The sequence below is a fragment of the Sphingomonas phyllosphaerae 5.2 genome (assembly GCF_000419605.1).
GTDB lineage: Bacteria > Pseudomonadota > Alphaproteobacteria > Sphingomonadales > Sphingomonadaceae > Sphingomonas > Sphingomonas phyllosphaerae_B.
Window position 1 is genome coordinate 418,610 of record NZ_ATTI01000001.1, and the last position, 56,938, is coordinate 475,547.

Sequence of the window (56,938 nt, forward strand, 5' to 3'; positions counted from 1 at the left end):
TCAGCACCATCGACCGGTTGAGCGTGTAGAGCGCGCTCGCGCCGATATGGAACAGTCGGTCGTTCCGGTCGATGCGCGCGAAGTCGTCTTTTTCGAAGTCGGCGCGCGCCACCAGGATCAGGTTGCGCAGCAACTCGTGGTCGACCTCGGCAGTCGCGCGCGAGGCGGTATAGCCCTGCGAGCCGATGACGATCGCGTCGCGGATGTCGCGCCGCGCCGACAGCGTGATGGTGGTCAGCTGCGTGACGAGATAATCGAGCTGCGCATCGAAGGCGAGGCCGCTGAGGTTCGAGACCGCCGCCGCATCATATTGCCGCGTCAGATATCCGACGCCGATCCGTGTGCGGATGAGCGGCGTCAGATCGAAGGCGGCGCCGCCGATCACGCGTAGCTCGTTGCCGCTACGGTCGAAATCGACGTTGACCGCCTTGTAGTCGTGGAGCGTGTAGATGCCCTGCACGAACAGCGAGGTGACCGGCGAGATGTTGTATTCGGCACGCGCCGTCAGTCGTGTCGCGGTGCGATCCAGATAATCCTGGTCGATGATCGACCCGTCGAGCGCCCGCGTGTCGCCGTAGTTCAGCCGCGTGACGTTCACGTCGCCGATCAGCTGGAGGCGATTGAGCGCATAGGTGCCGCGCAGCGACGACACTTGCCGGTCGAGCGGCACCGATGCCGCGGAGAAGCGCGGGAAGTCGCCCGACAGCTGGTTGATGTAGATGCGATCCGCGTTCACCGCCGCGCGCAGGTTCGAATCGCCGATGATGTCCAGCCGGCCGTCGACGCCGACGTCGTAGCCGTTCTCGTTCTTGATCGAGTAATCGAGAAAGCGGCGGAAGTTGCCGCGGACGTGCGCCTGCACCTGGTGGCGCGACCAGTCGCTGACCGCGTCGAGCCGCGGCGCGAGGGTCGCATAGGCGTCCGACACAGGCTCGCTGGTGGCGCCGAACACGTTGCTGGTCGCATTGGCGGCGATGTCGACGCGCGGGAAGACCAGGAAGGCGCCGGCGTGGACGCCGAGCGCATCCGTCTCCGGATGCGCGCGTTGCAGCACCGTCACCCGATCCGTCCGCGGCAGGTCGAACGGGATGCCGGTATCGAGCACCGCCTGCGAGATCTGTGCCTGCGCCGCCGGCACGCCCGCCGTCAGCAGCGCACCCGTCGCCAACAGCAGCGAGGCGGCCGAACGGCCCCGTCGCGCGCGACGGGCAGAAGGAAGAAGCATACGGTGCATCGTGGCGATCAGAAGAGCCGCTCGGTGACGCGGATCGTGTCGCCGGGGCGGACCGCGAGATCCGGCGTCGCCTCGACCTTCGCCTCGCCGCCGCCGAGTTCGGGACGGATCAGGACGTATTTCTGCTGCGCGCGGTAGCTGTAACCACCGGCCAGCGCGACCGCCGCCTCCAGCGTCATGCCGGTTTGATAGGCGTATTGGCCCGGTTTGTTCACCTCACCCAGCAGATAGAGCGGGCGATAGGTGACGATCGTGCCCGCGACGCTGGGGTTGCGAAGATACCCTTCCGAAAGCCGCTGGCGGATCTCGCCGCTGACCTCGCCGATCGTCCGCCCCTGCGCCTTGACCGTCCCGATCAGCGGCACATCGATCGTTCCGTTCGGGTTGATCGCGTAGTTGCGGCTGAGGTCGGTCTCGCCATAGACGGTTAGCGCGATCTGGTCGCCCACGCCCAGTTGATAGGTAGCGTCGACGGGGGTTGCCCGATCGCGGCCCAAGGCAGAGGCGCTTTGCAGCGGAAGGTCACCGCCGCGCCCGGCGCATCCCGTCAGCAGCGCCACCGCCGACAGCATCATCGCCAGCCTCGTCATATCCGTATTTCCCCCGGTCAATGCCGCAAGTGCGAAGTGGCGACTTGGTAAGCGATGTCGCTGCAAATGCAAGTGATGTTCCGAACCACGACGGGACGCGACAGCGCCTCCAAGCCTTCTTGCAGGAATGTGTGCAGTCGCTATGGCTCTGGACGAACGGGGCCGTTTTCTCGCCATCCGGCGAAAAGCGAAGGCAGGGACGGTGAGGGCACCGTGGCCCGGCCGACCAAAGGGATCAGCGGGGCGCAAGCATGATAGGGGTGTATGCCATCGCTACCGCGCTGTTCCTGGTGCTCGCGGTACATCCATTCGTTATCTATCCGTGGACGCTGCGCTTCTTCCCGCGCCGGCCGTCCGCACCCGCGTCCCGCATTGGTACAGATCGTCCGGCGCTGGCGATCTGCATGTCGGCCTACAACGAAGCGCGATCCATCCGGCGGCGGATGGAATTGCTGATCGAGGCGGCCGATGCCTATGGTCCGGCGACGATCCACGTCTATGCCGACGGCCCGCGCGACGGGACGATCGAGATCCTGCGCGAGTTCGGCGACCGTATCGACCTGGTCGTGTCCGAAGAGCGCAAGGGCAAGACGTACGGGATGAACCTGCTGGTGACGCGCTCCGCCGCCGAGCTGCTGATGTTCACCGATGCCAACGTGCTGCACGATGTCGACGTGATCGCGCCGCTGGTGGCGCCGTTCGCGGACCCCGCGGTCGGGTGTGTCAGTGCGCGGCTGGTCTATTCGAATCCCGACGACAGCCCGGCGGCCGCGACCGGTGCCGCCTATTGGCGCAAGGAAGAGGCGATCAAGGCGGTCGAGAGCGAGACGGTCGGGCTGATCGGGGTGGACGGCGCGATGTTCGTGCTGCGCCGCGAACTGCACCGCGCGCCGCCGCCGCACCTGATCGACGACCTGTACCTCAGCCTGGTCGTGCTGGCGCAGGGCAAGCGGCTGCTCAGCTCGCCCGACGCACTGGTCTACGAACGCAGCGCGACCGAGGCGGAGGAAGAACTGGTGCGCAAGCGGCGCATCGCGTGCCAGGCGATCAACGTCCACCGCGCCTTGTGGCCGCAACTGCGGCGGCTGCCGTGGCCGGCATTCTACGGCTATGCCTCGCACCGGATGCTCAAGTGGATGACGCCGTTCCTGCTGCTGGGCGCCGCCGTGTCCGCGCTGCCGCTGGCGGTGGCGCTGTTCGGTCTGGAGATCGTGCTGGGCGTGGCATGCGCGGGCACTGTTGCGCTGGTGGCGGGGCAGGCGCTGCGCTTCGGCCCGGCGCAGCGTGTGGTCGCGGCGTTGCTCAGCCTGCTCGGCGTCGCGCTGGGCGTGGTCGATTCGGTATGGGGCGGGAAGACCTATGCCGTGTGGCAGCCGGCGGAATCGGTGCGCGACTGATCGGGGCGGGGTCGACCGTCGGCGAACACCGCCGCCCGACCTTCACCACGGGATATGATCCGGCAAGCCGCTTCTGCGGGCATCGTGCGTAGCCGGCGTCGAGTTGCTCGGGATGATCGCCAGACAACGATGATCGCCATCGTCGATCGGGCTTGCGGCCGGCCGAGTTGCCGTGCGCGGCGCAGGCCTTTAGGGACAGGCGCAACATGGACACGCCGGTGGCTCCGCACCCGTCCGCGGGTCGGCCGCCGCGCCAATCAAGGAATATGACGATGAGCGGCCGCACCGATCCGATCCTGGTCACCGGCACCGCCGGCTTCATCGGCCACGCGGTCGCCCACCGCCTGCTCGACCGCGGCGAGCGCGTGATCGGCGTCGATATCGTCAACGATTACTATGACCCCGCGCTCAAGGAAGCGCGGCTGGCGACGTTCCAGGGACGCAACACCTTCGACTTCCATCGTGCCGACATCGCCGACGCCGAGGCGATGGCGAAGATCGTCCGCGACAACGGCGTGCAACGCGTCGTGCATCTCGCCGCGCAGGCCGGTGTCCGCTACAGTCTGGAGAACCCGTTCGCCTACGAACGCTCCAATTTGGCCGGGCACCTGTCGATCATGGAGGCGTGCCGCCACGCGGACGGGTTCGAGCATCTGGTCTATGCCAGCTCCAGCTCGGTCTATGGCGACAAGCCGATGGGCGGCGAGGGGTTCACCGAGGACGAGGCGGCGGTCGATCCGGTTTCGCTTTATGCCGCGACCAAGCGCGCGTGCGAGCTGATGAGCCAGTCCTATGCCAAGCTGTACGGCTTCCCGCAGACCGGCCTGCGCTTCTTCACCGTCTATGGCCCGTGGGGCCGTCCCGACATGGCCTATTTCTCGTTCACGCAGAAGATCATGCGCGGCGAGTCGATCGAGGTCTACGGCGAGGGCAAGATGGCGCGCGACTTCACCTATATCGACGATATCGTCGACGGAATCGTCGGCGCGCTGGATCACCCGCCGGCGACCGGTGAGCACCGCGTCCTCAATATCGGCGACAGTCACCCCGTCGGGCTGATGGAGATGATCGAGGCGCTGGAAGATGCGATCGGCCACAAGGCGGAAAAGGTCATGCGTCCGATGCAGCCCGGCGACGTCACCGCCACCTATGCCGACGTGTCGAAGCTGCACGCGCTGACCGGGTATCAGCCCAAGGTGATGCTGCGCGAGGGCCTGCAGCGCTTCGCGGAATGGTATCGGGGGCATTACGGCACGAAGGGGTAAGCGCGTCGCGGCCGATGCGACCGCATCGCCGCCGGCCACGATCACCGAACTGCCACGGCACGCACCTCGACAGGCGCGTGGTCAGCCTGCCGATTGGTGTGAGACGGGCGTCAGCGCCGTTCCTGCGAAGCCAGCGTCATACCGCGCAGGTATGCGGAGTCGGCGCCCGACGTGACCCAGTCGGTGATCATCGTGCCCCAGTCGGCGGCGACGGTGACCCGTGCCCAGGTCGCGTCGGCCGCGGCGGAAAGTGCGGCGTACAGGCGATCGTCGCCGAGTAGCCGGGCGACTTGACGGGCTAGGTCGCGGTGGTCGCGCGCCGCGAACGAGAGCGCATCGGTGCCCGCGCGGAAGGCGGTCGCGAAGATCGGGTGGTCGCTGCAGATGATCGGCGTGCGCGAGGCCAGCGCCTCGAACAACACCAGCGGGAAACCTTCCTGAAAATCGTGGCGGCTCGGCACGATCACCGCATCGCTTTCGCACATGATCGCGAACGCGCGTTCGTTGTCGATCAGTCCGGTCAGATGGACGCGATCGGTGATCCCGAGCGCGTCCGCCAGTTCCTGCATCGCCACGACGTCGCCGCCGCCGACGACCGTCGCCTGTACCGGAACGCCGTCGTCGCGCAACGTCGCGACCGCGCGCAGCAGGTCGCCGACGCCCTTGCTCTCGTTGACGCTGCCCACGTAGCAGATCGTTGCGTCGCCGGCGCCGCGGTGCGCCTTGGGCGCACGCTGGCCGGGGCTGCGGTGGAAGGGGATGTTCCACGCCAGCAACTTGTCACGATCGACGCCGGCACGCGCCAGCAACTGCGTGGCAGGCGCGCAATGGTTGGCGACGAAGTCGAAGCGCGGGCGGTTCAGCAACCACCGCAGCAGCGCGAAGTTGAGCCGGGCGCGCGGGCCATGTGTGTTGAACGAGCTGGCCATCACCGACAGCACGCGCTTGTCGGAGCGCCAGGCGTGATAATGGAGCGCCAGGCTCGGGATGTGGCAGATCGCCGCCGGATGCGGATCGCGCCGGAACGCCTCGACCAGCACCGGATCGCGGTGGTGCGTGCCGCCGAGCGCGGTGACGCGGACGTTCGGGAAAATCTCCTGCGCCGGCACGGCGGTGGGGGTGCAGAAGCTGTAGAGGTCGACCGGGCACCCGCTCGCCCCGATCGCCGCGAAGGTGCGGATCAGCTCGTCGTGGGTGGCATAGGATTGCGGCTCGCCGTCCTTGTAGCGGCGGGCCGCCTCGACGAAGTCGCCGGCGTAGAAATATGCAGAAACTCCGCTCGTATCCATGCGCGCGCCCCCCCTTCGCGTTGATCAGTCCCCGGCCCGGCATCCGGCGACCGGATCCCGCTGGCCAACCAATATATTCCTCAGTGCAGCCCCAGCCGGAACAGGTCCGATGGCGGCCCGGTCAGGTGGATCTGGAAGGTCACCCAGCGGAACGCGAGCGCCAGCGCCAGCAAGGCGGCCGTCGCGGCGATATCCTGGCGCACGAAGACGATCTTCTCGCGCGCCTGCCCCAGCGTCAGGCAGATGTAGCGCAATAGCTCCGCGAGCACGGTGGCGCCCGCCGCGCCGATGACGCCGTAGCGCGTCAGTCCGACGGGCAGGAAGATCAGCAGGCCGACCAGCTTGGCGACGCTGCCGTAGGCGCCGTAACGCGGCTTGCCGAGCCCGAGCATCAAATTCTCGTTGAGCGTGCACAGGACCGTCATCCACGCCGCCAGGCTCACCCACGGCAGCAACTGCGCGGCGCCGTGATAGCGGGTGTCGTAGATGACCGCGATGACGACGTCGGACAGTGCGATGAAGCCTGCGATCACGACCAGCGCGGCGGCGAGAAATTGCGAGCGGCGGTGCGCCAGCTTGCGCTGTAGCTCCACCCCCCGCACCGTCGCCGCGGCGACGCTGGGAAAGATGATCTCGCTCCCCAGTTTGACGCTGAACAGCGCAAACACGTCCGCCAGGCTGCGCGCGACGCCGTAGATGCCGAGCATTGCGAAGCTGACGTACTTCGCAAGGATCAGCCGGTCGAAGTTCGATGCCAGGAAGAAGATGATCGAGGAGACGAACACCCATTTCCCGAAGCCGACGATCTCGCGGGCATAGCCCATGTCGATCATCAGCTTGTGCTTCAGGCCGGGCTTGATGAAGTAATAGATCACCGCCGGGACGGTGGAGGCCAGGATGCTGCCGGTCAGCAGCCCCCAGATGTTGGGCGACACCCATGAGGCGAGCACCAGCAACGTCGAGGCGATCGTCGCGGACGCGATCTCGAACGGGATCGTGCGATGGACCGCCATTTCCTTGATCGACAGCGGCAGGCCGATCGACGTCACGCCGGTCAGGATCAGGAACACCGACATGAACGGCAGCACCATCTGCAGCGTCGGGTCACGATAGAAATGGTCGAACAGCGGCAGCAGCAGCAGCGCGATCAGCGCGAGCACGAACCCGCGGACCAGCTGCAGCGTCCAGGCGGTGTTGTAGAAGCGCGGATCCGTCGCGTTGCGGCTGCTCACGACATTTTGCGTGATGCCGATGTCGGTGAACAGCTCGATCCCGATCCGCAGCGAAGTGACCAGGATCATGATCCCGAACAGCTCGGGCGCCAGGATGCGCGTCAGCACCACGTTGGTGACGAAGCGGATGACCAGCACCACCATGTAGCCGGACGTCGCCCAGCTGAGCCGCTTCAGCAGCGTCTCGGGTACGTGCAGGCGGGCGAGCAGCTGCGCCCGGATCGTCGAAGCGTCGGTCATGGAAGTTCGTTAAACCCGTGGGAGGCGGTCGGCCGCATCGCGCATCGCGCGGGCGGCGTTCAAGATCGTGGACGGCGGTCGCGCGATGGCGGCGATCACGGCGCCGTGCTTCCGGGACGCTTGGGGATCGGCACCAGCCTTTGGGCGGTCGTCCAGGAGAAGCTGCCGCTTTGTCGCATCTGGCTGCCGTTGCCGAGGTTGCCGGCGTTGCATGACAACAGCTTGTCGATGCAATTGGCCGTCCATTTCGCGAGGATGTCGTCGTCCCATGCGCCGAACCAGTCGGCGTGGAAGGTGGAGCCGGCGGGCATGCGATCCATGCCCGGCATCTCGTCGGACGACAAATACCAGCTGTCGGCACGCTCGCGATCGACCGAATACCAGGCACCCATGGTGAAGGCCGGGATGATGTACGGGTGCGTGGCCGGGCATTTCGGGTAACCCCAGCTGCCATAGCTGATGTCGGCGATGTGGTCGCGATGGTTCGGGCTGTCGAGCCGCTTGCCGTCCCAGCACGACGGCGCGCTGATGATCGCGCCCAGCCGCGCGCCGGGCGGACAGCCCTTCGCCGCCTCGGTGATCGTCTGGAAGTGCCCGGAGGTCGCGCCTTCGCCGTTGCAGTCGAAGTGCGTGCCGCCCGTTGCCGGCCGACCCGTCATCACGTCGTGGCCGAAAACCATGCGCAGCCCGCGCGGGAGATCGACGCATGCCTTCGCCGTGCGCTGGCAGATCGGATCGTTGGCCGGCGGACGCTTGTAGTAGATCGACACGAAGTCCGGGCGGACGACGTGGCCCTTGCCGTCGAGCATCGCGGGCATCCAATAGGCGGACCGGTTGAGGATGTTGACGCAGGTGCTTTCGCCGGTGGTCCGCAGACTTTCGTACGTGGACGAGGCGTTCGCGGCGGTGTTGCCGTACCATTGGTGCAGGTGGCTCTTGCCGGGCTGACCGGGAAAGACGATCGGATCGTCGTAGCTGACCTGCCCCGGCTGGCAGATGAAACGGAAAGCGCCGACCACGTCGGGCCGTCCCGAAGGCGCGATCAAGCCGTTTGTTTCCAGCAGCGGGGCGACCCGCGCGTTGGTCGGGATCGAATCGGGCACCGTCAGGACGTCTTTGCTGAGCGCCGGGCGCACAGCGTCGCCGTGCGGACTGCCGACGTTGTGCGAAGGCGCGTCCTTCTTCGCCGTCATTCCCATCTCGTCGGGGCGGCGCAGTTCGTACGCCATCTCGTCGGCGCGCAATTGCGCGGGCGCGGGCGCGGCGAGCGCCAGCAGCGACAGCGCGAATATCAGGCGACGGTACACGGTGGATCTCCAGCAGGCGCGGCCCTCATAGGGCAGGAGCCGCGCGCCGACAAACCGCATGGCAGCCCGGCGTCACCTTTCCGAGACATCACAACGGCTCAGCCATACAGGCCGATCGGGCCGCGTCCGTTGGTGGACCATGTCGACCAGTTCGGGACGACATATGGCAGGTCGCCGTCGGCGACACCGTGCCATTTAAGGATCGCGCCGAGATATTCTTCCTGCGCCATCGTCGGCAGGAAGCGGCCTTCGTTGCTGATGTCGTCGGCGCCGCCCAGCGTCGGATCGGGATAGCGGCCAAACACGCTTTTGGGCGTTACGCCGCCGCCGATCACCAGATGGTTGTTGCCCCACGCATGGTCGCTGCCGAGCTGCGCATTGCCGCGATAGGTGCGCCCGAAGTCGCTCATCGTGAAGGCGGTGACGTTGTCCTGCAGCCCCATCGACTCCATCGCCTTGTAGAAGGCCGCCAGCGCCAGCGCCAGGTCGCCGAGCAGGTTGGCGTGAAGGCCCGCGGCGACGTTGCCGCCGGTCACCTGATTGTCGTGCGTGTCATAGCCGCCCTGCGAGACGAAGAACGACTGGCGTGAGTGCCCGAAGGTGGCACGCGCCTCGATCATCCGTGCAACGCGCTTCAGCTGCATCGCGACGTCCGAGGTGAGCGCCGCCCCGCTTGCGGGATCGACGAAGAATCCCTCGACGCTGCCGGTCGCACCCAGCACCGCGCTGGTCGCCGCGCTCATCGCATAGGCGTCCTTCATCGTCTGCGCGGTGGAGGCGGTGACGTCGTCGAGCCCGGCGCCGCCCGCCAGGCTGTCCACCGCCGCCTCGATGGCGCTGTTGCCGCTCGCGGTGCGCGTGAGCACCCCGCGCGACGGGAGCACCAGCGGCTGCGCCTGCTGGCCGATCAGCGCGACGCTATTGCCCGCGAACGAGATCACCGGCGGTACGCCGCCCGGCGCCCCCATCCGGTCGTGCAGCCGGCCCATGAAGCCGTCGCGGTTGACGCCCTGTGCGCGCAGCCCCTGCCAATGCTCCTGCTCGTCGGAGTGACTCATCAGGTTTGACGGGCGCAGGTCCGGTCGGCTGAGGTAGGTGGCCTTGGTCAACGGGGAGGCAAGCGTGCCGGCGTTCAGGACCAGCGCCATCGCGCCCTTGTCCCAGATCGGTGCGAGCCCGGCCATTGCCTGGTGCAGGCCGAGTCCGCTGCCCGCCAGCGGCGTGATCGCTGCGGGCGGCAGCGCGACCGTCTGGCGCGAACTGACGTACGCGGCATAGGCGGCCGGATCGGTGGGGACGAGCATGTTCCAGCCGTCGTTGCCCCCGAAAAGGAACACGCCGACCATCGCGCGGAAGCCGCTGCCCGGTGCGCCATAGGCGACGCCGCGGCCGAACATGCCGAGCGCGGCGGCCGCGCCGGCGCTCATCGCCATGTGGTGGAAGTGGCGGCGGGAAATCAGGGTCATGGGATCGGGGCCTCAGCGATCGACGAGGAAGTTGGGGCTGGACGCGGCGATGTAGAGCAAAGCCTGCGCGCGGCGGCGCGCCTGCGTCTGGGCGTTGGTGTGCGTGATCGACAGCGCGGCGGCGCGCAGGGCCTGCTTCTGCGCCGCGGTGGCGGAGTTGTTGAGCATCAGCAGGTTCACGACCGCGACCAGCCGGTCGGGATCGGTCCCGATCGCTTCCCAGCCGCCCCACAGCGGGACGGAGTTGGCAGAGCTGCTGGTGTTGTCGAGGTTGTTGTTGAAGTTCCAGTCGCCGCGATTCGGCTCGCCTTTCATCGTCCAGTCGTAGGCAAGGTTCTGGAGCGCGACCGTGCCGCCCGCCGACAGCAGCTTGGATGCCGGGCTGACCAGCCCGCTGCTGCGCGCCAGCGGGTAATCGGGCGGGTAGAAGTTGAAGACAGACGGCGCCTGAAACACCGGCTGCCCCAGCGCGGTGTCGCGCAGTGTCATGCCGGTGCCGTCGGTCTGAAGACCGATCGCGCGCACCAGTGCGGTCATCATCAGCACGGGTTCCTTGACCTTGCCCGCGCCGCCGCTGCGCGGTTCGTCGCCGCGCGCCTCCGGATCGAGCAGGATCGCGCGCACCACCGCCTTCAGGTCGCCGCGCACGCCCTTGCCGTTGTCGACGAACACCGCGCCGATCCGCGTGACGTAAGCGGGCGACGGGTTGGCCTTGACGAGGCTCTGGATCAGCAGCTTGGCGACACGCGGCGCGGTGCTGGCGTTGTTGAACGCGGCGTCCAGCGCGATGCGGACGCTTTCGGCGGGCGCGGCACCCGCGGGCACGGTGGCGCCCAGGAACGACTTGGCCTGCGAATCATAGGCCCAATTGCCGCTGCGTACGACCATCGGCTGCGAGAAATCATTGCCGGTCCAGTCGGTGCGGCCACCACCCTTCGCATAGGTCCAGCCGGTCAGCGCGCGCGACAGCCCCTTGATGTCGTCGGGGCCGTAATTGGGCACGAGCGCACCGTTGCCGGCAAGCACCGGGGTGCCGTCTGCGTTGAGCTGCATCGGTCCCATCGTGAACAATTGCAGCATCTCACGCGCGTAATTCTCGGACGGCGCACTGCGCGCACTGTCGGCCATCGACAGATAGAGCCCCATCGCGCCATGCAGCGTCACCTTGCCGAGCAGGTCGCGGTAGTTGCCGAAGGCGCCGTCGAGCAGCAATTGCTGATAGGTGGCGAGCCCGGCCGTGCTGTTCACGGTGTTTCCGGAGATCACCATGATCTGCGAGAGCGCGAAGGCCACGCGCTGCCGCAACTGGTCCGGCGCGAGCGCGGCATCGGCGTAGAAGCGCGCGGCGACGGGCACGCGCGTGAAATTGTTCTGCCAGCAATTCGCGATCGTGCGATCCGAGCAATAATCGTTCGGCACCCAGTTCGCGAGATCGACGTAGGTGCTGCCACGAACGCGGAACTGCTCGTCGATCCAGCCCGGGATACCGAGCGCTGCGATCCGCGACACCAATTGCGGGGTGGGCCCGAACGACGCCTGCCGGGCGAGCCGCAGGACGTCGACCGGCACCGCCGCCGCCCCGTCGATGGTGGTGACCGGCTGGTCGAATGCGGTCAGTCCGTTGCTCCACGGGGTGCTGCCGCCGTTGGCGGTGAACAGCGCGAGGAATTTCCAGAAGCCATCGACGATCGATGCTGCCAGCTCGCTGACGCGTGCCGCGAGGTAGGTGAGGCCGTTGGTGGGGGCGACCTCCCCGGGTGCGTCGGCGACCGGCGACGAAGACGGCACCGGATCGGTGGCCGCAGGGGTCGGCGCGGGAGCGGGCGTCGGGTCCACGATGACGACGATGGGGGTCGACATCGGGGTGGGAGTCGCCGTCGGGGCAGGCGTTGGAGTAGCCGGCGCGATCGAGATCGGCAGCGGCGTCGATGTAGGCGTGGGTGCCGGCGTCGGCACCGGAGTCGGCACGACGATCACGATACCGCCGTCGGTTGACGTCGGGGTCGGGGTCGGGGTCGGGGTTAGGCCGGGGCCGGCGCTCCCCGGTCCGACCGACGGAGTAGGCGTTGGGGTCGGGGCAGTGACGACCACGACCGGGGTGGTCGCGCCGCTGCTCCCACCGCCGCCCCCGCTGCCGCCGCCGCCGCAACCGGCCAGCGTGAGCGACGCGGTCGCCAGAAGAATATGTGAACGTAGCCGCGAGGTCGACACGATGTTCCGCCCGAATCCGAACTGTCACCACCCAATCGGCGGATGAGGCAACAGCTACGCGTCGGGATTGAAGACGAGGTTAATCGCCCGGCAATGACGAGCCGCCGAAAGCCGATCGAGCTTACGTTGTCGCGGCGAAACGATCCGGCTTGATAGGGTAAGAACGTGGCTTACCCGATCTTAACAACTTCGGGTTACTTCGAAACGCCAGTCCGGAACGATTCAAGGAATGCCGCAACATGGAAGCGACGATCGCTCGGAACACGGTGAATGACGATGCCGCCGCGGCGCTGCGCCGTGGCCTGGGTTTCGCCGCACTGTTCGGCCTGGCCGGCGTGGCTGCGATTGCCTGCACCGCACGCGTTCCGCAACCGGTCGCGGGGATCGCCACCGACCGGCTGCTGGCGCAGGAAGCGCTCTGGAATGCCGAGGTGAGTGATGCGGCCGAGCCGGCGTTTTCGGCCGCGCTGCTCTCACGTCGCGCCGACCCGGCAGTAGCGCGCGCGATCGCGGACGCCCGCCAGCGCCTCGTCGCCGACCGGGCAATGGCGGCGGCGCGGCGAGATGCCGTGCTGCGCCAGCTCGAGGATGCGCGTGCCACCCGCAATCTGGGCGAATCACGCAACGTGGTGGCGATGATGAAGCTGGATGGGGTCTACGCGAAACGTGCCGTCGCGCAGCAGCGTCAGGATGTGGCTGCACTCGCCTCGCTGGATGCGGAGGCGCGCGCGCTGAAGATCAGTGGAGCGGCGATCGTCAATGATATCGCCGCGGCCAACCGCACCTTCACTTCGTTGGAACAGAAGATCGCGGCGGATGTAGCCCGGCAACACGCCCGCGCCGCCCGGCAACTGGCCGATGTCCGCGCCCAGCTCCGCGGCGGCTGACCTGCCGCGAAGCAAACCGGGCGTTAGTAGGAGCCGCGCTGGAGCAGGACGCTGGGCACCGTGTAAGCGATGATCTTGACGTTCATCGCGCACGAGCGTGCACGGCTGTAGGTCACGTCATAGGCGACGCGACGACGATAGGACACGTCGTTGCGGCCACCGACCTGCCACAGGCCGGTGATGCCCGGACGTACCGCGCAATAATGCTCGAAATAACGACCGTAGCGGCTGATTTCACCGACGACGATCGGGCGCGGCCCAACCAGGCTCATGTCGCCACGAACGACGTTCCAGAGCTGCGGCAGCTCGTCGAGGCTGGTCTTGCGCAGGAACTTGCCGATCCCGATCACGCGCGGATCATCGCGCAGCTTGTGATCACGCTCCCACTCGGCGCGCGCCTCGGCACTGGTCTCCAGCAAGTGACGCAGACGGGCGTCCGCGTCGACGACCATGCTGCGGAACTTCAGGCACGGAAAGGATCGTCCACCGCGGCCGATGCGCTGGTGCGCGAAAATCACCGGGCCGGGATCCAGGAAATAGATCACCGCCGCGACGACCGCCATCAGCGGCGCGAGAATGATGAGGGCGATCACGGCGAGCGTGACATCGAGTACGCGGCTAGCGACGTCATCGACGCGCTGCCAGACGGCCGGGTCGGCCACGCCGTTCATTGCGCCGGTCGGTTCCGGCGCGGCCGTTATGGTCGCTTCATGCACGGGTTTGCTCCTGGCCGTTACGCTGCATTGCAACAATAGGACACTTCGTAAGGGATGGAAACAGCCCGAAATTTACATGTCGATCGTTTCACCCCGCGAGTACGGCGGTCCGTCGCGGCGGTGGTTAAATCCTTGTTAACGGGATCGGTTCCGCTCCGCGCGCGTTCTTGCGCGGCCAAATCCGGGTTCTGTCTTTGTTTGGTACACGCGGTCACAAGCCGTGCCGTGCTGAGGAGATCAACCGTTGAAGGGGGGCGAATCGACGCTGCCCAACTCTCCTGCCGCGACTGCGGGGCGGGCGCGCGGGACGAGCCGGTGGCGCAGTAGGCGGACCAGCGGACGCTCGACCAGAAGGTGCATCGCGACGCCGACAATACCGACGATCGCGACTGTGACGCACAGCGCGATCACGTGGAGTAGCCATGCGTCGACATGCAACCTGGCGTACAGCAGCGATATCGCCTTGATGACGAACGGATGGCCGAGGTAGATCGCGTAGCTGGCCTCCCCGAGCAGCAGCGCACCGCGGTGCGCGACGCCCGCGCCGGATCGCTCCAGCGCCAGCGCGCCGGCGACGATCACGACGGCGGGTACGCCCCACTTCAGCAATTGCGGCAGGGTCGGCCAAAAGGCCTCGCTTAGCGGCAGCGCGGCGAACGCAATCACGATCGCGAGGCGAATCGCGGCGCGGTGGCGTGGGCGAGCCGGGACCATCGGCCACCGTCGCCAGCAATAACCGAGCCACAGCCCGGCACCGAATTCGAGCAGCAGCGGGCTGGTCAGCGTGAGGCCGATCGCACTCCGCGGTGCGGTGGCGAGGCCGAGCGCGACGAGCGCGAGGAGCGCGCCACTGACGACCGCAAGCCGCAACGCCGGACGCGCGATCAGCAGCCCGGCGGCGAACAGCGCGTAGAAGAACATCTCGTAATTGAGCGTCCACCCGATGAAGAGGACCGGGTGGACCTCGCCGGCGTCGTCGAAATACGGGATGAAGAGCAACGAGCGAACGTTTCTTCCGGCATCGGGCAGGCCGCCTTCTCCGGCGAGCCGCGGCACCAACGCCAGGATTGCGGCGATCGACAGCGTCAGCAGCCAATAGAGCGGCACGATCCGGATCACACGCTTCAGCAGGAAAGCGCCGGGACGCCCGCCATCATCGCGAGCGGCGACGTACTGGATGATGAAGCCACTGATAACAAAGAATATGTCGACACCGGCCCGTCCGAAATCGAACGAGAAGATCTCACCGATCGGCGTCAGCAACCGGGCATGATACAGAACGACCAGATAAGCGGCGATCGCGCGGAGATACTGCAGGTTGCCGAGCAGCGCTTGCCGATCCGTCGGTCGTACGTTTTCCTGCAATCGCAACAGCTTTCCCGCCCAGCCTCAATACCTGCCTCTAGGATCAAAGCTGGCGGGGCGGCAAGCGCGCAGATGTGATCTCCTGCGGGGATCAGGCCAGGCTGGCGATCACCCCGATAACCGCGGCCCACAGCAGTGCCGAGCCACCGAGGATGACGCCGAGCCGGACCGCACCGGGCAGCCGGCGGATCTCGATCTCGGGGAACGGGGCGATCACCGGTGCGCTGGTGGTCATGTGGATGACGGTGCCGCCGCGGAAGGTCTGCATCACCTCGGCACGGCCCAGTGCCTCCACGAACTCGCAGCCGTATCCGCCGGCAACCTGCCGAACGACGCGCGCGGTGGCGCGGCCACGGCCGGGCAGTCCGATCGTCACTGTGCTGCCGAGCTCCAGCCGCGAGTCGGTGGCGACGCTGAAGCCGGTTTCGGAGAGGTCGCGGACATAGACATCGGTCGCCTGCGCCCGTTCGTCACGCAGCGTGGAGGGTTGATTGATCGACTGCCGCTCAGCGGAGCGGCGATCGTCTGAGTCGCTGGGTAGCAGAATCGCTTGAAGCAGCATCGCCGCGCCTTTCGTTGGTGGTCAGGAGAGTAGCGACCCGGCCCCTACCGGCGAGTTAACGCGCATCCGGTTGAGAGACGGGGGAAACTTCATCGTCGCAACTCGTTCATCGCAGCGACATGTTTGTGTGCCGTTCCGGGACGGATGGCACAGTGATGATGAAACGGAGGGGTCGATGGGGCCGGGTCGTATGGAACCATATTCGCTCAGCGGCGTGCCGCTGGTCCTGGATCGACTGGGGATCGTCGATCCGCTGGCGACCCCGCGCGGCTTCCTTTTCGGCGTCGCGCTGGCGCTGCTTATCTGGACCGCAATCGTCGCCTTCATGATCTGAGCGGCCCGCCCACGACGCGCCGTCATTGCGGGATCGCTACGACATGCGGCTTCGCGATCCAGCTGAAGTCGGCGAAGTTCTTGAGCTGCTTGCCGTTGCCGAGATCGCCGCCGTTGCAGCTCAACAGCTTGTTGATGCAATTGTCGGTCCACATCTTCATGATGCTGTCGTCCCACGCGCCGAACCAGTCGGCGTGGAAGGTGCTGCCCGGACGCATCATCGGCATGCCCGGCATTTCGTCGGACGACAGGTGCCACGTCGGCTTCGTTCCGTCCCAGTTGCCCGAGACGTCAAGGTCGGCGTCGACGGTGTACCAGACGCCCATCGTGAAGCCGGGGATGATATAGGGGTGCGTGGACGGGCACTTGGGATAGCCCCAGTCGCCGTAGCTCATATAGGCGATGTGCGAGCGGTGGTCGGCGCTGTCGAGGTTCTTGCCGTCCCAGCAATTGGGCGCGCTGATGACGGCGCCGAGCTGGTTGCCCACCGGACAGTTCTTCGCCGCCTCGACGAGGTCGGGATAATGGCCCGCCTTCGCGGTCGGACCCTGGCAGTCGTAATAGCCGGCGCCGGTTTTCGGCGTGCCATTGATCATGTCGTAGCCGAACACGAAGCGCAGCCCGCGGGGCAGGTCGACGCACCCCTTGCCGAAGCGCTGGCAGTCGGGATCGGAGGCGGGCATGCGCTTGTAGTAGATGCTGACGAAATCGGGCCGGACGACGCCGCCCTTGCCGTTGAGCATCGCGGGCATCCAATAGGCGCTGCGGTTCAGCGGGCTGTTGCACGTGCTGGCGCCGCTGCTGCGAAGGCTCTGGTAGGTCGACTTGCCATTGGCCTGCGTATTGCCGAAGAACTGGTGCAGGTGCGACTTGCCGGGCTGGCTCGGGAAGACGATCGGGTCGTCGCGCAGCTCGTGGCTGGGATTGCAGATGAAGCGGAATGCACCGACGGTGTCGGGCGCGCCGGACTTGGCGATCTCTCCGCTGCCCCACGAGGGGACCAGCTCGTCGTTGATCTCGAAGTTGCTGGCGATCGGCGCGACGTTTTCCTCGACCGACAGGCTGCCCGGGGTGACGACCGTCTGCACGGGCGTGGGGCTCGGCGCCGGCGCTGCGACGGGCGCGGCCGGCGTGACCGCAACCGGCGCAGCCGCGGTGGCCGCTCCGCCGCCGCCCGCGCCACCGCTGCCACCACCGCAGGAGGCAAGGGCGAGCGCGGCCGCGAGATACGTGAAGGATCGGCCGGTGCGACGCATCCGCGTGCCCGGTGCCGCGCAGCGCAGCAGCGACGTCATGAGAAAGCTCCATGCCCGTGATCGCCGAACCGTGTTCGGCGGGGATGGCTCTTTCTACCTGCGGCTGGTTAGGGCGTGGTGAAGTGGGATGGTTAGGGCGCGGTAAACAATATGCCCGGCGATCAGGCGGGTTCGGTGGCGGGCAGCGTTTCGGGGGGTGGCGCCGCCCGCCGGCGACGTGGGGTCCCCCAAAAGCCCATCTGCTGGGCGATCCCGGCGATCAACCCGACGCACATCGCGTAGAGATACTGCACGGTCGCGTAGACGAAGATCCACTCGTACATCGAATGAAGCGCCGCGATCGTCAGCGTCACCGCCGCGCCGACCAGCAGCTCGCCACGCGGATCATTGCGGAAACGCCATGCGCAGCGCAGCGCGGTGAAGACCGGCAGCACCATGATGATGATGATGGCGATGAACCCGGCATATCCGGTCTCGGCGGCGGTCAGCAGGTAGAGGTTGTGGACGTGTGCGCTGCGGCTGCCGAACACCGGCGCCACGCCGGCCCGCTCCGAATAGCCACGCGTGTTGGCGACGATCACATAATGGTTCGCGCCGACGCCCAGCGGGTAGTCGTTGAGCATCGCCTTCGCGGCCTTCTCGAACGCGGCACGTTCATCATAGCCACCTTCCAGCGGCGCCTTCTCGAAACGTGCGCCGAGCGTGAGCATCGCCAACGGCGCGGCGAGGGCGAGGGCGACCACGCCCAGTGCCGCGACCTTCCGCTTGCGGGCGGTCGAGCGGCGCAGCAGCGACAGTCCGAGCAGAAGGACGACTCCTAACCCCGACAGCCCCAGCGTCGCGCGCGATGCCGCGAGGATGGCGATGATGCCGCCCGCGACCGGGCCGAGCCACATCCACTTGACCTTCTTCGTCGCGAGCAGGACCGCCAGCGAGGGGAAGACAACGAAATGCGTGATCATGCCCAGCAGGTTCTGGTGCCCGAACGTACCGGCCGCCTGCACCACGCCGTGCGCGCGCTCGTTGATCGACACCAGCGCCTGATAGCCGAGGCCGAATACTAGCCCCTTGAGCAGCGCGGTCGGCGCGCGCGGATCGCGGCAGGCGATCGCCACCGCGGTGATGAGCAAGGCGACGCGCGCGAGCTGCCAGGCATAGAAGAACGTCGGCATCGGCGTGTCGGTCTGCGTGGCGCTGAGCAGCACCAATCCGGCGAACAATCCGATCGGCCAGCGCAGGTGCGCGACGCGCGTGCGTGCCGGGGCCGAGGCGATCAGCGCGACCGAGATCGCGTCGACGATCGACAGCTCCAGCCCCTTGTTGAACCCTGGCCACCCCGCCCAGGAGATCGGCGACGCCGTGAGGTGGAGAATGCCCGAGAAGAACGGCGCGAGGCCCAGTGCCACCATGACGCGCGGCAGATGCTGCGGCTTGTTCCGCATCCAGCCGATCGCGGCCGGCAGCAACGCTGCGACGAAGAGGATCGCGATCCACTTCATGCGAGTGCCACCGCCAACAGCGCCGCGACCGCGCCGCCACCGACACCCAGGAGCAGGGCGCGACGTCGGAAGGCGGCCGGGTCGCGCGCGGCGAGTCGTTTGCCTTGGCGCGCCAGCCCCGCGGCTTCGCGCAACCCCGGCCAGCGATCGAAAAAGCGCTGGTCCGCGATGTCGGTGCGCGACGGGCGCTGGTTCGCGATCGGCGGCACCGCGAAATGCGTCGCGATCTCCGGGTGGGCGCGGCGATACCAGACGTAAGCGCCGTCGATGGGAGGATGGTCGTCAAGCGCGAGCAACCCGCGCAGATATGTGGCGAGCGCGGGGACCACATCGGCCCGAAACCCCATGCAATGCGCGCCGATGATGTCGCTGTCGCGCAAATCCTCTGGCCGGGAGGCGTAATGGCCGCCGTAGAATATCTGCCAGTCGGCGGGCAGCGTCGTGTCGCGTGCCGTGGAGGTGAAGTCGACGTCGTCCTCCAGGATCAGCACGCTGCTGCCCTGTGCGGCGGCCTCCTCCAGGATCGCGAGCTGGCTATGATAGACGCCGCGCGCGCCGATCGACGTGAAGGTGCCGGGCTGGTCGAAGCGACAGGCGTCGAAGAAGGCGACGCGCGGATCGCCGCTGGCGCCCAGCCGGCGCAATTCGCCCTCCATCTGCGCACGCCGGTCCGTCCGGTGCTTCAGGTTGATGATGCGGACGGCGTCGAATTGATCGAACAGCATCGCTTTATATCCTGACGAATCGCGCTGCGGCCACGCCTGCCACCCCGCCTTCGGGAATGTGCAGCGCGACCGATGATGGCTTTGGTACAAGGCACGTCATGCCGGTAGTGCTGTCGTCCGATAAGCGATGCGAATCGAGCGGTATCGATCCGATCCCGGCTCTCTAGCATCGCACGCGTTAAATTCGAGAGACCGGGCGGGTCCGATGGGTGAGCCTGCGATAATCGCTTCATCGTGAGTTCCGCGGCGGTCGCTCTGACAGACGTCCGCCGTTATCCGCGACGCGTCAGGCGTCGCAGGTGGCGCAGCAGCGGTCGCTCCAGCCAGGTGAAGGCCGGAACCGACAGCGCCGCGATCAGCGTCGTGATGATGGCGGTCGCCAGCACGATGCCTGCCGCGGAGCCGCGCAGGCAGGCCAGCGGCGCGAGGATCGGCACGTCGACGAGCAGGCCATGTGACGTCGCCGAGGAACGCGAGCGCCGCCGCCCGGTGCGGTAGCCGGCCGGCCGCTCTCATCCCAATCGTGCCCGCTAACGGCAGCAGGCCAGTTGATGCCCCATGCCACTGTACTGAGCACCCGGCCGCGGCCGAACCCCGTGATCATGAACGCGCTGAAGCAGAGGCAGAAATAGACCTCGAACCCCAACGTACAAGCACGGCCGATAATCACTGCGCCATACCCGGCCACAGGGCGATCTCCCGATCACCTCGCCTGACACGATCTGATGCGTGTCGAAAAGCGCCGGCGCGATTGCGGCCACGAAACGCAGGAACTGGGCGACACCACGTTCCGCCCACCTGGCAGCCACCGCGACGGCGGCGCCGGGTAGGTAGGCGGAGCGGGCGGGCATGGATCAGCCGGCGAAGTCGCGGAAGTATTCGATCGTGCGGCCCAGCCCCTCGCGCAGCTGCACCTTGGGTTCCCAGCCGAGCTTCGTGCGGGCGAGCGTGATGTCCGGCTGCCGCTGCAACGGATCGTCCTGCGGCAGCGGGCGGAAATCGAGCGTCGACTTCGAATCGGTCAGCTCGATCACAAGCTCCGCCAGCTCGCGGATCGTGAACTCGTTGGGGTTGCCGATGTTGACCGGGCCGGGGAAGCCGGGTTCGCTGTCCATCAGCTTCAGGAAACCTTCGACCAGATCGTCACGGTAGCAGAAGCTGCGCGTCTGCGAGCCGTCGCCGTACATCGTGATCGGCTCGTTCCGGAGCGCCTGCATGATGAAGTTGCTGACCACGCGCCCGTCTGCCGGGTGCATGCGCGGGCCGTAGGTGTTGAAGATGCGCGCGACCTTCACGTCCAGACCGGTCTGGCGGTGATAGTCGAAGAACAACGTTTCGGCGCAGCGCTTGCCCTCGTCGTAGCAGGAGCGGATGCCGATCGGATTGACGTTGCCCCAATAGTCCTCCTTCTGCGGATGGACGTGCGGATCGCCGTAGACTTCGCTGGTCGAGGCCTGGAAGATCCGGCACTTCAGCCGTTTCGCGAGCCCCAGCATGTTGATCGCGCCGTGAACGCTGGTCTTGGTCGTCTGGACCGGATCGTATTGATAGTGGATCGGCGACGCCGGGCAGGCGAGATTGTAGATCTCGTCGACCTCCACGTAGAGCGGGAAACACACGTCGTGGCGCATGAATTCGAAGCGCGGATTGCCGTGCAGATGGTCGATGTTGCGCTTGGCGCCGGTGAACAGGTTGTCGACGCACACCACTTCGTCGCCGCGCTCCAGCAGCCGGTCGATCAGGTGCGATCCCAGGAACCCTGCGCCCCCGGTGACCAGAACCCGTTTGCGTGATTGATAATTACGCGCCATCCGGCTGAATCCCTTTTCCATCGTTCGTGCGATCGATCACGACGCGTTAGGCGGATCGCTACTAAGGAGGCGTTACGCAACCCGCAAACATTGTTATGGAAACCGCACGATGAAGCGGATCGCGATCCTCGACGGCTGGCGCGCGCTCAGCATCCTCCTGGTGCTCGCCGGGCACCTGCTGCCACTCGGGCCGGGCCGATTTGGCATGAACGGCGCGATCGCGGCGACCGGGATGGCGATCTTCTTCACGCTGTCAGGCTTCCTGATCACGCAGTTCATGCTGCGCCGCCCGGACGTGCGCGCCTTCCTGATCCGGCGACTGTTCCGCATCGTGCCACTGGCGTGGGCGGCGATGCTCGCGCTGGCGCTCGCGACCCGTGCCGACGCGTCGAAGGTTGCGGCCAATTTCCTCTTCTTCGCCAACCTGCCGCCGGCCAGGCTGATGCATGGCGGCGAGCATCTGTGGAGTCTGTGCGTCGAGGTGCAATTCTATCTCGGCATCGCGGTGCTGGTGGGGGTGTGCGGCGCGCGCGGGCTGCGCGTGCTGCCCGGGCTGTGCGTCGCGGTGACGGTGGTGCGCATCCTGCAAGGCGCGGTGCTGAGCATCTACACCTGGCAGCGGGTCGACGAGATCCTGGCGGGCGCGACGCTGGCCCTTCTCTATGCCCGGCACGGTGAACGCGAGCGCGCATGGCCGATCTGGCTACCGTTCGTGCTGCTCGCATTGACGGTGGCGTCGGCGCACGAGGCGACCGGTGCGCTGGGGTATCTGCGCCCGTATTTCGCGGCCGGCGCGGTCGGTACGTCGATCGTCGCGGCGCCGGCGTGGATGCGCTCGCTGTTCGCGTCACGGCCGGCGCGTTACATCGCGGAGATCTCCTACGCGCTCTACGTCTTCCACGGCATGCTGTCGGCGACGTGGCTGGGCAGCGGCGACAAGCTGGTCCGCTATGCCAAGCGTCCGCTGCTGTTCGCGGTGACGTTCGCGGCGGCGCATCTGTCGACCACGCGCTTCGAGCAGCCGATGATCGAGTTGGGCAAGCGGATCGAACGACGCCGCGTGCCGGTGGCGGCGGGCTAGCGCCCGGCGCGCAGCCAGCTGGTCGGGCGCTTGCGCGCGAGCCCAAGATAGAGCGGGATTTTCCAGAGGATGTACAGCGGCAGCCGCGCCGCCGCGGCGCCGGACAGGAATGGCCGCCCGACGCGCGCCCACGCCACCGCCAACGCGACGAGCGAGAGCAGCAGCAGCGTCGCGAGCAGCACCGCCGGCCACGCCGACGCACCCGCCAGCGCCAGCAAGGCGAGCAGCATCAGTCCGGCCGCATCGAGAAGCAGCAGCAGCGTCAGCGGCGGAACCGCGAGGCTGAGCCCCGCCCACAGCCCGCGTAGGTCGCCGGCGCGCAGCGCTGCGCCGATGGCAGGAAGCGCGCGGGTGCGCGAGGTGGCGAGGAAGCCGCCCTCCCAGCGGGTGCGTTGCTTCAGCGTGCCCTCCGCGCTGCTCGCCGCGCTCCACACCGTCGCGTCGGCGGCGAACCCCGGTAACTGGCCGCGGCGTGCAAGCTCAAGCCCGAGCGCCAGATCCTCGACGATGTCGGCGGTCGCGAGCCCGGCGTCGCGGAACACCGGCCATGGGAAGGCCATGCCGGTGCCGGTCAGGTTGACGCGCCCCGCCAATCGCCACAGCCCGCGCTGGCGAATCAGGTTCTTGATGACGAAGGCGAAATTCGAGACCTGCACCATCGGTGCGGCGGCGAGGTCCGGGCTGAGCAGGTTGACCGCCTGCACCGGGCGGGTCGCGGCGGCGCGTGCCATCGCGACCAGCGATTCGCGATCGGTCGCGCCGTCCGCGTCGAGCACCATCACCACCGCGGGCGGCGCGGCGGCGAGATGGTCACGGGCGTGGGCGAGCGCGTAGCCCTTTCCGCGCCGCGTCGGGTCGTTGCGGCGGAGCACGCCGGCGCCTGCGCGTTCGGCGATGTCGGCGGTATCGTCATCGCAATTGTCGGCGACGACCAGCACGCGGTGCGTGGGCGGCAACTCCGGCAGGAGCCGCGTCAGCGTGGCGGCGATGATCGTCGCCTCGTCGTGCGCCGGCATGACGATGACGGTCTCCGGCACGTCGATCGCGCCATCGCGCGCGGTCGGCGTCGCGCGAAGTCCGGCGATCACCTCGATCGCGAACGTCGCGGTCATCAGCACGAGCGGTGCGGCGAGCACCACCGCCACGATCGTCGCGATCACCTCCATTGCCGACACGCCGTGTTCCTCCGCTTTGCTCGCGCCGGCTGTAGGGGGTGCCGCGCACAATCGCCATGCCAGACCGGACTTTACCGGACGTTGACGAAAGCGCCCCCAAGGAGGCGATGTCCCGCGACGGGAGTGTCCGGAGGCCGGTGCGCGGTCGGGTCGGTTGCAGGGGAGGGCAGGGGTGTCTAGAGAGGAAATGCCGGAAGGGGCGCCGGTGCCAGCTCGGATCGTGCCCGCGCGTTGGAATCGAACAAGGTGAACAACGAAGCCCTGGGAACATGGGAAACCGCGGACCGCAAGCCGGCCGGGCGGGGAGGGGTGCCGTTCAAGTGGCCGGCGCTGTCGCCTGCCGTCTGGCTGCTGGTCGTGGGAATCGCCGCGCTGGCGATCCCCACGATGCTGACCATCGCACGCGTCAGCTGGTCGACCGAGCAGGGTGGGCATGGCCCGCTGGTGCTGGCGACGGGCCTGTGGCTGATGTGGCGCGAGGTGCCCGCGGCGCTGCGCCTGCGCGAACGTGGCAATGCGTTGCTGGGCAGTGCGTTCGTCGCCGTTTGCCTGCTGACCTATATGGTCGCGCGCATCACCGGGATCATCGAGATCGAGGGCTTTGCGCTGTATGGTGCGTTGCTGGGTACGGGGTACCTGCTGTTCGGCGGCCCGGTGTTGCGCGAATTGTGGTTCCCGCTGCTGTATCTGGGCTTCATCTTCCCGCCGCCCGACCAGCTGGTGGCGATCATCACCCAGCCGATCAAGATCGCGATCTCCGAGCAGGCGGTGAATCTGCTCCACGCGCTCGGTTATCCGATCGGCAGCTCGGGCGTGTCGATCCAGATCGCGCAATACGACCTGTTGGTGGCGGCGGCCTGCGCGGGGCTGAATTCGATCATCAGCCTGACTGCGATTTGCCTTTTCTACGTCTATGTCCGTCACCGCGCCAATTGGCGATACGCCGCGCTGCTGATGCTGACGATCGTGCCGATCGCGGTGTTCGCCAATTTCATGCGCGTCATCCTGTTGATTCTCATCACCTACTATTTCGGCGATGCCGCGGCGCAGGGCTTCGCGCACGATTTCGCCGGGTTGGTCATGTTCCTGATCTCGGTACTCACGATCTTCGCGCTGGACGGGCTGGCCACGCCGCTGCGTCGCGCTTTGGGGAATGGCGATGACGACTGACCGCCGCGACGACCGTTCCGACAACGTGCTGCTCAACCGCCGGAGTGCGATGCTGGGCGGGGCGTTTCTGGTCACCGCCGGTGTGGCGGCGGCGCGGGTGCCGGGCCGTCACATCGACCTGCTGGGCGACCGCAAGCTCGACAAGCTGATCCCGAGCCGGATCGGGCGCTGGGAATTCTATTCCAAGAGCGGGCTGGTCGTCCCGCCGGCCGATCAGTTGAAGGATGCATTGTACGCACAGCTGTTGACGCGGGTCTATCTGTCGGCCGACGCGCTGCCCATCATGCTGCTGATCGCGCAGAGCGGCGGGCAGACCGGCGTGTTGCAGGTGCACCGGCCGGAATATTGCTACCCCGCGGGCGGCTTCACCTTGTCGGATCGCGCGATCCTGCCGGTGCAGTTGCCGGGCAGCACGCTGGATGCGACCGCCATTTCGGCGCAGGCGGACGACCGGAGCGAGCAGATCCTGTACTGGACGCGCGTGGGCGAGGACATGCCGACCACCTGGGCGCGGCAGCGCTGGTCGGTGGCGCGCGCCAACCTGAAGGGTGACGTGCCGGACGCGGTGCTGGTGCGCGTGTCGACGCTGACCAACGATCGTGCGGCCGGCATGGCGGCCGCATCCGAGTTCGTACGGTCGATGTTCGCGCAGGTGCCAGCGGACGTGCGCCGGATGCTGGACATCGACGCGCGCTGATCCGGCGGCCGTTGCCGCGTCAGGAGCGGCGTGGCAGGTCGATCGGCTTCAATACCAGGATGATGAAGGCGAGGTTGGCGACGATCAACACGCCCGCCAACAGATCGTGGCCGCCGTTGCCGAGATAATTGGCCAGCGCACACATCGCGGCGCCCGCCATATAGGGGATCATCGAATCCTGCCGCTCATCCGACATCGACCGCTGTAGGAACAGCACGACGAGGCCGGCGAAGATGGCCAGAGTGACCCAATCGTAAACCGTTTCCATTCGAGGTTCCCATAGTCCGCAGCGATGCACTACAGGATTTGTTCAGGCGGTGCTAGTAACGGTGCCGGATCGATCGAGGGGGACCTTTAATGTTGAAGCGTAGTGCACTGCTCGCGATGACCGCGCTGTTGCTGACGACCGCGGCGTGCGACCGGAAGGCGACCGGGCAGAGCGTGGCCGTGGTGAACGGCGAGGAGATCTCGGCCGGGGAGCTGAACGGCGAGCTGCAACTGGCCAACGTGCCGCCCAGCGCTGACCAGAAACTGGCGCGCCAGCAATTGCTGCAGGGATTGATCGACCGTCGCCTGTTGGCGCAGGACGCACGCAAGAACGGCATCGACAAGTCGCCGGAGTTCCTGAGCCGCCAGCGCCGCATGACCGACGAACTGCTGATCTCGATGAACGCCGAGCGGCAGGCCGGCAGCCAGAAGCTGCCCGATCAGGCCGCGGTCGACGCCTTCATCGCGCAGAACCCCTCTGCCTTCGCGCAGCGCCAGATCCTGACGCTCCAGCAGGTCGCGATCGATCCGCCGTCGGACACCAAGGCGCTGGCGCCGCTGGCCGATGCACATTCGCTGGATGCGGTTGTCGAGACGCTGACTCGCCTGAAGATCCCGTTCACGCGTACCTCCGGGAAGCTCGACACCGGCAGCGTGCCGCCCGAGGCGCTGAAGCGCATCTTCGCGCTGCCGCCGACCGAACCGTTCGTGCTGCCTGCCAACGGCAAGCTTTATGCGAACGTGATCGTCGGGCGCGAGCCGGTGCCGATGTCGCAGGACGACATGCGCAAGGCGGCGATCGCTGCGATGCGCCAGCAGAACACGCGCACCGGCCTGTCCAGTGCGGTCAAGCAACTGCGCTCCAAGGCCAAGATCGAATATCAGGATGGCTATGCTCCGGTCGCGGCGGCGAGCCCGGCCGCCGGCGCCGCGAAGAAGTAAGCCAGGCAGGCTCGACGTCCGGATCTGGACGTCGAGCCTACCCCTCATGTGGTCCGGTCGACCTGTGGCCGTTAACCGGAAGCGTGCATCTATTCCGGCGGGTGAACACCGCGGCGCTGGATCAATGCGCCGGAAGCGCTGACGCTGCTGCGCCTGTCGATACTGCTCCTGGGCCGGCGTTTCCGCACCCCCGCGTTGGTGCCGTCCGGCTTGTGGCGGTAGCGCACTACCTGCATCATGTCCGCTTGGTCAGGAGGTGATGATGCGAGGCAGGGCGAAGATCGGAAGTGTGGCGTCTCTGCTGCTGGCAGGTGTGGCGACGGTGGCCGCTGCGCAGGATTACGCACCCAGCTTCCACCCCGACCGGCTGAAAGGACCGCCGCCCGGCCCGCCGAACCAGGTGCTGGTGCTCGGCAGCCCCCATCTCTCCGGTTACGAGACGTTGCGTCACGCGATGATGACGCCGCTGCTGGACCGGCTGGCGGCGTGGCGACCGGAGGCGATCGCCGTTGAGAATGTGTCCGGGCTGCAATGCGATGCGATGCGCCGCTACCCCGCGCGTTATGCCGAGAGTGCCGCCAGATGGTGTCCTGACACGTCTGCGGCACGCACGGCGCTTGGGCTCGACGTGCCCGCGGCGACGGCGGCGGCGGAGCTGATGCTTGCGGACTGGCCGCGGGCGCCGAAGGCCATGCAACGTCGACGGCTCGCCGCGCTGTTCCTCGCCGCAGGCGAGCCGGGGTCGGCGATGGTGCAATGGCTGCGGCTGTCGATTTCGGAGCGGCGCGCGGGCGATGGGCTCGACGCGGCGATGGTTGCGGCGCTGGAACGCGCCTGGAAGGCTCCCGGCGAAAGCGACTGGGTTGCCGCCGCGCTTGCCGCCCGGCTTGGGCTGGAGCGGCTTCACAGCGTCGATGATCACACCGCCGATGCGCCCACCCCGGCGGATCAGGAGGCGGCGTATGGCGCAGCGATCGCGAGGGCGTGGGACAATCCGTTCGGCAAGCGGCGCACCGCCGCGAGTCAGCGGCTGGATGCGCGTGTTGCCATGCCGGGCGGGTTGCTCGCCCTATATCGCGCGTACAACACCCCCGAAGCGCAGGAGCTCGCCTACCGCAGCGACTTCGGGGCGGCGCTGGTCGAGCCGTCGCCGCAGCGGTTCGGGCGCGGCTATGTCGGTTACTGGGAAGTGCGGAACCTGCGGATGGTCGCGAATATCCGCGACGTGCTGTCGCTGCGGCCTGGAACGCGGTTGCTGGCGATCGTCGGCGCGGCGCACAAAGGCTATTACGAGGCCTATCTGAACCAGATGCACGACGTGCGGCTGGTCGATGCGGGCAAGGTGCTGGAATGACATGGCGGGCGCCCCGACGGGCACCCGCGCCGCCCGTTACTTGTTGTAATAATCGCTGTATCCGGCGCCGTATCCGTAGCCGTAGCTATCGGCAAGCAGGCCGCCGTCGAAGCGGTTGAGCACCACGCCCGCGCATGGTGCCTGATCGAGGACGTGCAGCGCGTCCTGGATCTGCTTGCGCGTGGTGCGGCCCTCCTCGACGATCATGATGAACGCGTCGAGCTTGGTGGTGATGATCGCCGCGTCATCATTGGCGAACACCGGCGGCAGGTCGCACAGGAACAGGCTGTGCGTCGGACGCGCGCGCATCGACGCGACCATCGCATCCATGCGCGGCGACGACAGCAGCTCGGCCGAGCGTGCCGGGGCATTGTCGGTCGGCAGGATCACCAGCCGCTCGCCCTCGGGATGTACCGCCAGCTCGCCCAGCGTCGGCACGGTGCCCTCCAGGAAATTGCGCATTCCCCGCTCGACCGGAATGCCGAAGTTCGACGCGATCGAGCCGCGCCGCAGATCGAGGTCGAGCAACGTCGTGTCGACACCCGGCGTGCGTGACAGCGCCGCGGCGAGGTTGGTCGCAATGAACGACTTGCCGACGCCCGGTGTCGCCGAGACGATCCCGAACAGCCGCCAGCCCTTGTTACGATGCAGCTTCATCAACCGCGAGCGCAGCATGTTGAACGGGCGTGAACGCACGTCGCGGCTGTCGAAGCCATAGATGCCGCGCTGCTTGGCGGTGGCGGTCGACCAATCGAACTGCTGCGCCTCCTGCAACGTCGGGATCGGCACCTCCGGTCGCAGGTCGCTGGTGATCTTCGTCATCACTACCTCGGTCATCACAGCCCCCCTTGCGGCGACGTCGCCTTGCGGCGGCGCGCGCCCCAGGTCGGCAACCGGAAGCGGCTGCGCGGCTTCTCGCCGGGCGCCAGATCCGCGGTAAAGGTCGGCACGAGCGCGAGCGGTTCGAGCCCGAGTCCTTGCAACTGGCCTACGCCACGGATCGGGCGCATCAGGAATTCGATCGCCAGCGCCAGTACGAGCCCAAGCCCGAGCCCGGCCGCGATCCCGCCGCCGACCAGCAACAGGCGGTTGGGCGAGACCGGCTTGTCCGGCACCGAGGGCGGATCGACGACCGACAGCCGCTCACCCTTCTGCTCCTGCGCCATCCGCGCGGAATTCTGCGCGCGCAGCACGTTGCCTGAGATGTCGCGCAACTGTTCGCGCAGGCCGGCGGCGCGTGCTTCGAGCTGCGAGACCTCCTCCTGCAACGCCGGCCCGCGCGCCTGCGCGGCCATGCCGGCGGCGGCACGCGCGCTGTCCTGCGCCCGATATTGCTCGAGCTGGGAGATCTGGGCGTTGTTCGCCTGGATCTGGCCCTGAAGCAGCGCGTCGTCGGTCGTGCCGCCCTGCGAGGCGGCGATCTCCTGCGCCTGCTGCAACCGCGACTTGGCGCGCACCACGTCCGGATGGCTCTCCGCGAAGACCGCGCGTGCCGCGACCAGCGCCGCCTCGGCCTGCTGCACCAGCGGGTCCTTGCCGCCGCCGCGCCGCGCCTGCGCCATCAACTGCCGGTTCTCGCCCTGCAATTGTGCGATTTGCGCACTGTAGCCGCCGGTGTTCGGTGCCATGACCATCCCGCCGGTCGCCAGCGCGCTGCCGTTGCGCGACTTGATGCCGGTGATCTGCGCCTCGATGCGGTTGATCTCGTCGGTCAGCTTGCGCGACTGGTCCTGGAGGAAGTCGACCGTGTTGTTGGCCTGCGCCGCCATGGTGGTGGCGTCGATCTCCAGGAAGCGGCTGACGAAGCTCTGCATCACCGCCTGCGCCTTTGCAGGATCGCCGTAATCGTAGCTCATCGTGAACGCGATCGTGCTGGTGCCGCCCGGCTGCGCACCGCCGCCTGCACCGAGGTCGCCGCTCACCGCCGCCAGCTTGGTGGCATCCTGCATCGCCGTCACGATCGACGACAGCGGCTTGGAGCGCCGCTCGCTTTCGTAAAGATTGTTCTGTTCGATCAACTCGATCAGGTCGCCGCGGCTGAGCACCTGCTCACGGATCTTGGCGATCCGCTGATCGATGATCGAGTTCATCGGCGAACTGACCAGCGTGGTCGGCAGCTCCTGCGATTCGACCAGCAATGTCGCGCTGGAACGGTACACGCGCGGCAGCACGAACGCGGTCACGATGCCCGCGATCGAGAGGACCACGAACGGCACGATGATGAACCATTTGCGTTCCCACAGGATACGCGGAATGTAATTGATGAAGCCGCCGCCACCGGCGGGCGATTCCTCGCCGAAATCTACGCTGTCGCTCACCGGCGGTCACCCAGTCTGGTTCGTACGAAAAGCCTGAAGATCAGGTCGGATGGATTGCCCAGCCCGCCGCCGGTCGCCTGGCGATACCCGACCGATGCACCCCCGAAGAACCGCCGCGTGAAGCTGCGTTCGTAGGCGGCGTCGGCGTTGAGATAACTGACCTGCGGGATCTGGAGCGTGTTGTCGGATGTCGCGACCAGTCGCGAATAGCCGATCGAGGCGCGCAGCACGTCGTTCTCGCGCAGCCGATACGAATAGTCGAACGAGCCGCCATACCGACGCGAAATGTCGCCCAGCGCGGTCGCCTGTGCGTCGCTGTACGCGCGCAGGCATTGCGCCGAGCGGTTGCCGGTGTGGCATCCGCTGAGGCTGCCCGAGAAGCCGGTGACGTTCGACCGGCCGCGCGTCGTGGTGGAGGAGATGAAGACCACGCCGGCGGCGAGATCGAGGTTCAGCTGGGCGCCGAGACGGTGCGACAACGTGCCCTGCGGCGAATAGGACGAGCCGTGGAAGCCGTTCCGGTCATATTCGGTCCACGATCCCGAACCCTGTATGCCGACGCTGGTCCGCTCCGACAGCGCACGGCTGTAGCCGATCGTCGCGCCCGTGCCGCGCGACGACAGCAGCGCGATGTTGCTGTTGCTGCCGTAGCTGACGCGGTTCGCGTTGACGCTGCCGTTCAGTGTGTCGTGCGGGCCGACCCGCAGCGTCGCGCCGAGCGACGCCGCCAGCGTATTCTGGCGCTGGTTCAGCCCGATCAGCGAGAGGTCAGGAACGCTGACGCCCGGTACGCCGACGCCGGGAACGCCGATGCCCGGAACGGGAAGGCCGATGCCCGGCACCGGGGTGAGGGAAGGGTCGACGACGCCGACGACACCCAGACCGCTCTGCCCGACGATCGAGCTGTCGAACGACACGGTGGCGTTCGCGCTCAGCAACGGGTTGAGCGCGCGTTGCGCCTGCGCGGTGAAGCCATAGCCTTCCGCCGAATTGTAGCGGTCGATGTAGTCGCTGCGCCGGTAACGCGCGATCAGCGCGGCATCGCTGCGCTCGTCGCGGTACATCACCTGCGGCGTGACCGACAATTCGGTCGCGAACGCGCCCTTGCCGTCACTGTCGCCGCTGATCAGGAACGGGTTGGTCGAGTAGCTGCCGCCTGCCGACACGTCGACCGCCACGGCGGTTTCCTGCGCGACCGCCTGCCCTGCCGGCACGGTGGCGAGCGCCACCGTCAGCAGCGCTGCCGCCGGGCGGAACGGATGAGACATCCGCCGCGTCACGGGACGATGACCGTATCGCCGCCGCGCACCAGCGGCAGCGTCTGGTTGTTCACCTCGGAGACCGACCCTTTCATGATGTCGTTCAGCCGGACCCGGATCGCCTGCGCGCCAGTCGGCGTCTTGCGGATGATGACCACGTTGCCCAGCTGCGCGAAATCGGCCGGGCCGCCGGCAAAGCTCAGCGCTTCAAGCACGTTGACGTAGCGGCCGGGGTTGAACGAACCGGGGCTGCGCACCTTGCCCAGCACCGAGAATTGCAGCCCGGCCGGCGCCTTCACCGACACCGTCACCTGCGGCACTGCGGTGCGATACTGCGATTCGAGGCCCTTCGTGATCCGCGCCTCGATCTCGCTCGGCAGCGCGTTGAGCGCGTCGACCTTGCCGACCAGCGGGAAGGAGAAGGTGCCGTCGGGCAGGACGCGGACGCTGCGCTGCAGCCGCTCCTCGCCCCAGACGAAGATGTCGAGCTCGTCGCCCGCGTTGATACGATAGGGGGTCAGCGGAGCCGTCGCCGCCTGGTTCGTGGCGCGCGGCGGCGTTGCGGCCTGCTGCGCCAGCGCCGGCGCGATCGGCACCAGCAGCAGGGCGAGGCCGCAGAAAAGCTTGGTCGTCATGTCGTTCCCCCACACCGCGTGCAGGCGCCTACCACGCTGACCTGCACATGGCCTCCATCATTTGCCACGCAGTCCCATATCGGGTAAAGCGCTGACCGTCAGGTGCCTTACACCATTTTCCTTACGAAATACGTACGAGATTGTCGGGGATGGGCAGTATTCTTGTGCGTGGGCAGAACTGGGGCAGGGCGGCGTGAAGGGTACGACAGGCGGACGGGCCGGCACGATCGCGTTGGCGATGCTCGTGTTGTTGGCGGGATGTCGCTCACCTGAGGACCGGGCCGCGAAATTCGCGGCGATGTACGAGGCCGCGATCGCCGGCAACGATCCCTATATGGCGCGCCTCGCGATGCAGAAGGCGGTCAGCTACCAGGATTCAAACCCCGATTACTGGCAATCGCTGGGCAGCGTCCAGCTGACGCTCGGCGACTATTCCGGCGCGTTCAACGCCTATATGCGCGCCAACGAGCTGGATCGGTCCAACCCGACGGTGTTGCAGGCGCTCGCCGATCTCGCGGTAGTGGGGGGGCACACCGACGAGGCGCAGCGTTACGCCAAGCAGGTGCTGCTGCTGCGTCCCGATGACCTTGCGCCACAGACCACGCTCGGCTTCGTCGCATTGCGCAACCGCAATTACGACGAGGCGCTCCAGCGTGCCGACAAGGTGCTGGCCGGGCGGCCCGACGATTCCAATGCCACGATCCTGAAGGCACGCGCGCTTGCCGGGCCGGGCGAGGCCGACGCCGCGCTCGCGTTGCTGCGCGGCTATGTGGCGGGGCATCCCTCCGACACGGCGGCGCTCGACGCACTGGGCGATATATCGGGGCGGTTCGGCAATCTGGCCGGGCAGAAGGACGCGCAGCAGCGCGAACTCGCGCTTCGCCCCAAGGACCTGCGGCTGCGGGTGAATTACGCGCGCACGCTTTACCGGCTCGGCGAGCGCGACGCAGCGCACGACCTGACCTTCCCGATGGCGAGCAGCGGCAAGCACGACGGGCTGCTGATCGACATCCTCGGGCTGTGGCTGCGCTACGGACCGCGCGACCGCGCGCTGGCGGAGGTGCGGCAGCTGGCCCCGCAGGGCTCGACCGCCGACAAGATGCGGTACGCGTATTTCCTGATGCTGGCCGGTGTCCCTGCCGAGGCGGAGGCGCTGCTGGCGCCGCTGGTGTCGCTGCCGGTCACCGCCGCCAATGCCGCGCCGCTGGCGCTGCTGGCGCAGACCCAGGCGATGCAGGGCCGCGACGACGACGCGCTCAAGCTGCTGAACGCGGTGCTGGGGTTCGATGAGGGCAATATCGTGGCGTTGCGTGCGCGCACCGATCTGTACCTGCGCGTCGGGCGCGGACGGCCGGCGGTGTTCGATGCGCAGCGACTGGTCGCCAGCAAGCCGCGCTCGGCCGACGACCGCGTGCGGCTGGCCCGCGCCTACCAGCTGGCCGGGCAGCCGCAATTGGCCGAAAACACCTATCGCGCCGCCATCCAGGATATCGGCGGAGCCGATCCGTTGCTGTTCGGCGGATTGCGGCGCTTTCTAGTCAAGGCCGGGCGCAAGAGCGAATTGTCCGAAGTCGAGCAGCAATTTGTTGAACAAAAACGCCTAGCGCAGGCGCAATGGTGATGCGGCCGGTGGATGAGTCGGCCGGAGCGGGGCAGGAACGGGTGGCGGGTTCGCGAGCGACAGGGTCGATCCAGGGGCGACGCTTTACGTCGAACGTGATCCCATCATTGGTGTTCATGGTCGACCTGCTGTGCCTGGTGATCAGCGTCCCGGCGGCGGTGATCGTCTACACGCTCGTCGTCGGAGAAAGCGTGGTGGCGGGCGTCCATACCGCCGCGGCGTTCATCGCGGGCGTCGCCTTCTTCCTGATCCGCCAGTCGCGCGGCGTGTACGGGCAGTCCTACCTGGTGCTTCAGGCCGGCGACACCGCGGTCGCGCTCGATTATCTGATGTCGGCGCTGCTCAGCAGTGCGATCGTCTGGCAGTTCGGGCTGGTCGATCAATTCTCGCGCGGGTTGACGCTCGCCTATGTCGGCGCGGCGACCGGGATGTTGTTCGTCAGCCGCTACGTGCTGCGCGTCGCGCTGCGCCGGCTGGCGGATGGCGGGCGCATCCGCCAGCGGGTCGTGCTGTACGGCGCGGACAAGGATACGGTCGACCGCACGTGCCGGATGCTCGACCTGCAGGCGTTGCCGCAGCTGTTGCTGGTTGGGGTCGCGGATGACTACGGGCACGCCGCTGCCGCGCAATCGGTCGGCAACCTGCCTTTCATCGGCGGCTTTCCCGAGCTGCTCGCGATGGCACGCGACGGCGAGGTCGATCAGGTGCTGATCGCGCTGTCCGACATGACGCGCGAACGCATCGACCTGATCATCGAGAAGTTGAGCGAGGTCGCGATCGACGTCTCGCTGATCCCGCGGGAGGCGATCGCGCTGGCGCCAGATTACCGCGTCAACTTCGTCGGCCAGATCCCGGTGCTGACGCTGTGGCAGCGGCAGATGCGCGACGGCAACACGATCGTGAAGGACGTGGAGGATTTCGTCATTGCCACGGTCGCGCTGGTGTTCCTGGCGCCGTTGCTGCTGATCACCGGGCTGGCGATCAAGCTGAGCAGCCGCGGCCCGGTGATCTTCAAGCAGCCGCGCTTCGGATTCAACAACCGCGAGATCCTCGTCTGGAAGTTCCGGTCGATGTACACCGACCGGCAGGACGTCAGCGGCGCGGCGCGCACCACGAAAGGCGATCCGCGCGTGACGCCGATCGGGCGGTGGATCCGCAAGCTGAGCATCGACGAGTTGCCGCAATTGTGGAACGTCCTGCGCGGCGAGATGTCGATCGTCGGCCCGCGCCCGCACGCGACGCATATGAAGGTCGGCGATCATTATTATTTCGATGCGGTGCGCGGCTATTCCGCGCGTCACCGCGTGAAGCCCGGGATCACCGGGCTAGCGCAGGTGCGGGGGCTTCGCGGCGAGATCCAGACGATCGAGCGCGCCAAGCGCCGGGTCGAGCTGGACCGTTATTATATCGACAATTGGTCGCTCGGCCTTGACCTACGCATCATGGTCGAGACCGTCGTCAACATCGCGTTCGACAAGAATGCCTATTGATCCTGCCGCGGTGACGCCGCGCCGGTCGTTCCTAGGGATCGACTTCGATCCGCTGGATACCGACGCGGCGGTCGCGTGGCTGGCGCAGGTGCGTCGCGGCGATCCGTATCGCTACATCGTAACGCCGAACGTCGATCATCTCGTCCGGCTCGAGGCGTTGGGGCAGGACGATACGGTCGGCGCGGAATTGTGGCAGGCCTATCGCGATGCGACGCTTGTGCTTTGCGACAGCCGGGTGCTTGCGCGGCTGGCGCGACTCTACGGCGTCGACCTGCCGCTCGCACCAGGCAGCGATCTGACGGTACGATTGTTCGCCGAGGTGGCGCAGCCGGGCGACCGGATCGCGATCGTCGGTGGCGACGAAGCGCTGCTGGCGGCGCTCCGGGTGCGGTTCGCGGCGCTGGAATTCGTGCAGCACATCCCGCCGATGGGGATGCTCCGCAACCCGGCGGCGCTTGCAGCGGCGGTGGCGTTCGGGCGCGACTCGGATGCGCGCTTCCTTCTGATCGCGGTCGGATCGCCGCAGCAGGAACTGCTAGCCGCACGGATCGCCGCGGCAGGCGGGGCGGCGGGATGCGCGCTGTGCATCGGCGCCTCGCTGGACTTCATCGTCGGACGGCAGCGCCGTGCGCCAAGGGTCGTGCAGCGACTTGGGCTGGAATGGGCGCATCGGCTCGCTTCGCAGCCGGGGCGCCTGTGGCGACGCTACCTGGTCGATGGGCCGCGGATATTCCGCATGGCGCGCGCCTGGCACCGCGGGCGCGTGGGGTGAGTGGCCGCTGGACGCCGGGGATCGGCGATCCGAGCGTGGTCGGCTGGTTGACCGTCGTCGCCTATCTCGCCGCGGCGGCGTGGTGCGCCGCCCTGGCATGGCGCCATGCCCGCGGGCCGCGTCTCGATCGCTGGTTCTGGGGGGCACTCGCGCTCATGACGCTGGCGCTGGGGATCAATAAGCAGCTGGATATTCAGTCATTGTTCACGCAGGTGCTGCGTGACGAAGCGCGGCTTCATGGCTGGTTCGCGGAGCGCCGCGTCCTTCAGGCTGCGTTCATCTTGGCGACAGGTTTCGCCGGCGCAGTGTTGGCGGTCGTCGCGTGGAAATGGCTGCCCGTGCTGCACCGCAATATGCGCACCGCGCTCATCGGCCTCATCTTCGTCTATACTTACGTGATGATCCGTGCGGCGTCATTTCATCATGTCGACTTCTTCATTAACCGCGAGCTATTCGGTGTGAAGTGGAACTGGATCCTCGAGCTTGGCGGGATCACGATCATCCTGCACGCGACGGTTCGCGAATGGCGTTCCGGTGGGCCTCACAGGGCCGGTTCCCGAGGGTGAAGCGCCGCCGCCCGGGGTTTGCGGCGGGCGCATATTTATTTGCGATCATTGCAGAATTCCGTCCCAAATCCGGACGGATTGGAAGATTGTGCAGGGCATCCAAAGCACGCATCCCAACGTTTCTGCTTCTGTCGCCCACCTTGTGGGAGACCTGCCTAGTGCAGTGAACCCACAGTCCCGGTTATTCCGGACTATCCAACAATTAGAGATGGTTTCCGAAGCGTTAAGGTGCGATACAACGAATCGGCGGTGGCCATGGTCCAGGGGGCATATTTCCCGGCCTGGCTGGCGGGTCGCGCAGTGGTACGGACGGACGTCACACAAGTTTCAAGGGGAATTTGGTTATGAAGAAGTTTTTTGCAGCTGCGGTCGTCGCAGCCTCTTTCGCAGCCGCGACGCCGGCAATGGCGGTCAACTATGTCGTTCCGCTGAACGAGACGTCGCCGGGTTTCTTCACGGGCGATACGATCGTTTCGGTTTCGACCAACGGCGCGTTCAGCGACACGTTCTCGTTCATGACCCCGGTCGATTTCGGTAACATCGGCGCAAGCGCGATCACGCTGACGCTGACGGGTGCGCTGACGTTCCAGTCGGTGATCCTGAACGGCACGCCGCTGAACCTGACCGTCAACCAGGGTCAGTACACCGCAGCTACCCCGATCGGCGGCTTCCCGGCCGGTGCGAACCCGCAGAAGCTGATCGTGAACGGTTCGTTCGCCAAGAGCGACGCGCAGCCGTCGGGCCGTTACAGCGCGCTGGTCGAATTCCGTGCGACCCCGGCCGTGCCTGAGCCGGGCACCTGGGCGCTGATGATCCTGGGCTTCGGCGTCGTCGGCTACGCGATGCGTCGCCGCCCGTCGGTCCGCTTCGCGCAGGCGATCTGATCGCGCCACCGTCCTCGCCGCATCGCGGCGGGACGGTGACGAACTGAAGACGGCGGCGTGCTCCACGGGGCGCGCCGCCGTTTTCTCGTTTGGGGCACATCGCGAGCACAGGCGACGATGGCCGATCCCGGCACGTCGTAAGCAGCACACCGTTGATGCGTCGGCTGCCGTGACATCGCGCCCGGCTCGACGGTGACGGTAGGGCGCGGTTAGGATACCGCGACTACACCGCTACCTCGTGACCCGGAGCCCGACCCTGCCGAATCGCCTATCCCCGTCGCCGCGCGGCGGCCCGAGCACGCCCGGCGAGGCGCGAGCGATGACGATCGGCTTCGTGATTCTTTCGCACCGCGATCCCGCGCAGTTGCTGCGGTTGGTGCAGACCCTCAACCGGCTCTACGACGATCCGCCGATCGCCTGTCATCACGACATGGCGCAATGCCCGCTCGACCCGTCCGGCTTCCCGGGGAACATCCGCTTCGTCGATCCGAGCATCCGCACCGGCTGGGCGAAATGGTCCGTGGTGCGCGGCTTTCTCGCGGCGTTGCGGCTGCTCTATGCCGACACGGACCCGGAGCGGGCCGGCCCCGACTGGTTCGTGCTGATGAGCGCCGCCGATTATCCGATCCGCCGTGCCGACGCGGTCCGCGCCGATCTCGCTGCGCTCGGCGCCGATGCACTGATCGATTTCCGTCAGCTCGGCGATACCGCGGAGAGCGCTGCGGCGCGCTTCGGTCCACGCAATCCCGAGCTCGACCAGTTCGAGTCGGACGAAAACCGGATCATCAAGCGTCGTCATTACGAAGGCGCGGAACTGTGGCTGCCCACGTTGCGCTTCAACGACGGCGGGCGGCGCGTGCGCCCCGGGCGCCACACCGTGCACCTGCCGTTCGCAACGCCGCGCCGGCCGTTCTCGGCGGCGTTTCCGTGCTTCTACGGCGACCATTGGTTCACCGGCAACCGGCGGGTCGCGCAACTTCTCCTTCATCCCGACGCGCAGCACCTGCGAGTCCAGCGGCACCTGACGATGCGCACCAGCCCCGACGAATGCTATTTCCAGACCGTGCTGTGCAACGAGCCCGGCCTGCGGCTGGAGCGGGACAGCCGTCGCTACGCGCAGTGGAACGGCGGCGGCGCGCATCCGCAGACGCTCACCGAGGCGGACCTGCCCGCGATCGCGGCGTCGAACGCGCATTTCGCGCGCAAGTTCGCGCCGGGATCGCCGGTGCTCGATCGCCTCGACGCGCTGTTGTTCGACTGAGCCGGACGGGCGAGCGCGCGCGTGACGTTCCGCCACCTCCTCGGGCTGCCGCCGACGCAGCGGTATCGCGTCCCGCCGGGGATGCGCGTCTACGCGATCGCCGACGTCCATGGCCGTGCCGACCTGCTGCGCCCGCTGCTCGGCTGGATCGCGCAGGATAATGCGAAGCGCGGGCCGATCGGCCAGGTGCACGTCGTGTTTCTCGGCGACCTGATCGATCGCGGTCCGGCCTCGGCGGCGGTGCTGGAGATACTGGCGCGCGGCGGCGAGACGCCGGGCGCGTCCTACCTGCTGCGCGGCAATCACGAGGAGATGCTGCTCGCGATCCTCGACGGCGAGACCGACTCGGCCAGCGCGTGGCTGGCGCATGGCGGGGCCGAGACGCTGGAGAGCTACGGCATCGACCCGGCACCCTATTTCGACGATGTCGAGGCGCTGCCCGCCGCGCTCTACGCCGCGATGCCGGGAAGCCATATCGCGGTGCTGCACGCGATGCTGGGGCAGGTGCGGATCGGCGATTATCTGTTCGTCCACGCCGGTATTCGCCCCGGCGTGCCACTGGACACGCAGGAGGGCCGCGACCTGCGGTGGATCCGGAAGGAGTTCCTCAACAGTCGCGCCGACCACGGCGTCGTGGTGGTGCACGGCCACACCATCGCGCCGACGGTGCAGTTCCGTCACAATCGAATCGGGATCGATACCGGCGCCTATCGTACCGGGCGGCTCACCGCGCTGGGGCTGGAAGGCGAGGCGCGCTGGACGTTGACCAGCCGACTGGACGCGGCGTGATGTCGCTTCCCTCCGGCGCGCTTCCTGCGTAGCGGAACCCGCATGATCGTCCTCATTCTCGCGCGCGCCGCCAACGGCGTGATCGGTATCGACGGCGGGCTGCCGTGGCGGCTGCCTGCCGACATGAAGCGATTCAAGGCGCTGACCATGGGCAAGCCGATGATCATGGGGCGCAAGACCTTCGAAAGTTTCCCCGCGCCGCTGCCGGGCCGCCGGCATATCGTGCTGACCCGTAACCGCGAGTGGTCGGCGCCCGGTGCCGAGGTCGCGCACGATGTTGCGGGTGCGCTCGCGCTGGCGGGCGAGGGTGGGGGCGAGGTGATGGTGATCGGCGGCGCGGAGACCTATGCGCTGTTCCTGGACCGCGCCGACCGCGTCGAACTGACCGAGGTCCACGCCACGCCGCCCGGCGACGCGTGCGTCCCCGCCTTCGCGGGGTGGGGCGAGGTGGCGCGGGTGCGGCACGCCGCCGAGGGCGACCGCCCCGGCTATGATTTCGTGACGCTGGTACGGTGACCGGCCAGCCGCTAAGGGCAGGCGATGGAGCGGCTTGACGGCGGCTCGGCGGTGCCTGCGGATCTCGCAGGCGCGATCGTCGCGCTCGGTAATTTCGATGGGTTCCATCTGGGACATCAGGCGGTGGTCGCGCGGGCGGTGGAGCGCGCGCGTGCCGAGCGGCGCCCGGCGCTGGTCGCGACCTTCGACCCGCACCCGGTCCGCCATTTCCGCCCGGATGCCGAGCCGTTCCGGCTGACCACGCTCGATCAGCGCGCGCGACTGTTCGCGGCGGCGGGTGCGGACGGGATGGTGGTGTTCCACTTCGACGCGACGCTCGCCGCGCTGACCGCCGATCGCTTCGTTGCGGAGCGGCTGGTCGGTGCCCTGCGCGTCGGCGGGGTGGTGACCGGCGAGGATTTCACCTTCGGCCACGCCAAGAGCGGCGACATCGCGACGCTGCGCCGCGCCGGCGCGGCGGCGGGCTTCGCGGTCGACACGGTCGGCGCGGTGATGCTGGACGGGGAGCCGGTGTCCTCCACCCGTATCCGTGCGGCGCTGCGCGGCGGCGATGCGCGCGGCGCGGCGCGGCTGCTGACGCGGCCCTATGCGATCGAGGGCGTGGTGCAGCACGGCGACAAGCTGGGGCGCACGATCGGCTATCCGACCGCCAACCTCGACATGGGGCCGTACCTGCGCCCCGCCTATGGCATCTATGCGGTGCGTGGGCGGTTGGCGGACGGGCGTGTGCTGGACGGAGCGGCGAACCTCGGCATCCGCCCGACGTTCGATCCTCCCAAGGAATTGCTGGAGCCGTATTTCTTCGACTTCGACGGGGATATTTACGGACAGGTGCTAGCGGTCGAGCTGATCGAATGGCTGCGCGCCGAGGCGAAGTTCGACGGGCTGGACGCGCTGATCGCGCAGATGGACAAGGATTGCGCCCGCGCACGCGAGTTGCTGGCGCAGTGACGCATGGTTAAGGCGGGGGAACATATGGCCGACGCATCCGATACGCCGCGCGACTGGCGCGACACCGTCTTCCTGCCGAAGACCGACTTCCCGATGAAGGCGGGGCTCGCGCAGAAGGAGCCTGCGATCCTCGACGGCTGGAAGCGGATCGGGGTCTACGACCGGCTGCGCGAGCAGCGGCAGGGGCGCGAGCGGTGGATCCTCCATGATGGCCCGCCCTACGCCAACGGCGACATCCACATGGGCCATGCCATGAACAAGGTGCTGAAGGACGTGATCGTCCGCAGCCGCTCGCTCATGGGCTATGATGCGCCGTACGTGCCCGGCTGGGATTGCCACGGCCTGCCGATCGAGTGGAAGGTCGAGGAGGCGTATCGCGCCAGGAAGCTCGACAAGGACCAGGTGCCGGTCGCGCAGTTCCGCGCCGAATGCCGCGCCTACGCCGAGAAGTGGGTGGCGGTGCAGGCGGCCGAGTTCGAGCGGCTGGGCGTGATGGGCGACTGGGACGATCCCTATCTGACCATGAAGTACGAGGCCGAGGCGACGATCGCGGCCGAATTGCTGAAGTTCGCCGAAAGCGGGCAGCTGTATCGCGGCGCGAAGCCGGTGATGTGGAGCCCGGTCGAGAAGACCGCGCTGGCGGAGGCGGAGGTCGAGTATGAAGACATCGTCTCGACGCAGATCGACGTCGGCTTCGAGGTGATCGACTGCCCCGAATATCCGGGGCTGGCGGGCACGCTGGCGGTGATCTGGACCACGACGCCGTGGACGATCCCGGTCAACCAGGCGCTCGCCTACGGCTCGGCGGTCGATTACCTCCAGTTCGAGCATGACGGGCGCCGCTACCTCGTCGCCGAGCCGCTGATGCCCGCGTTCACGAAGCGTACCGGCATCCCGATGGGCAAGATCATCGCGCTCATCAAGGGGCCGGTGCTGGAGGGCGCGACCGCGCGGCACCCGATGCATCACCTCGGTGGCTTCTTCGCGACACCGCGGCCGTTCTTCGAAGGCGAGTTCGTCACCACCGACGCCGGCACCGGGCTGGTGCACATGGCGCCCGACCACGGCGAGGACGACTTCCTGCTGTGCAAGGCGCATGGGCTGGAGCCGGTGTTCGCGGTCGACGGTGCAGGCATGTACCGTGCCGACTGGGCATGGCTCGGCGGGCAGGGCAGCGTCATCAACAAGAAGTTCGTCGCCGCCGACGGGCCGATCTGCTCGGACCTGCGCGCGACGGGCGGCCTGCTGTCGGCCAGCGACGATTTCGCGCACAGTTACCCGCATTCGTGGCGGTCGAAGGCGAAGGTGATCTTCCGCGCGACGCCGCAATGGTTCATCCCGATGGACCGCAGCGGAAGAGACGACCTGCCGGGGGCAGGTCGGGCCGCGGAGGTCGGCGCGCCCGGCGCGCCGTCAGTACCAGACGCAATGTCCGCGAACGGCAACGATGCCACCCTCCGCGAGGTCGCGCTCGACGCGATCTCGCGTACGCAATGGGTGCCGGCGCGCGCCGAGAATCGTATCCGCGCGATGGTCGAGGGACGCCCCGACTGGGTGATCAGCCGCCAGCGCGCTTGGGGCGTGCCGATCGCGCTGTATGTCCACCGCACCACCGGTCAGTATCTGAACGACGCCGACGTGAACGCACGGATCGTCGCGGCCTTCCGCGAGGGTGGCGCCGACGCGTGGTTCACCGCCGATCACCAGGGGCTGCTCGGCGACCGCTACGATCTCGCCGACTACGAAGCGGTCAACGACATCCTCGACGTGTGGTTCGACTCCGGCTCGACGCACGCGTTCGTGGTCGAGGCGCGTTATGGCGAGGGCACGCGCGCCAACCTGTATGTCGAAGGGTCGGACCAGCATCGCGGCTGGTTCCAGTCGTCGCTGCTGGAAAGCTGCGGCACGCGCGGGCGTGCGCCGTACGATGCGGTGCTGACGCACGGCTTCGCGCTCGACGGGCAGGGACGCAAGATGTCCAAGTCGCTCGGCAACGTCGTCGATCCGCTGAAGGTGATCGGCGAGTCGGGCGCGGACATCCTGCGGCTGTGGGCGGTGTCGACCGACTATTTCGACGACGTGCGGATCGGCAAGGAGGTGCTGGCCACCTCGTCCGACGCGTATCGGAAATTGCGCAACACCTTCCGCTACCTGCTCGGCGCGCTCGACGGGTTCGACGATGCGGAGCGCGTGCCGGTGGCGGCGATGCCGGAGCTGGAGCGCTACATGCTCCACCTCCTCCACGCGCTCGACCGCGACCTGAAGGAGGCGGCGACCGGCTATGAGTTCAACCGCTACGTCCGCCGCCTGACCGATTTCTGCAACGAGGATCTGTCGGCATTCTTCTTCGACGTGCGCAAGGACTCGCTCTATTGCGACGCGCCCGCCGACGCGAAGCGCCGGGCCTATCGCACGATGCTCGACGTGCTGTTCCACGCGCTGGTGCGATATGCTGCGCCGGTGCTGGTGTTCACCGCCGAGGAGGCGTGGCAGGCGCGCTTCCCGGCCGACGACAGCTCGGTGCATTTCCTCGAATGGCCAGCACTGCCGGAGCAGGCGGGTGAGGACGTGGCGCAACGCTGGCTGGCGATCCGGGCGCTGCGCGAGCGTGTGACCGAGGCGATCGAGCCGTTGCGCCGCGAAAAGACGATCCGTTCCAGCCTTGAGGCGGAGGTGACCGCGCCAGAGTTGCCGCTCGATGCCGCCGCGCTGGCGGAATTGTTCATCGTCGCCAGCGTGGCGGAGGCGCCGACCGTCGAGGTGACGCGCACCGATTATCGCAAATGCGGCCGCTGCTGGCGCCACCTGCCAGAGGTCGAGGCGGACGGCGACCTGTGCACGCGCTGTGCCGACGTGACGGGTAGCGCCGCGTGACGCCGCGTGCCGGGTTACTGGTGGCCGCGATCGTCTTCGCGGTCGACCAGCTCGTCAAATGGCTGGTGACCGGGCCAATGCAGATCGATTTTCTCGGCGCCTATCGCACGCTGCTGCCGATCTTCGACCTGCGCTTCACGAAGAACGAGGGCGTCTCGCTCGGGATGCTGCGTGCCGAGACCGACACGACGCGCTGGCTGCTGGTCGTGTTCACCGCCGCGATCGCGGTCGCGGTGGCGGTCTGGATGTTCCGGGAGAAGAAGCGCGCGGACCAGCTCGCGCTCGGGCTCGTGCTCGGCGGCGCGATCGGCAATATCCTCGACCGTATCCGGCTGGGATATGTGGTCGATTTCGCCGACCTGCATTTTGGCGAGTGGCGTCCCTTCCTGGTCTTCAACGTCGCCGATGCCGCGATCTCGATCGGCGTGCTGATTCTGCTGGTGCGCGCGCTCCTGATCCGCGAGAAGCGCGACGATGTTTCGGAGAATGTCCATGCGTAAGTCTGTGGTGGTGGTGGCCGGTATGGCGGCGCTGGGGCTGCTCGGCGGCTGCGGCAAGCGCGGCTACGATCGCGCGCGCCCCGACGAGTTCGCGGTTGCGCGGCAGGCGCCGCTCATCATCCCGCCCGATTTCGCGCTGGTTCCGCCACAGCCCGGTGCCGCGCGCACGCAGGGCAACAACCCGCAGGCGCAGGCGATCGACGCGCTGTTCGGCGGCCCGGCCGCGCGCAGCGCCGGCGAGACGGGCGTGATCGACCAGGCCGGCGGCGCGACCGCGGCGACGCCGGGCATCCGCTCGGGCGTGGGTGATCCGAAAACCAACGTCGTCGACAAGGGCCAGACCACCAGCGATATCGTCGCCGCCCCGCAGGGTGACGGACAGGATGCACGCGCCGCCGCGGGTGGCGCGTCGGCTACGCCGCCTGCCGCCCCGGCCAGCCCGGCGCCGACGCCGAAGAACTGACGTCGTCCCGGCGGGTGCGGGAAGCGCGCGCCGGGACGCACCGTCACCTCAAGGGCCTTCGGCCTCGATCGGGAGAGTCTTGGGTCCGCGTCCCGGTCGGGGTGGGGCGTCGATGAACCGCCTTCGCTTCTGCGCAGGCGGGGGCGATCGCGATGTCGTCCCGCGCGACGCTCGAGAGATGATGCGACGTGATCGTGTTGTCCGCGCAGGATAAAGGCGGATCGATCCTTTCTCCGTCATCGCGAACGAGTGAAGCACTCCAGGGCGTCTGATCCGGCGCTGAAGCCGCGCGCGACGACGGATCTGATCCCGCTGTACGCGCTCATGCGACAGGCATGACGCCGCGGCTGCGGCAGGAGCGGACGGCTTACGGGGCCGGTGGAGGTGGCGTCTCCGGCATGCTCCGCACATAGATATCCCGCTGCGCGAACGGCATTCCGATCCCGGCGTCACGGAACATCACCCACAGCCGGTTGAGCACGTCCGAGCGCACGTTGCCGACCCCGCTCTCCGGATCGCTGATCCACGCGAGGATCTCGTGCTCCACCCCGTCCGTCCCGAACGCCGTCAGCCAGACGTTGGGTTTCGGGCTGTCGAGCACGCGCGGCGATTCGCGCGCCGCGCGCAGCATCAGTTCCTGCGCCAGCGTGAGGTCGCAATCATAGGGGACGCGGACGGAAATCCGCACCCGGACGTTGCGGTCGGAATAGGACCAGTTCTCGACCTCGCGGGTCATCAGATCCTCGTTCGGGATCAGATATTCCTTGCCGTCGCGCGTCACCACCGACACCGCGCGGACCCCGATCTTGTTGACCCAGCCAAAGCTGGTGCCGACCGCGATGACGTCGCCCGGCTTGATCGAGCGATCCAGCAGCAGGATGATTCCCGCGATCAGGTTGCCGATCGTCTTCTGCATGCCGAAGCCGACCGCCAGCCCGAACGCGCCGGAAAAGACGGCGAACGCGGTCAGGTCGATACCCAGCAGGTCGATCCCGAACAGGAAGGCGAAAACGACGATCGCGATCCCGGCGATCTTCTGCGCCAGCACCTTCTGCGTGGGGTCGAACGCGCGCGCATGTGAGATGGTGTGCGCGGTAATGCGGTTGGCGAGCCGCACCATCGCCATCAACACCACCAGCGTCACCAAGGCGCCGACCAGCGCCAGCAGCGACAGCCGCCTGGTCCCCACCGTCACGCCGATCGCGTCCAGCGTGGAGGTGATCGGCTCCAGCCCGCCGACCGCGTGGCTGAACAAGGCGGTGAACACCACCACCTCGACCACCGCCGCCGCCCAGCGCGGGATGCCGACGCCGCGCATCAACTGGTGCGCGGTCAGCGTCGCCGCCGCCGCCATCGCGAAGCCGATCGCCGCCGCGGCCAGCGGACCCCATCCCCACACGACATAGACGAACGCGAGCAGCAATGCGGCGACGCCGTGCCGCACGATCGTGGCGATGCGCGGGCGCAATCCCTCGACATGCGCGCCGACGCGGTCGCGCCACCATTGCGCGACCCGCGCACCGGCGATCCGCTGCGCCGCGACGCCCGCGGCCAGCGCGATCAGCGTCAGTGTCCCCGCCACCGCCAGTTCGACCAGGTCGGCCTGCGCCGGCACCATCTCGAACAATGCGGTGAGATCGTTCACGCCTGCGCCGCCCGCCACGCGTCCAGCCCGCGTTCGAGATCCGCGATCAGATCGTCCGCATCCTCCAGCCCGATCTGTAGCCGCACCAGCGGCCCGGCGAAATCCGGGGTGGTGGCGGAACGGTGACGCTGCGGGTCGACGGGAACCGCCAGGCTTTCGAAGCCACCCCAGCTATAGCCGATCCCGAAATGCACCAGCGTGTCGATGAAGGCAGTACGGGCCGCGTCGTCGCCTCCCGCCAGCACGAACGAGAACAGCCCCGCCGCGCCGCGGAAGTCACGCCGCCAGATGTCGTGGCCGGGGCAGGAGGGCAGCGCGGGGTGCAGCACCCGCGCCACCTCCAGGCGTGCCGCCAGCCACTGCGCGATGCGGAGCGCGCTCGCCTCATGCCTGTCCAGCCGGACACCCATCGTGCGCAGCCCGCGGCTGGCGAGATAGGCGTCGTCGGCGCTTACCACTTGCCCGAGCTGGAAGCTCGTGTCGCGAAGCGCGGCGAAGCGTCCCGGCCCGGCGGTCACCGAACCCATCATCACGTCGGAATGGCCGCCGATGTACTTGGTGCAGGCAAGGATCGAATAGTCGACGCCGCGCTCGATCACGGGGAGCAGCAGCGGCGTCGCCCAGGTATTGTCGATGACGGTCGCCACCCCGCGCGCCCTGGCGGCGGCGACGATCGCCGGCACGTCCTGCACCTCGAAGGTCAGGCTGCCCGGGCTTTCCATAAAGATCACGCGCGTCCGTTCGCCGATCAGGTCGGCGATGCCGGCGCCGACCAGCGGATCGTAATAGCGGGTGGTGACGCCCATGCGCGCCAGCAGCTTGTCGGCAAGGCTGCGCGTCGGATCATAGGCGCTGTCGACGAGCAGCAGTTCGTCACCCGGCGACAGCAGGGTGAGCAGGCACGCCGATACTGCGGCGACGCCGGAGGGATAGAGGAACGTCCCCTCGGCGCCCGGCTCCAGCTCGGTCAGCGCATCGGCGAGGCTCCATTGCGTCGGCGTGCCGCGCCGGCCGTAGAACAGGCGGTGGTGGGTATCGCGCGCGCCGGTCGCGCGCAGTTGCGCGACATCGTCGTAGAGGATCGTCGATGCGCGCCACACCGGCGTGTTGACCACGCCCGCCGTCCATTCCTTGCGCCGCCCGCCGGTGACCAGCCGCGTCGCCGGGCGGATCGTGTCGTCACGATCGCTCATGCGTCACCCGTCGCTTTCGGGGTGGTGGGATCGCCGCCCCATTCGGTCCAGCTGCCGTCGTAGACCGCGGCGTCGCTGCCGAGCAGGTGCGCGCCGAACGCCAGCACGCTGGCGGTGATGCCCGAACCACACGTCATTGCCATCGGCCGATCGGTGGAGACCCCGGCCGCGGCGAACGCGTCTGCCAGCGCCTCGCCCTGCTTCCACGTCCCGTCCGCCTCGAACAGCTGCGTGTACGGAAGGTTGCGCGCGCCGGGCATGTGGCCGGGCGCGACGCCGGGCCGCGGATCGGGCTCGGCACCGGTGAAGCGCACCGCCGAGCGCGCGTCGACGATCTGCTCGCTGCCGTCGCGCTGGATCGCCCGCATCGCCGCGAGGTCACGCAGCCCGACGCCCGCGCTCGTGATGTCGACGGTGCCCGGCGCATGGCCGGCGTCGCCCTGTTCCAGCGGCCGCCCCTCCGCCTTCCACTTCGCCAGCCCGCCGTCCAGCAGCGAAACCTGCGTGAACCCGAAGGCGCGCAGCATCACCCAGGCGCGCGCCGCGGTGCGATGCGGTGCGTCGTCGTAGAGCAGGATGTGGTCGTCGGCGCGCAGCCCCAGTCGCCCTGCGCATGTCGCGAAATGCGTCGCGCCGGGCATCGTCGATGGCAGCTCGGCACCGGGTTCGGCAAAGGCGGCGAGATTCATGAAGGTCGCGCCCGGAATGTGGCCGGCGGCGAACTCGGCTGCGGCGTCGCGCGGCGGTTCGCCGGGCAAGCCGACGTGGTAGCTGGCATCGAGGATGCGCAGGCCGGGCGCGGCAAGGTTCGCGGCGAGCCATTCGGTGGGGACGAGAGCGTGCATCCCGTCTCCATAGCCGCAGCGCGGGGCGGGGGAACAGGTCGCAATTGCGCGGCACCTGTCCTATGTGCGCGCGCATGACTCCGATGCATCTTGGCCAGTCCAGCACGCTCCCCGCTTCGCCCGAAGCGGCGGTGCTTGATTACGTCCCGAATCCACGCCCGGCGCAGACCTATCTGGTGCGCTTCACCCAGCCGGAATTCACCTCGCTCTGCCCGGTCACGGGGCAGCCCGACTTCGCGCATCTCGTTATCGATTATGCGCCGGGCGAGACGATCGTCGAATCCAAGTCGCTGAAGCTGTTCCTCGGCGCGTTTCGCAACCATGCCGCCTTCCACGAGGATTGCACGGTCGGGATCGGCGAGCGCTTGTTCCGCGAGATGCAGCCGCGCTGGTTGCGAATCGGCGGCTATTGGTACCCGCGCGGCGGGATGCCGATCGACGTCTTCTGGCAATCAGGCGAGGTGCCGCAAGGGTTGTGGTTGCCCGAGCAGGGGGTCGCGCCTTATCGCGGACGCGGATGATTGATCGATGTCAGGGGCTTCTATTGATGCTGCGGTGCGGAAAGTCCGCAACCTTTTGTCGTAAGAACGGTTCATCTTTGCGAACACGCGCGCAACGGGCGCCGTGCCCATCTGTAAAGGCTTGGGGATGAAGCAGTCGACCGGAGCGCAGGACGTCGGGCATATTGCGCTGATCGGTAATTTCCTGCCGCGCAAGTGCGGGATCGCGACCTTCACGACCGATACCTACCAGGCGTTGCGTGCGCGCTTTCCCGATATGCAGGTCGACGTCTACGCGATGGACGATCATCCCGGCCGTTACGATTATCCCGCGGCGGTGACTGGAACGATCCCGCAGAACGACCGCGATGCCTATATCGCGACGGCGCGTGCGATCGAGACCAGCGGCGCGCAGGTGCTTTGGCTCCAGCATGAATACGGCATCTATGGCGGCGAGGCGGGGGCACACATCCTTGCGCTGCTCGACCGGGTGTCGATCCCGCTGATCGTCACGCTGCACACCATCCTCGAGAAGCCCAGCGCTGCCGAGCGCACCGTGCTTGAAGGATTGCTGCGTCGCGCGGCGAAGGTCATCGTCATGGCCGAGCGCGGGCGCGAGATCCTCGAGCGCGTCTACGGCGCGAACCCGAAGCAGATCGCGACCATTCCGCACGGCGTGCCCGACCGTCCGTTCGCCGAGCCGGAAGCGTTCAAGGGCCGGTTCGGCTGGAGCGGGCGGCGCGTGATCCTCACGTTCGGGCTGCTCGCGCCCGGCAAGGGGATCGAGACGATCATCGAGGCGATGCCGGCGGTGGTCGAGCGCCATCCGGAGGCGATGTATGTGGTGCTGGGCGCCACGCATCCGAACCTCGTTGCGCATGAAGGCGAGAAGTATCGCGATTCGCTGCGTTCGCGGGCGGACGAACTGGGTGTAGGCGCGAACGTCGCGTTCATCGACGCGTTCGTCGACCACGACGACCTGATCGATTATCTGCAGGCCGCCGACATCTATGCGACGCCGTATCTGAACCCGGCGCAAATTACGAGCGGCACGCTCAGCTACGCCGTCGGCGTCGGCAAGGCGGTCGTCTCGACCCCCTATGTCCATGCCACCGAAATCCTTGCCGACGGACACGGCGTTCTGGTCGATTTCCGCGACCCGGCCGCGTTCGCGCGTGAGATCAACGACCTGCTCGGCAGCGCGCGAAACCTCGCGCGTCTGTCGGCCCGGGCATATGCGCGGGGCCGGACGATGATCTGGCCGCGCGTAGTGGAGAAGGCAATGGACGAACTGATGGCCAGCCTCGCGACCCGGACGCAGCGGCTGCCGCACCCGGGCAATGCCGACAAACAGGTGTTGGCTCCCGATATCGCGGCCGTCGAACGAATGAGCGATGCGACCGGGATGCTCCAGCACTCGATCTTTTCGGTACCCGACCGGCGCCACGGTTATTGCATCGACGACAATGCCCGCGCGTTGATGTTGATGAGCGGAATCGAAGATCTCGACCCGGTCGTCCGCGACAAGTGGATGACGATCTACGCCTCGTTCGTCCAATATGCGTGGAACCCCGACGCGCGGCGCTTCCGCAATTTCATGAACTTCGACCGCACGTGGTGTGAAGATGTCGGGTCCGAGGACTCGAACGGGCGTGCGCTCTGGTCGCTGGGTGTGACCGCGCGCGATGCGCGGGAGGCCAAGCACCGCGACTGGGCGAAGGCGATGTTCGACAACACCGCCAGCCTCGCGCTCGAACTCGGCAGCCCGCGAGCGCAGGCGTTCGCGATGCTCGGTGCGGCGGCGATGCTCGAGGCATCGCCGGGGCACGACCTGGCGCTTCGCATCCTGCGCCGCTTCCCCGACCAGCATCTCGCGCTGCTTGATGAGGCGCGTCGTCCGGAATGGGGCTGGTTCGAGATCGTGCTCGCGTACGATAATGCGCGTCTGCCCGAGGCGATGCTGCGCGCCGGCCTTGCGCTCGACCGTGCCGACCTGATCGCGTGCGGTCTCGACACGCTCGACTGGATCGTCTCGCGCCAAACCGCGCCCGAGGGACATTTCCGCGCAGTCGGCTCGGAGAGCTTCGGACGCGTCTATGCCGAGCCGTTGCCGTTCGACCAGCAGCCGCTGGAGGCACAGGCGACGATCGATGCGTGCGCGGCGGCGTTCGACGCGACCGGCGATGTGCGCTGGTATGACGAGGCGAAGCGCGCCTACGACTGGTATCTGGGCGTCAACGACCTCGACCTGCCGCTCGCGACCTATCGCGACGGCGGCTGTTTCGACGGCCTGATGCCGACCGGGCTCAACCGTAATCAGGGTGCAGAGTCCATTCTCGCGCTGCAAATGGCATCTTGCGCGATTTCAGGGCTATCAAAGCGCGTGGGAAGCGTGGCAGGGACGACGCGCGTCACTGCCTGACGGCAGCGTCGCGCGCGTCCCGACGTCACAATTCACGAGGCTGGTCCTTGGAGCTTTTCAACCATCGGCTACGTCTCCACGCCGATCCCTCGCGCGTGGTGGTTCGCCCGTTCCACATCGGCTGGATCGCCAATGCGAAGGGCGTCAGCCGTTCGCAGCGGCTGATCAGCGAAGTCATGGACATGTCGCCGCAAGAGGCGCGTGACCAACTGGAGCTGGTGCTCAAGGATTTCGAGGCACGGCACTGGCAGACGCGCCGCGTGTTCATGACCCGCTATGACGAGATCGCCACGGCGCACGGGCTGGATGCCAGTCTGATCTCCGACGAGAAGCGGCAGTTGATCGGCGCGTATTTCTGCCACGAATACAGCTATGCCGCCGCCGCGCTGATGAACCCCAGCGCGGTGCCGCATCCCGATCAGTCCGGGATGGAGGACGGTGCGCAGCGGATCGTCATGAGCCTGCGCGCGGTGGGCGAGGGGCACATCTCCTCGGTGGCGTTCCGCGAAGGTATCATCACCAGCGAGAACGAGCTCAAGCTTGCACCCGAGCCGCCGTTCGCCACCGCCACCGATGCGACCGGCACCGATGAGGAAGCACCGCCCAGCGGGCCGGTGACGGTCCACCGCCACCGCGACAGCACGCTGTCGGGCACGGTGATCTTCCCGATCACCGATGCGCAGTCCAAGGGGCTGGAGGATCTGCGGCTCGTGCACTTCCAGCACGGAGACGGCAGCTACGAATGGCTGGGCACCTATACCGCCTATAATGGCGCGACGATCCAGTCGGAGCTGATGCGCACCCGCGATTTCCGCGCGTTCGACCTGATCCCGATGACCGGCAGCGCGGCGCGCAACAAGGGCATCGCGCTGTTCCCGCGCAAGGTGGGCGGCGAATATCTGTCGATCGGGCGGCAGGACGGCGAAAACCTTTACCTGCTGCGCACCGACGACCTGACGCACTGGGATGACGGCGAGCTGATCCTGAAGCCGATCTTTCCGTGGGAGTTCGTGCAGATCGGCAATTGCGGTCCGCCGATCGAGATCGACGAGGGCTGGTTGTTGCTGACGCACGGCGTCGGCGCGATGCGGAAGTATTCGATTGGCGCGGCGCTGCTCGACAAGGAAAACCCCGCGCGCGTGATCGGCCGCACGCGTTCGCCGATCCTCGCTGCGGCGGATCAGGACCGCGAGGGCTATGTGCCCAACGTGGTCTACACCTGCGGTGCGATGAAACATGGCGACAAGCTGTTCATGCCGTACGGGATCGCGGACAGCTCGGTCGGCTTCGCATTCGTCTCGATCAAGGAACTGCTGGCGAAGATGTGACCGGTCGCAGCCGCGGCACCGTCCGCGGCGCCGCGCGGCCGACGGTCGCGCGGTGACAGGTCCGGCCGGCGGGGCAGCACCGTCGCTTTTGTTCGACGTCACGCCGGCGGCGCGATTGGCGGGTTCTTGCGGCGTTCTTGCACGCCGGGCGACCCGGGATGTCGTGACCGCCTGTGACAACGCTCAACGACGTCAGCGCAGGCCGCGACGGCTCATCCAGTCCAGCGGCTTTCCTGCGACGGCCGCAGATCGTGCAGCCTGTTCGACCAGCGCTGCGCTGGCACGGCATATCGACGCGGCGGTGACGTGCCGCTCCGGCTGGGCACGCGAACTCAAGGGACCGCCGATTGTCCTGCTGCCGTACCGCCAGGCCGCCTGTCACCACTGCTATGTCGCCGTTCAGCGAGCCCCAGCCGGCTCGCCCGTCACGACCTCGGCCGCGCTGACTTCTTCCCCGCCATGCTCCGCCTGACGGTGATCTCGCGCTACTGTCCGCTACTGCCAACCGGTGATCGAGCGTTGCCCGAGGCAGAACGCGACGGCGATATCATCACCGGGCGTTCCCGCGCTTTTACCGGTTTCACTGCGCGAGTCGGGACCGCGTGGCGGCGCTTACAAGTCGGCTTCACCGCGTCATGCTCGCGACAAAGGCGGGCTGCAGTACGGCTGCCCAGGAAAAGACCTGACCACGCGCAGCGTGCTTGCACATCGTCCGTTGCAACCGGGCCTCGGCGTTCGCCGGGGTGCCGCGAGACACTGCCGGCTCGGTCCTGCGACGGATCGTCACTCAAGTCCGAAGTCGAATCTGCCTGCCTCACGATATTTACGACACAATCGACGTGGGCCGGCCTTGATGCCGCCTCATGAGCTCGCGGGCGTCTGATTGATGTGACGGCGAAGATCAGGTGTCGATGCTCGGTGAACGTCGATCGTGTTGAACTGCTGCGGCTTGCCCGGCACTCCGTCCTTGCGAGCGGAGCGAGGCAATCCGCGGCGTACTGGTCCGGCTCTGGATCGCTTCCTCGTGTCCGCCAAGACGGCGTCGTGAAGGGTGCGCAGCCGTGGTGAACGCAGCGGTCCACCCTATCCGCCTCGCCGGCCCGACGCCTGCCTTCGCCGGCAGTCGGGCGAAGGCGTGCGCGGCGTCAGGTCACTCCTTCGCCGCAGCCTTCTTCGCAGGCGCCTTCTTCGCAGGCGCCTTCTTCGCGGGCACCTTTTTCGCCGCGCCCGCCGCCGGCTTCTTCACAGCGGCCTTTTTCGCCGGCGCCTTCTTCTTCGTCTTCCCCGCCGGCGCTGCCGCCGCGCGGTCGTCGATCAGTTGCGCGGCTTCCTCCAGCGTCAGCTGGTCCGGCGCGATCGTCTTCGGCAGCGTCGCATTGGTCGTGCCGTCGGTGACGTACGGGCCGTAGCGGCCCTCCATCAGCTTCAGCTCCGCCTCGGTGCGGGGGTGTGCGCCAAGCACCTTCAATGGCTCCCGCGCCGCGCCGCGTGCCGGCCGACCGCCGCTCGCCGCCGCCTCGGCCAGCTTGACCACCGCGGCGTTCATGCCGGTCTCGAAGACCTCGGCGGTCGACTGCAACCGCGCGTATTTGCCCTCGTGGACCAGATACGGGCCATAGCGCCCGATGCTGGCGGCGATGTCCTTGCCCGTCTCCGGATGCTGCCCGACGACGCGCGGCAGGTTCAGCAGCTTGAGCGCCATTTCCAGATCCAGCTCGCCGATGTCCTTCGGGATCGACGCGCGCTTGGCTTCCTTGCCCTCGCCCAGCTGGATGTACGGGCCGAACCGCCCGCTCTTGCGCTCGACCGGCAGGCCGGTCTCGGGATCGTGGCCAAGCTGTTCCGGCGTCGCGTCCTCGGCCGCCGCATCGCCGCCCTGCGCGAAGCGACGCGTGAACTTGCAGTCCGGATAGTTGCTGCATGCGATGAACGCGCCGAACTTGCCGCCGCGCAGCGCCAGTTGCCCGGCCTGGCATGCCGGGCACAGCCGCGGATCGCCGCCGTCGGCCTTGTCGGGGAAAAGATAGGGCGCCAGGAACTGGTCGAGCGCGGCGGTCACCTCGCTCGGCTTCTGCTCCATCACCTCGGCGGTCCGCGGCTTGAAGTCGCGCCAGAACGCTTCCAGCACCGCCTGCCATTGCGCGCGTCCGCCGGACACGTCGTCCAGCTCCTCTTCCAGCCCGGCGGTGAAATCATAGCCGACATAGCGTTCGAAGAAGCGCTCGAGGAAGGCCGTTACCAGTCGTCCGCTCTCCTCGGCGAAGAAGCGGTTCTTCTCGACGCGCACATAGGCGCGGTCCTTCAGTGTCTTGATGATCGAGGCATAGGTCGACGGGCGACCGATCCCCAGTTCTTCCATGCGCTTGACCAGCGACGCTTCGGAGAAGCGCGGCGGTGGCTGGGTGAAATGCTGCTCGGCGTCGACGCCCTTCTTGGCCGGGGCGTCGCCCTCGCGCAGCCGCGGCAGGCGCTTGGCGTCCTCGTCCTGGCTGTCGTCCTGCCCTTCCTCGTAGAGCGCGAGGTAGCCGGGGAACAGCACCACCTGCCCGGTCGCGCGCAACACGTTGCGCCCGGTGCCGTCGGCCAGTTCCACGGTCGTGCGCTCCATCCGCGCCGACGCCATCTGCGACGCCAGCGCGCGCTTCCAGACGAGGTCGTAGAGCCGCGCATGGTCGCCGCTGCCGACGCGGTCCCTCGCGAAGTCGGTCGGGCGGATCGCCTCGTGCGCTTCCTGCGCGTTCTTCGCCTTGGTCTGGTACTGGCGCGGCTTGTCGGGCACATAGCCGCCGTCGTAGCGATCGACGATCGCGACGCGGGCGGCGGAGATGGCGCTGTGGTCCATCTGCACGCCGTCGGTCCGCATGTAGGTGATCGCGCCGTCCTCGTAGAGCTGCTGCGCGATCCGCATCGTGTGGTCGGCGGAGAAGCCGAGCTTGCGCGCCGCCTCCTGCTGCAACGTCGAGGTCGTGAACGGCGGTGGCGGGTTGCGCGTCGCCGGCTTCGTCTCGACCGACTGGACCACGAAGCGACCGTCCTCGACCGCCGCCTTGGCCTTCAGCGCGTCGCCCTCGTTGCCGATCGACAGCCGGTCGAGCTTCTTGCCGTCCCATTGCACCAGCCGGGCCGCGAACGGCGTGCCGTCCTGCTCCAGCTGCGCGATGACCGACCAATATTCCTGCGCACGGAACGCCTCGATCTCGCGCTCGCGGCTGACGATCAGGCGCAGCGCGACGGACTGTACGCGGCCCGCCGACTTGGCGCCCGGCAGCTTGCGCCACAGCACCGGCGACAGCGTGAAGCCGACGAGATAGTCCAGCGCCCGCCGCGCGCGATAGGCGTCGATCAGGTCGGTATCCAGCTCGCGCGGCGCCTGCATCGCCTCCGTCACCGCCTGCTTGGTGATCGCGTTGAACGTCACGCGCTGCACGTCCTTGGGCAGCGCCTTGCGCTTGGCGAGCACCTCCTGCACGTGCCAGCTGATCGCCTCACCCTCGCGATCGGGATCGGTTGCCAGGATCAGGCGGTCGGCGGTCTTGGCGAGATCGGCGATCGCCTTCAGCTGCTTGGCCTTGTCGGCGTAGTTTTCCCACTCCATCGCGAACCCCTCGTCGGGATTCACGGACCCGTCGCGCGGCGGCAGGTCGCGGACGTGACCGTAGCTGGCGAGGACGCGATAGTCCGAACCGAGGTACTTCTCGATGGTTTTGGCCTTGGCCGGCGATTCGACGATGACGAGCTGCATTGGTGCCTAACTAGGGAGCCTCACACGTACGTGCGAGGGTGAGGGCTGTCGACGGGGGGCGTCAAGCCGCCAGCGTCGGCGTGATCTTGGGTAGCGGGAGCACGTCACAAAAGGCTCACCCGTCCGCCGGCGTGCCGCTCCAGGCGACCGGCCAGCTCGATCTCCAGCAGCACCATCTGCACCACCGCAGGCGCGCATCCGGACTGCCGCACCAGTTCGTCGACCGCGACCGGCACCGGGCCGAGCAGCGAATCGATCCGCTGCCGCTCGGCATCGCTGGCGTCGGCAGGCGG

At 67.6% G+C, this 56,938-nt stretch carries 51 protein-coding genes (2 of these 51 cut by a window edge); 25 read left to right on the top strand and 26 right to left on the bottom strand.

From position 1 onward, the window contains the following. Together SPHPHY_RS0102060 and SPHPHY_RS0102065 are read right to left on the bottom strand one after the other, a co-directional pair. Positions 1 to 1,225, bottom strand: partial view of an outer membrane beta-barrel protein gene (locus SPHPHY_RS0102060; protein ID WP_022685052.1) — the 5' portion only. The gene continues 101 nt to the left of window position 1, outside the view; 1,225 of the gene's 1,326 nt are visible here — the first part of the coding sequence; it begins with the start codon at positions 1,223 to 1,225; its stop codon lies beyond the left edge, outside the window. 17 nt (positions 1,226 to 1,242) lie between these two features. After that, complete coding sequence (locus SPHPHY_RS0102065) at positions 1,243 to 1,824, bottom strand: polysaccharide biosynthesis/export family protein (RefSeq protein ID WP_022685053.1); 582 nt, start codon at positions 1,822 to 1,824, stop codon at positions 1,243 to 1,245. A gap of 251 nt (positions 1,825 to 2,075) precedes the next feature. Here SPHPHY_RS0102065 and SPHPHY_RS0102070 point away from each other — a divergent pair, with 251 nt between their 5' ends. Then, positions 2,076 to 3,221, top strand: a complete 1,146-nt coding sequence (locus SPHPHY_RS0102070; RefSeq protein WP_081645208.1) for a glycosyltransferase — start codon at positions 2,076 to 2,078, stop codon at positions 3,219 to 3,221. Positions 3,222 to 3,493: 272 nt separating this feature from the next. Then, positions 3,494 to 4,486 (top strand): NAD-dependent epimerase/dehydratase family protein, encoded by a 993-nt coding sequence (locus tag SPHPHY_RS0102075; RefSeq protein WP_028056379.1) that lies wholly within the window; start codon positions 3,494 to 3,496, stop codon positions 4,484 to 4,486. A 110-nt stretch (positions 4,487 to 4,596) separates the two neighbouring features. Here SPHPHY_RS0102075 and SPHPHY_RS20805 read toward each other — a convergent pair whose 3' ends face one another. From SPHPHY_RS20805 to SPHPHY_RS18935, 5 genes are all read right to left on the bottom strand, one after another. Further along, on the bottom strand, positions 4,597 to 5,775 hold the full coding sequence (locus SPHPHY_RS20805; RefSeq protein WP_022685056.1) for a glycosyltransferase family 4 protein: 1,179 nt from the start codon (positions 5,773 to 5,775) through the stop codon (positions 4,597 to 4,599). Between the two features lie 80 nt (positions 5,776 to 5,855). Then, positions 5,856 to 7,247 (bottom strand): oligosaccharide flippase family protein, encoded by a 1,392-nt coding sequence (locus SPHPHY_RS0102085; protein ID WP_022685057.1) that lies wholly within the window; start codon positions 7,245 to 7,247, stop codon positions 5,856 to 5,858. A gap of 95 nt (positions 7,248 to 7,342) precedes the next feature. Beyond that, positions 7,343 to 8,554, bottom strand: a complete 1,212-nt coding sequence (locus SPHPHY_RS18925; RefSeq protein WP_196802102.1) for a DUF1996 domain-containing protein — start codon at positions 8,552 to 8,554, stop codon at positions 7,343 to 7,345. A gap of 98 nt (positions 8,555 to 8,652) precedes the next feature. Then, positions 8,653 to 10,020 (bottom strand): DUF1501 domain-containing protein, encoded by a 1,368-nt coding sequence (locus SPHPHY_RS18930; RefSeq protein ID WP_081645209.1) that lies wholly within the window; start codon positions 10,018 to 10,020, stop codon positions 8,653 to 8,655. A gap of 12 nt (positions 10,021 to 10,032) precedes the next feature. Continuing rightward, entirely contained in the window at positions 10,033 to 11,880 is a 1,848-nt protein-coding gene (locus tag SPHPHY_RS18935) for a DUF1800 domain-containing protein (protein WP_022685061.1), read from the bottom strand. On the opposite strand from SPHPHY_RS18935, the gene SPHPHY_RS21680 reads away from it, so the two are divergent. Next, a complete protein-coding gene (locus SPHPHY_RS21680; RefSeq protein WP_196802103.1) occupies positions 11,858 to 12,277 on the top strand; it encodes a hypothetical protein in 420 nt (139 codons plus the stop codon). The two genes, SPHPHY_RS18935 and SPHPHY_RS21680, sit on opposite strands and share 23 nt — an antisense overlap. Before the next feature lie 193 nt (positions 12,278 to 12,470). Beyond that, positions 12,471 to 13,118 (top strand): hypothetical protein, encoded by a 648-nt coding sequence (locus SPHPHY_RS0102115; protein ID WP_022685062.1) that lies wholly within the window; start codon positions 12,471 to 12,473, stop codon positions 13,116 to 13,118. A gap of 23 nt (positions 13,119 to 13,141) precedes the next feature. Here the strand turns inward: SPHPHY_RS0102115 and SPHPHY_RS0102120 are convergent, their stop codons facing one another. From SPHPHY_RS0102120 to SPHPHY_RS0102130, 3 genes are all read right to left on the bottom strand, one after another. After that, a complete protein-coding gene (locus SPHPHY_RS0102120; RefSeq protein WP_022685063.1) occupies positions 13,142 to 13,834 on the bottom strand; it encodes a sugar transferase in 693 nt (230 codons plus the stop codon). Between the two features lie 237 nt (positions 13,835 to 14,071). Beyond that, the gene (locus SPHPHY_RS18940) at positions 14,072 to 15,205 is read right to left on the bottom strand and encodes an acyltransferase family protein (protein ID WP_196802104.1); all 1,134 of its coding nucleotides are present in this window, start codon (positions 15,203 to 15,205) and stop codon (positions 14,072 to 14,074) included. An 85-nt stretch (positions 15,206 to 15,290) separates the two neighbouring features. Beyond that, positions 15,291 to 15,761 (bottom strand): PilZ domain-containing protein, encoded by a 471-nt coding sequence (locus SPHPHY_RS0102130; RefSeq protein WP_022685065.1) that lies wholly within the window; start codon positions 15,759 to 15,761, stop codon positions 15,291 to 15,293. A 175-nt stretch (positions 15,762 to 15,936) separates the two neighbouring features. On the opposite strand from SPHPHY_RS0102130, the gene SPHPHY_RS21685 reads away from it, so the two are divergent. Beyond that, positions 15,937 to 16,095: a hypothetical protein gene (locus tag SPHPHY_RS21685; protein WP_156024973.1), complete on the top strand. Its 159-nt coding sequence runs from the start codon at positions 15,937 to 15,939 to the stop codon at positions 16,093 to 16,095. Positions 16,096 to 16,117: 22 nt separating this feature from the next. Here the strand turns inward: SPHPHY_RS21685 and SPHPHY_RS18945 are convergent, their stop codons facing one another. From SPHPHY_RS18945 to SPHPHY_RS0102165, 5 genes are all read right to left on the bottom strand, one after another. Then, complete coding sequence (locus SPHPHY_RS18945) at positions 16,118 to 17,389, bottom strand: DUF1996 domain-containing protein (RefSeq protein ID WP_022685067.1); 1,272 nt, start codon at positions 17,387 to 17,389, stop codon at positions 16,118 to 16,120. A gap of 122 nt (positions 17,390 to 17,511) precedes the next feature. After that, positions 17,512 to 18,849, bottom strand: coding sequence for an O-antigen ligase family protein (locus tag SPHPHY_RS0102145; RefSeq protein ID WP_022685068.1), 1,338 nt, complete (start codon positions 18,847 to 18,849; stop codon positions 17,512 to 17,514). Continuing rightward, complete coding sequence (locus SPHPHY_RS0102150) at positions 18,846 to 19,574, bottom strand: hypothetical protein (protein WP_156024974.1); 729 nt, start codon at positions 19,572 to 19,574, stop codon at positions 18,846 to 18,848. Before SPHPHY_RS0102150 ends, SPHPHY_RS0102145 begins: the two co-directional genes overlap by 4 nt. Before the next feature lie 272 nt (positions 19,575 to 19,846). Beyond that, a complete protein-coding gene (locus tag SPHPHY_RS21690) occupies positions 19,847 to 20,011 on the bottom strand; it encodes a hypothetical protein (protein ID WP_022685070.1) in 165 nt (54 codons plus the stop codon). Between the two features lie 417 nt (positions 20,012 to 20,428). Beyond that, the gene (locus SPHPHY_RS0102165) at positions 20,429 to 21,406 is read right to left on the bottom strand and encodes a UDP-glucuronic acid decarboxylase family protein (RefSeq protein ID WP_022685072.1); all 978 of its coding nucleotides are present in this window, start codon (positions 21,404 to 21,406) and stop codon (positions 20,429 to 20,431) included. A gap of 88 nt (positions 21,407 to 21,494) precedes the next feature. On the opposite strand from SPHPHY_RS0102165, the gene SPHPHY_RS0102170 reads away from it, so the two are divergent. Continuing rightward, positions 21,495 to 22,466 carry an acyltransferase family protein gene (locus SPHPHY_RS0102170; protein ID WP_022685073.1) on the top strand — a complete coding sequence of 324 codons (972 nt, stop codon included), beginning with the start codon at positions 21,495 to 21,497 and terminating at the stop codon, positions 22,464 to 22,466. On the opposite strand, the gene SPHPHY_RS0102175 is transcribed toward SPHPHY_RS0102170, so the two are convergent. After that, entirely contained in the window at positions 22,463 to 23,632 is a 1,170-nt protein-coding gene (locus SPHPHY_RS0102175) for a glycosyltransferase family 2 protein (RefSeq protein WP_022685074.1), read from the bottom strand. The two genes, SPHPHY_RS0102170 and SPHPHY_RS0102175, sit on opposite strands and share 4 nt — an antisense overlap. Before the next feature lie 255 nt (positions 23,633 to 23,887). On the opposite strand from SPHPHY_RS0102175, the gene xrtV reads away from it, so the two are divergent. Beyond that, positions 23,888 to 24,811, top strand: a complete 924-nt coding sequence (xrtV, locus tag SPHPHY_RS0102180; protein WP_231370321.1) for an exosortase V — start codon at positions 23,888 to 23,890, stop codon at positions 24,809 to 24,811. Beyond that, entirely contained in the window at positions 24,801 to 25,508 is a 708-nt protein-coding gene (gene epsI, locus SPHPHY_RS0102185) for an exosortase-associated protein EpsI, V-type (RefSeq protein WP_022685076.1), read from the top strand. Before xrtV ends, epsI begins: the two co-directional genes overlap by 11 nt. A 19-nt stretch (positions 25,509 to 25,527) precedes the next feature. Here epsI and SPHPHY_RS0102190 read toward each other — a convergent pair whose 3' ends face one another. Then, the gene (locus SPHPHY_RS0102190) at positions 25,528 to 25,776 is read right to left on the bottom strand and encodes an XrtV sorting system accessory protein (RefSeq protein ID WP_022685077.1); all 249 of its coding nucleotides are present in this window, start codon (positions 25,774 to 25,776) and stop codon (positions 25,528 to 25,530) included. Between the two features lie 89 nt (positions 25,777 to 25,865). On the opposite strand from SPHPHY_RS0102190, the gene SPHPHY_RS0102195 reads away from it, so the two are divergent. Then, a complete protein-coding gene (locus SPHPHY_RS0102195; protein WP_022685078.1) occupies positions 25,866 to 26,717 on the top strand; it encodes a SurA N-terminal domain-containing protein in 852 nt (283 codons plus the stop codon). A gap of 289 nt (positions 26,718 to 27,006) precedes the next feature. Further along, complete coding sequence (locus tag SPHPHY_RS0102200) at positions 27,007 to 28,071, top strand: DUF5694 domain-containing protein (RefSeq protein WP_231370322.1); 1,065 nt, start codon at positions 27,007 to 27,009, stop codon at positions 28,069 to 28,071. 36 nt (positions 28,072 to 28,107) lie between these two features. Here the strand turns inward: SPHPHY_RS0102200 and SPHPHY_RS18950 are convergent, their stop codons facing one another. The 4 genes from SPHPHY_RS18950 to SPHPHY_RS0102220 are packed head-to-tail and all read right to left on the bottom strand — an operon-like array spanning position 28,108 to position 32,283. Beyond that, the gene (locus SPHPHY_RS18950) at positions 28,108 to 28,908 is read right to left on the bottom strand and encodes a CpsD/CapB family tyrosine-protein kinase (RefSeq protein WP_022685080.1); all 801 of its coding nucleotides are present in this window, start codon (positions 28,906 to 28,908) and stop codon (positions 28,108 to 28,110) included. Then, on the bottom strand, positions 28,908 to 30,389 hold the full coding sequence (locus tag SPHPHY_RS18955; RefSeq protein WP_022685081.1) for a GumC family protein: 1,482 nt from the start codon (positions 30,387 to 30,389) through the stop codon (positions 28,908 to 28,910). Before SPHPHY_RS18955 ends, SPHPHY_RS18950 begins: the two co-directional genes overlap by 1 nt. After that, the gene (locus SPHPHY_RS0102215) at positions 30,386 to 31,657 is read right to left on the bottom strand and encodes a hypothetical protein (protein WP_022685082.1); all 1,272 of its coding nucleotides are present in this window, start codon (positions 31,655 to 31,657) and stop codon (positions 30,386 to 30,388) included. The genes SPHPHY_RS18955 and SPHPHY_RS0102215 overlap by 4 nt, the downstream gene beginning before the upstream one ends. A gap of 8 nt (positions 31,658 to 31,665) precedes the next feature. Then, the gene (locus tag SPHPHY_RS0102220) at positions 31,666 to 32,283 is read right to left on the bottom strand and encodes a polysaccharide biosynthesis/export family protein (protein WP_022685083.1); all 618 of its coding nucleotides are present in this window, start codon (positions 32,281 to 32,283) and stop codon (positions 31,666 to 31,668) included. A gap of 193 nt (positions 32,284 to 32,476) precedes the next feature. Here SPHPHY_RS0102220 and SPHPHY_RS0102225 point away from each other — a divergent pair, with 193 nt between their 5' ends. From SPHPHY_RS0102225 to SPHPHY_RS0102280, 12 genes are all read left to right on the top strand, one after another. Further along, the gene (locus tag SPHPHY_RS0102225) at positions 32,477 to 33,904 is read left to right on the top strand and encodes a tetratricopeptide repeat protein (protein ID WP_156024975.1); all 1,428 of its coding nucleotides are present in this window, start codon (positions 32,477 to 32,479) and stop codon (positions 33,902 to 33,904) included. Then, complete coding sequence (locus tag SPHPHY_RS0102230; protein WP_022685085.1) at positions 33,898 to 35,394, top strand: exopolysaccharide biosynthesis polyprenyl glycosylphosphotransferase; 1,497 nt, start codon at positions 33,898 to 33,900, stop codon at positions 35,392 to 35,394. The genes SPHPHY_RS0102225 and SPHPHY_RS0102230 overlap by 7 nt, the downstream gene beginning before the upstream one ends. Further along, positions 35,384 to 36,166: a WecB/TagA/CpsF family glycosyltransferase gene (locus SPHPHY_RS0102235; protein WP_043129897.1), complete on the top strand. Its 783-nt coding sequence runs from the start codon at positions 35,384 to 35,386 to the stop codon at positions 36,164 to 36,166. Before SPHPHY_RS0102230 ends, SPHPHY_RS0102235 begins: the two co-directional genes overlap by 11 nt. Then, positions 36,163 to 36,732 (top strand): hypothetical protein, encoded by a 570-nt coding sequence (locus tag SPHPHY_RS18960; RefSeq protein WP_022685087.1) that lies wholly within the window; start codon positions 36,163 to 36,165, stop codon positions 36,730 to 36,732. The genes SPHPHY_RS0102235 and SPHPHY_RS18960 overlap by 4 nt, the downstream gene beginning before the upstream one ends. Positions 36,733 to 37,076: 344 nt before the next feature. Next, positions 37,077 to 37,616 (top strand): FxDxF family PEP-CTERM protein, encoded by a 540-nt coding sequence (locus SPHPHY_RS0102245; RefSeq protein ID WP_081645211.1) that lies wholly within the window; start codon positions 37,077 to 37,079, stop codon positions 37,614 to 37,616. Between the two features lie 319 nt (positions 37,617 to 37,935). Then, positions 37,936 to 38,877 carry a beta-1,6-N-acetylglucosaminyltransferase gene (locus SPHPHY_RS0102250; protein WP_022685089.1) on the top strand — a complete coding sequence of 314 codons (942 nt, stop codon included), beginning with the start codon at positions 37,936 to 37,938 and terminating at the stop codon, positions 38,875 to 38,877. Positions 38,878 to 38,898: 21 nt separating this feature from the next. Further along, positions 38,899 to 39,666 carry a metallophosphoesterase family protein gene (locus SPHPHY_RS0102255; RefSeq protein ID WP_022685090.1) on the top strand — a complete coding sequence of 256 codons (768 nt, stop codon included), beginning with the start codon at positions 38,899 to 38,901 and terminating at the stop codon, positions 39,664 to 39,666. 42 nt (positions 39,667 to 39,708) lie between these two features. Continuing rightward, a complete protein-coding gene (locus tag SPHPHY_RS0102260) occupies positions 39,709 to 40,182 on the top strand; it encodes a dihydrofolate reductase (protein WP_022685091.1) in 474 nt (157 codons plus the stop codon). Positions 40,183 to 40,206: 24 nt separating this feature from the next. Further along, complete coding sequence (locus SPHPHY_RS0102265; protein WP_022685092.1) at positions 40,207 to 41,133, top strand: bifunctional riboflavin kinase/FAD synthetase; 927 nt, start codon at positions 40,207 to 40,209, stop codon at positions 41,131 to 41,133. Positions 41,134 to 41,157: 24 nt separating this feature from the next. Further along, on the top strand, positions 41,158 to 44,007 hold the full coding sequence (ileS, locus tag SPHPHY_RS0102270; protein WP_022685093.1) for an isoleucine--tRNA ligase: 2,850 nt from the start codon (positions 41,158 to 41,160) through the stop codon (positions 44,005 to 44,007). Then, the gene (gene lspA / locus SPHPHY_RS0102275) at positions 44,004 to 44,507 is read left to right on the top strand and encodes a signal peptidase II (protein ID WP_022685094.1); all 504 of its coding nucleotides are present in this window, start codon (positions 44,004 to 44,006) and stop codon (positions 44,505 to 44,507) included. Before ileS ends, lspA begins: the two co-directional genes overlap by 4 nt. Next, on the top strand, positions 44,500 to 44,970 hold the full coding sequence (locus tag SPHPHY_RS0102280; protein ID WP_028056390.1) for a DUF3035 domain-containing protein: 471 nt from the start codon (positions 44,500 to 44,502) through the stop codon (positions 44,968 to 44,970). Before lspA ends, SPHPHY_RS0102280 begins: the two co-directional genes overlap by 8 nt. A gap of 367 nt (positions 44,971 to 45,337) precedes the next feature. Here SPHPHY_RS0102280 and SPHPHY_RS0102285 read toward each other — a convergent pair whose 3' ends face one another. From SPHPHY_RS0102285 to SPHPHY_RS0102295, 3 genes are read right to left on the bottom strand one after another with little or no spacing between them, the layout of a single operon-like run. After that, positions 45,338 to 46,615 (bottom strand): mechanosensitive ion channel family protein, encoded by a 1,278-nt coding sequence (locus tag SPHPHY_RS0102285; RefSeq protein ID WP_231370323.1) that lies wholly within the window; start codon positions 46,613 to 46,615, stop codon positions 45,338 to 45,340. Then, positions 46,612 to 47,808 carry a cystathionine beta-lyase gene (gene metC / locus SPHPHY_RS0102290; protein ID WP_022685097.1) on the bottom strand — a complete coding sequence of 399 codons (1,197 nt, stop codon included), beginning with the start codon at positions 47,806 to 47,808 and terminating at the stop codon, positions 46,612 to 46,614. The genes SPHPHY_RS0102285 and metC overlap by 4 nt, the downstream gene beginning before the upstream one ends. Continuing rightward, positions 47,805 to 48,653 carry a sulfurtransferase gene (locus SPHPHY_RS0102295; protein ID WP_022685098.1) on the bottom strand — a complete coding sequence of 283 codons (849 nt, stop codon included), beginning with the start codon at positions 48,651 to 48,653 and terminating at the stop codon, positions 47,805 to 47,807. Before SPHPHY_RS0102295 ends, metC begins: the two co-directional genes overlap by 4 nt. A gap of 74 nt (positions 48,654 to 48,727) precedes the next feature. Here SPHPHY_RS0102295 and queF point away from each other — a divergent pair, with 74 nt between their 5' ends. From queF to SPHPHY_RS0102310, 3 genes are all read left to right on the top strand, one after another. Further along, positions 48,728 to 49,174, top strand: coding sequence for a preQ(1) synthase (queF, locus tag SPHPHY_RS0102300; RefSeq protein WP_028056392.1), 447 nt, complete (start codon positions 48,728 to 48,730; stop codon positions 49,172 to 49,174). 127 nt (positions 49,175 to 49,301) lie between these two features. Continuing rightward, a complete protein-coding gene (locus tag SPHPHY_RS0102305; protein ID WP_022685100.1) occupies positions 49,302 to 51,575 on the top strand; it encodes a glycosyltransferase family 4 protein in 2,274 nt (757 codons plus the stop codon). A gap of 47 nt (positions 51,576 to 51,622) precedes the next feature. Beyond that, a complete protein-coding gene (locus tag SPHPHY_RS0102310) occupies positions 51,623 to 52,903 on the top strand; it encodes a glycoside hydrolase family 130 protein (RefSeq protein WP_022685101.1) in 1,281 nt (426 codons plus the stop codon). Between the two features lie 1,150 nt (positions 52,904 to 54,053). Here the strand turns inward: SPHPHY_RS0102310 and topA are convergent. Further along, entirely contained in the window at positions 54,054 to 56,645 is a 2,592-nt protein-coding gene (gene topA, locus SPHPHY_RS0102315) for a type I DNA topoisomerase (protein ID WP_022685102.1), read from the bottom strand. Positions 56,646 to 56,749: 104 nt separating this feature from the next. Beyond that, on the bottom strand, positions 56,750 to 56,938 hold the final stretch of the coding sequence (gene dprA / locus SPHPHY_RS0102320; RefSeq protein ID WP_028056393.1) for a DNA-processing protein DprA. Its footprint extends 900 nt past the window's final position; 189 of the gene's 1,089 nt are visible here — the last part of the coding sequence; its start codon lies off the right edge, out of view — the gene reads right to left on this strand; its stop codon occupies positions 56,750 to 56,752.

Excerpts from the sequence above, each read along its gene's own strand:
- SPHPHY_RS0102065 (WP_022685053.1), bottom strand. The coding sequence starts at position 1,824 with ATGACGAGGCTGGCGATGATGCTGTCGGCGGTGGCGCTGCTGACGGGA.
- SPHPHY_RS0102070 (WP_081645208.1), top strand. The coding sequence starts at position 2,076 with ATGATAGGGGTGTATGCCATCGCTACCGCGCTGTTCCTGGTGCTCGCG.
- SPHPHY_RS0102075 (WP_028056379.1), top strand. The coding sequence starts at position 3,494 with ATGAGCGGCCGCACCGATCCGATCCTGGTCACCGGCACCGCCGGCTTC.
- SPHPHY_RS20805 (WP_022685056.1), bottom strand. The coding sequence starts at position 5,775 with ATGGATACGAGCGGAGTTTCTGCATATTTCTACGCCGGCGACTTCGTC.
- SPHPHY_RS0102085 (WP_022685057.1), bottom strand. The coding sequence starts at position 7,247 with ATGACCGACGCTTCGACGATCCGGGCGCAGCTGCTCGCCCGCCTGCAC.
- SPHPHY_RS18930 (WP_081645209.1), bottom strand. The coding sequence starts at position 10,020 with ATGACCCTGATTTCCCGCCGCCACTTCCACCACATGGCGATGAGCGCC.
- SPHPHY_RS21680 (WP_196802103.1), top strand. The coding sequence starts at position 11,858 with ATGACGACGATGGGGGTCGACATCGGGGTGGGAGTCGCCGTCGGGGCA.
- SPHPHY_RS18935 (WP_022685061.1), bottom strand. The coding sequence starts at position 11,880 with ATGTCGACCCCCATCGTCGTCATCGTGGACCCGACGCCCGCTCCCGCG.
- SPHPHY_RS0102115 (WP_022685062.1), top strand. The coding sequence starts at position 12,471 with ATGGAAGCGACGATCGCTCGGAACACGGTGAATGACGATGCCGCCGCG.
- SPHPHY_RS0102130 (WP_022685065.1), bottom strand. The coding sequence starts at position 15,761 with ATGCTGCTTCAAGCGATTCTGCTACCCAGCGACTCAGACGATCGCCGC.
- SPHPHY_RS21685 (WP_156024973.1), top strand. The coding sequence starts at position 15,937 with ATGGGGCCGGGTCGTATGGAACCATATTCGCTCAGCGGCGTGCCGCTG.
- SPHPHY_RS18945 (WP_022685067.1), bottom strand. The coding sequence starts at position 17,389 with ATGACGTCGCTGCTGCGCTGCGCGGCACCGGGCACGCGGATGCGTCGC.
- SPHPHY_RS0102145 (WP_022685068.1), bottom strand. The coding sequence starts at position 18,849 with ATGAAGTGGATCGCGATCCTCTTCGTCGCAGCGTTGCTGCCGGCCGCG.
- SPHPHY_RS0102150 (WP_156024974.1), bottom strand. The coding sequence starts at position 19,574 with ATGCTGTTCGATCAATTCGACGCCGTCCGCATCATCAACCTGAAGCAC.
- SPHPHY_RS0102165 (WP_022685072.1), bottom strand. The coding sequence starts at position 21,406 with ATGGAAAAGGGATTCAGCCGGATGGCGCGTAATTATCAATCACGCAAA.
- SPHPHY_RS0102170 (WP_022685073.1), top strand. The coding sequence starts at position 21,495 with ATGAAGCGGATCGCGATCCTCGACGGCTGGCGCGCGCTCAGCATCCTC.
- SPHPHY_RS0102175 (WP_022685074.1), bottom strand. The coding sequence starts at position 23,632 with ATGGAGGTGATCGCGACGATCGTGGCGGTGGTGCTCGCCGCACCGCTC.
- epsI (WP_022685076.1), top strand. The coding sequence starts at position 24,801 with ATGACGACTGACCGCCGCGACGACCGTTCCGACAACGTGCTGCTCAAC.
- SPHPHY_RS0102190 (WP_022685077.1), bottom strand. The coding sequence starts at position 25,776 with ATGGAAACGGTTTACGATTGGGTCACTCTGGCCATCTTCGCCGGCCTC.
- SPHPHY_RS0102195 (WP_022685078.1), top strand. The coding sequence starts at position 25,866 with ATGTTGAAGCGTAGTGCACTGCTCGCGATGACCGCGCTGTTGCTGACG.
- SPHPHY_RS18950 (WP_022685080.1), bottom strand. The coding sequence starts at position 28,908 with ATGACCGAGGTAGTGATGACGAAGATCACCAGCGACCTGCGACCGGAG.
- SPHPHY_RS0102215 (WP_022685082.1), bottom strand. The coding sequence starts at position 31,657 with ATGTCTCATCCGTTCCGCCCGGCGGCAGCGCTGCTGACGGTGGCGCTC.
- SPHPHY_RS0102220 (WP_022685083.1), bottom strand. The coding sequence starts at position 32,283 with ATGACGACCAAGCTTTTCTGCGGCCTCGCCCTGCTGCTGGTGCCGATC.
- SPHPHY_RS0102230 (WP_022685085.1), top strand. The coding sequence starts at position 33,898 with ATGGTGATGCGGCCGGTGGATGAGTCGGCCGGAGCGGGGCAGGAACGG.
- SPHPHY_RS0102235 (WP_043129897.1), top strand. The coding sequence starts at position 35,384 with ATGCCTATTGATCCTGCCGCGGTGACGCCGCGCCGGTCGTTCCTAGGG.
- SPHPHY_RS0102245 (WP_081645211.1), top strand. The coding sequence starts at position 37,077 with ATGAAGAAGTTTTTTGCAGCTGCGGTCGTCGCAGCCTCTTTCGCAGCC.
- SPHPHY_RS0102250 (WP_022685089.1), top strand. The coding sequence starts at position 37,936 with ATGACGATCGGCTTCGTGATTCTTTCGCACCGCGATCCCGCGCAGTTG.
- SPHPHY_RS0102260 (WP_022685091.1), top strand. The coding sequence starts at position 39,709 with ATGATCGTCCTCATTCTCGCGCGCGCCGCCAACGGCGTGATCGGTATC.
- SPHPHY_RS0102265 (WP_022685092.1), top strand. The coding sequence starts at position 40,207 with ATGGAGCGGCTTGACGGCGGCTCGGCGGTGCCTGCGGATCTCGCAGGC.
- ileS (WP_022685093.1), top strand. The coding sequence starts at position 41,158 with ATGGCCGACGCATCCGATACGCCGCGCGACTGGCGCGACACCGTCTTC.
- SPHPHY_RS0102280 (WP_028056390.1), top strand. The coding sequence starts at position 44,500 with ATGCGTAAGTCTGTGGTGGTGGTGGCCGGTATGGCGGCGCTGGGGCTG.
- metC (WP_022685097.1), bottom strand. The coding sequence starts at position 47,808 with ATGAGCGATCGTGACGACACGATCCGCCCGGCGACGCGGCTGGTCACC.
- SPHPHY_RS0102295 (WP_022685098.1), bottom strand. The coding sequence starts at position 48,653 with ATGCACGCTCTCGTCCCCACCGAATGGCTCGCCGCGAACCTTGCCGCG.
- queF (WP_028056392.1), top strand. The coding sequence starts at position 48,728 with ATGACTCCGATGCATCTTGGCCAGTCCAGCACGCTCCCCGCTTCGCCC.
- SPHPHY_RS0102305 (WP_022685100.1), top strand. The coding sequence starts at position 49,302 with ATGAAGCAGTCGACCGGAGCGCAGGACGTCGGGCATATTGCGCTGATC.
- topA (WP_022685102.1), bottom strand. The coding sequence starts at position 56,645 with ATGCAGCTCGTCATCGTCGAATCGCCGGCCAAGGCCAAAACCATCGAG.